Source organism: Micromonospora sp. WMMD967 (assembly GCF_029626165.1).
Classification (GTDB): domain Bacteria; phylum Actinomycetota; class Actinomycetes; order Mycobacteriales; family Micromonosporaceae; genus Micromonospora; species Micromonospora taraxaci.
This window is the reverse complement of record NZ_JARUBK010000001.1, coordinates 6889529-6947199: the sequence shown is the minus strand read 5'-3', so window position 1 is coordinate 6947199 and position 57671 is coordinate 6889529. Positions and strand designations below refer to the sequence as shown.

Sequence of the window (57671 nt, the reverse complement as noted above, 5' to 3'; positions counted from 1 at the left end):
GGATGCCGAACAGCGGCAGCACGGCGAGTTCGAGCGCGATGGCGATCGCCGGGGCCACCGGGTCCAGAGTGGCCAGCAGGGTGAACGAGAAGATCAGGGCGGCGGCGACCTTCGCCACCGGGTTGCGGCGGGCCAGTGGCGCACCGGGCGCGGCGACCGGCTCGATGCTGATCATCGCTCGTCGCCCGGGGTCGCTCGTAGGGTGACGCTGCGGTCGGCGAGCGCGGCGACGAAATCCGCGTCGTGGGTGACGGCGACCACGCCGTGTCCGGCGTCGCGCAGGTCGGCGAAGAGGTCGACCAGCTCCCGCCAGGTCCGCCGGTCCTGACCGAAGGTGGGTTCGTCACAGATCAACAGGCGGGGCGCGGTGGCCAGGGCGGTCGCCACGCTCAGCCGCCGCGCCTCACCACCCGAGAGGGTGTACGGGTTGGCAGCGGCGAGTCGGGCCAGCCGCAGCCGTTCCAGCAACTCCGCCACTGTCTCCTTGACGGCCGACTCGGGTTGGCCGGTCCGGCGGGGGCCGAGCGCCAGCTCGTCGAAGACGGTGCCCGTGACGAACTGGTGCTCCGGGTCCTGAAAGACCGACCCGATCCGCTGGGCCAGGGCGGGGGCGCGCCAGCGGTGCGGGGGAGTGCGGTGGTCCGCGCCGGCCAACTCGGCGGACGCGGTGACCCGCCCCGTGCCCGGCCGGAGCAGCCCGCCCAGCAGCAACGCCAGGGTGGACTTGCCGACGCCGTTGGGTCCGCGGACGGCGAGCGCCTCGCCGGCGCGTACCCGAAGGTCGGTGGAGGCCAGCCGGGGTGGCAGGCCGAGCCGGTCGGCGGTGAGCAACAGCTCCCCGGCCGCGGCGGTGGCCGGGCGGGGCGCGACGGGGTGACCCGGCACCCACACCCCCTCGGCGGCCAGGGCGGCGCCGTGGGCGGCGAAGACGGCTTCGGGTGTGCCGTCCGCGCGGATCCCACCGCCGGGTTCCAGGACCACCACCCGGTCGACCAGTGGCAGCGCCTCGGCGACCCGGTGCTCGACCAGGATCAGTGTGGTGTCGGAGTCCAGCGCGCCGGCCACCGCCTGCCGGATCAGCTCGGCCCCGGCCGGGTCGAGGTTGGCGGTCGGCTCGTCGAGCAACAGCAGGCCGGGGCGGAGGGCGAGCGCGCCGGCCAGGGCGAGGCGTTGCTGCTCGCCGCCGGAGAGGGCGGCCGTGTTGCGGTCCCGGGGGTACGGGAAGCCGACGCGGTGCAGCGCCTCGTCCACCCGGGGCCAGATCTCGTCGGTCGGCACTCCCCGGTTCTCCAGGCCGAAGGCGACGTCGTCGCCGCAGCGCGCCATCACCAGTTGGGTTTCCGGGTCCTGGAAGACGATGCCGACGCGCTCCCGTCCCTTGCGGGGGTCGAGCCCGTCGATCTCGACGATGCCCTCCTGCTCACCGGAGTCTTCGGGGAGCAGCCCGGCCAGCGCGCTGAGCAGGGTGCTCTTGCCGGCCCCCGAGGGGCCGAGCAGCAGAACCCGTTCGCCGGCCTCGACCCGCAGGTCGACCCCACGCAGAGCCCAGGCCCGCCGCCCAGCGTGCCGCCAGCCGAACCCCCGCAGAACGACAGCGCCCACCGAACCCCCCTTCCGCACGCTTTCTGTCGTTGTCGATCAAGAGGTTTGCGTCAGGATCCCGCCTCCGGTTGACGCAAACCTCTTGATCAACGCAGCTGGACCGGGGTCAGACCAGGGCGCGGTCCCGGCCTGCCGGGAACCGGTCCAGGACGCCGGTGTTGGCCAGGGCCTTGGTCAGCAGCCAGCCACCGGCGCCGGCGATCACCGTGGCGCTGACGATGGTGATCAGCGCGTACGGGATGCGGTAGTCGGTCAGCTCGTAGTCGACGTTCCAGATGAAGAAGTCGAACAGCGCGGCGCTGAGACCGGTCAGCGCGCCGGCCAGTACCGCGGTCGGCAGCCGGAACGACCGGTACCGGAAGGCGGCGAACGCCAGCTCCGCGCCGATGCCCTGCACGATGCCCTGCGGGATCACCGTGCCGGCCCACTGGCTGCCCAGCAGCGCGGAGAGGATCGCGGCGACCGTCTCGCAGTAGAGCGCGGCACCGGGCTTGCGGATGACCAGACCGCCGATCACGGCCGGCATCAGCCAGACGCCGTAGAGCAGCGCCTGCGCCGGCGGGAAGAAGGTGAAAGCGCCCTCGGTGGCGCTCCAGACCAGGCCCCACGCCCAGAAGATGACGCCGAAGGCGACAGCGATCACCGAGGCGACCACGATGTCGATGGTGCGCCAACGGTGGGTGTCAGTGGTGGATCTCATGTGTTGCTCCCAGTTCGTGAGTGCGAACCAGGAGAAGACGCACGCCGCGTCCGGTGGCACCGGACTGCGGCGCGGCTGGAGGTCGACCGAACTCCCTGCGCTGGCATTACCCAGATCAGGTTCGAGGGTCTGCGGGCATGCCCGCACTCTCAGCGCTGTGCGCTCCCCTGTCGGATATGAAGTTGTCTCGCTGACGCTAACACCGACCGGGTGCGCGGGCCCAGCAGGGCATCCGCCTGACCTGCGGGAGCGGCCGGCCCGACTCCCAGATGGGTACGCTTCCGATCATGCGGGTCGACGCGCGAGGTCTCACGTTCGAGGTAACCGTCGGTGGTCCGCCGGACGGCGTACCGGTTCTGCTTCTGCACGGTTTCCCGCAGCACAGCGGTGAGTGGGACGACGTCGTGCCGGCACTGCACGCCGCCGGGCTGCGCACGTACGCGCTGGACCAGCGGGGTTACTCGCCGGGCGCGCGGCCCACGGAGGTGGCCGACTACCGCATCCCCGAGCTGGTCGCCGACGTGGTGGCGGTGCTCGACGCCCTCGGCCTGGACGCCGTCCACCTGGTCGGGCACGACTGGGGCGCGGTGGTGGCCTGGGCGGTCGCCGCCGGGCACCCCGAGCGGGTCCGCACCCTGACCGCGGTGTCCGTCCCACACCCGGCGGCCATGGCGTACGCCCTGACCAACGACAGCCAACAGAAGGCCCGGTCGTCGTACATCGCGCTGTTCCGTAAGCCCGGCAAGGCGGAGAAGGTGCTGTTGGCGTGGCACGCCACCGCGTTGCGCAAGCTGCTCGGCGGGGTCGGCGACCGTACCCGGGTGGACCGCTACGCCGACCCGATGCGCGAGCCGGGGGCGCTCACCGCAGCGCTGAACTGGTACCGGGCGATGTCCCGCGCCGACCTGGCCGCGGTCGGCCCGGTCGCGGTGCCCACCACGTACGTGTGGAGTGACCGGGACGTCGCCATCGGCCGGCCCGCCGCCGAGGCGTGCGCGGCGAACGTCACCAGCGACTACCGCTTCGTGCAGTTGGCCGGTGTCAGCCACTGGATCCCGGACGCGGCGCCGGGCCCACTCGCCGAAGCGATCCTGGCGCGGGCCGGCGGAACGGCCTGAGTGGCGGTGGGTCGATCTGGTGGTGGCCGTCGGCACCCCTGGTCGACCTGCTCGGCGGGGGCGGGGTTGACTGGTTGGCCCGCAATCGGATGACGGAGGACGCATGACGGTGAGTGCCGAGGACTACCTGGCCGTGGTGACCGAGACGATCGGCCGGGTGGCCGCCAGCCAGCGGGAGGCGGTAGGCCGGGCCGCCGATCTGATCGCCGAGGCCGTACGCGCCGACGGTGTGGTGCACGCGTTCGGCACGGGGCACTCGGAGGCCCTCGCCATGGAGATCGCGGGTCGGGCGGGCGGTCTGGTGCCGACCAACCGGATCGCGCTGCGTGACCTGGTGCTTCTCGGCGGTGAACCCGCCGGGCGGCTCGGTCCGATGCTGGAACGGGACCCGAGTGTGGCGCACCGCCTCTACGAGTTGGCCCCGGTGCGGCCCACCGACGTGTTCGTCCTCGCCTCCAACTCCGGGGTCAACGGGGCGATGGTGGAGTTCGCCAGTCTGGTCAAGGAACGCGGCCACGGGCTGGTGGCGATCACCTCGGCGCAGCACTCCGGCCGGATGACCTCCCGGCACCCGTCCGGGCGCAAGCTGAGCGACCTCGCCGACGTGGTGCTCGACAACGGAGCTCCGTACGGCGACGCGACACTGCCCCTTCCCGGCGGTGGCGCGGTCGGCGCGGTCTCGTCGATCACCGCGGCCCTGCTCGCCCAGCAGATCACCGTGGAGGTGGTGGCGCGGTTGCTGGCGGCAGGGGAGCGGCCCCCGGTCTACCTGTCGGCGAACATCCCGGACGGCGACGCGCACAACACCGAGTTGGAGGCCCGGTACGCGGGTCGGATCCGGCGCGGGTCCTGAGGATCCCGGCGACGACTCGGCCGGTGCTTGTGGCCGAGGTGCGTCCCCGAGGTGAACGGGAGATGTCGTGAACCTGTTTCGCGCTCGGCCGGGTGGGGCATTGGCGTTGCTGCCGGCGGCCGGGACCGCCGGCAGTAGCGTCTCACCGGAGGTAGCGCGTGTCCAAGGAGACCGAGAAGCAGCGCTGGCAGCGCAACTTCGCCGACCTGCTCCAGGAGTTGCGGGTCGCGCAGACCGGCGTGCAGATCCTCTTCGCCTTCCTGCTCACCCTGCCGTTCAGTAACGGATTCACCCGGACCAGCGAGTTCCAGCGAGACGTCTACATCGTCGCGCTGCTCGCGGCGGCCGCCGCCACCGCGCTGATCATCTCGCCGGTGGCGTTCCACCGGGCGTTGTTCCGTCAGGGGCGCAAGCCGGAGTTGGTGCGGTTCGCGCACCGGATGGCCACCGGTGGCCTCGCCTTCATGCTGATCGCCATGGTCAGCGCGGTGCTGCTGATCACCGACTTCGTGCTGGACCGGCCGATCGCCTTCCTGCTCACTGCACTGACCGGCATCTGGTTTCTCGTGTTCTGGATGATCCTGCCGTTCGTCCGGCGCAACTGGGGTGAGGACGACATCGACGACGATGACGACGACCCGGACACCACCATCGGCCGCTGACCGCCTCGATGCGCACGCACCGCTACCCCTGGGTAACAACCGGGGGTAGCGTGGCGGTAGCCGCATCGAGCTTCGAGGGGGCAGCCGTGACCACGACGCAGAACGGCCGACCGACACCGGACGATCCCGACGCCGCAGCCACCACAGGTGCCGCCGCGCCACTGCCGGCAGAGGCCGGGCAGGTCTCCGAGAAGGAAGCCCGGCAGGTCGCCGAGGCCGCCCGCGAGTCCACCTGGGACCGACCCAGCTTCGGTAAGGAACTGTTCCTCGGTCGGTTCCGGCTCGACCTGATCGACCCGTGGCCCCGATCCGACCCGGGCGACGTGGCGCGCGCCGAGGACTTCCTCGGCCGGTTCCGCGCCTTCCTGACCACCGAGGTGGACGGCGCGGCCATCGAACGCGACGGCTCCATTCCGGACTCGGTGTTCCACGGCCTGGCCGACCTCGGCGCGTTCGGCATGAAGATCGACCGGAAGTACGGCGGGCTCGGCCTCAGCAACCTGCACTACTGCCGGGCGCTGATGCTCGCCGGTTCGGTCAGCCCGGCCATCGGCGCGCTGCTCTCCGCACATCAATCGATCGGTGTGCCGCAGCCGCTGAAGATGTTCGGCACCGCCGAGCAGAAGCAGACCTTCCTGCCCCGCCTCGCCGCCGGCGAGGTGTCCGCCTTCCTGCTCACCGAGCCCGACGTCGGCTCCGACCCGGCCCGGCTGGCCACCACCGCCGAGCCGACCGAGGACGGCACCGGCTACCGGCTCAACGGGGTGAAGCTGTGGGCCACCAACGGCATCGTGGCCACCCTGCTGGTGGTGATGGCCCGGGTCCCGGCCAGCGAGGGGCGTCGAGGCGGGATCACCGCCTTCGTTGTGGAAGGCGACAGCGAAGGCATCACCGTCGAGCGGCGCAACGAGTTCATCGGCCTGCGCGGCCTGGAAAACAGCCTCACCCGGTTCCACGACGTGTTCGTACCCGCCGAGAACGTCATCGGCGGCGAGGGCAAGGGGCTGAAGATCGCCCTGACCACGCTGAACACCGGCCGGCTGTCGCTGCCGGCGATGTGCGTGGGCGCCGGCAAGTGGGCGCTGAACGTGGCCCGGGGTTGGGCCGCCGACCGGGTCCAGTGGGGTCGGCCGGTGGGCGAGCACGAGGCGGTCGCGCAGAAGCTCTCCTTCATCGCCGCCACCACGTACGGCATGGAGACCATGCTCGACCTCTGCTGCCTGCTCGCCGACGACGACCGTAACGACATCCGGATCGAGGCGGCGCTGGTCAAGCTGTACGCCAGCGAGATGGCCTGGACAATCGCCGACGAGCTGATCCAGATCCGGGGCGGGCGCGGCTACGAGACGGCCGATTCGCTGGCCGCCCGGGGCGAACGCCCGGCCGCCGTCGAACAGATGATGCGCGACCTGCGCATCAACCGGATCTTCGAGGGCTCCACCGAGATCATGCACCTGCTGATCGCCCGGGAGGCGGTCGACGCGCACCTGTCGGTGGCGGGCGACATCATCGACCCGGACGCGGGGCTGGGCCGCAAGGCCAGAGCCGGCGCCCGCGCCAGCGCCTTTTACGCGAAGTGGCTGCCCACGCTCGCCGTGGGCCGTGGGCAGAGCCCTTCGGCGTACGCCGAGTTCGGGCCGCTCGCCGCACACCTGCGCCAGGTGGAGCGGTCGTCGCGCAAGCTGGCCCGGTCGACGTTCTACGCGATGTCCCGCTGGCAGGGAAAGATGGAGCGCAAGCAGGCGTTCCTCGGCCGTGTGGTGGACATCGGCGCCGAGCTGTTCGCGATGTCGGCGGTCTGTGTCCGGGCCTCCGCCGAACGGGACACCCGCCCGGAGAACGTCGAGCTGGCCGACTTGTTCTGCCGGCAGGCGCGGGTGCGGGTCGACGCCCTGTTCGCCGCACTGTGGGACAACACCGACTCGGTCGACGCCATCGCCGCGAAGCGGATCCTCGCCGGCCGGTACGCGGGTCTGGAGGACGGTGTGATCACCCCGTCCGACGAGCTGCCCTGGGTCGCCGGCTGGACTCCCGGCCCGTCCACCGCCGAGGACGTCCGCCGCCGAATCCCACCGAAACCGTAACCCGTCTCGTGTGGGCCGGTCTCGTGCGAAGTGGTCCCGTGCGGGCTGGTCTTGTCTGGGCTGGTCTTGTGCGGGCTCCGACCTCCGTGGGCCGACTGTCGCGCGCAGGAGCACGTTGTGCCCGGGTCGTCTGGTTTGATCGACTGCGTATCGGCGAGGTGGCGGTATCCCGCCGCCGCGATGCCCCTACATCGCCGACCTGGAGTTGATCAGCCGGCGCGTAGTGCAGAGGCCTGCGCGGCAGCGGCGGTCAGCGGGAAACCGCCCAGGCCAGCACGCCCGCCAGGATCAGGCCGTTGAGCCCGGCCAGCGCCAGGTACGCCGCGGGCGGGATCTTCTTGCCCTGCCGGAGGAAGGCAACCAGGACGGCGGCGTAGCCGAGCAGAAGGACGGCGATGACGACGAGGAAGTAGAACACCCGAAGACCTTAGCGGCCCAGGCCGCGCCGGCCTGAGGCGGCGCAGCGCACACGCCCAGCGGGTCCACCGTGTCTTCCTTGATCAGGTGATGAAAAGTAGCTCAGACACAGCGCGGAGACCTACTTTTCATCACCTGATCAAGGCAGGGCGCGATGGTGGCGGGTGGCGGGTGGCGGGTGGCGCGTGGCGCGTGACGCGTGGCGCGTGACGCGTGGCGCGGGGCGCGGGGCGGGTGACGCGTGGCGCGTGACGCGTGGCGCGGGGCGCGGGGCGGTGGCGCGGGGCGGGTGGCGCGTGGCGCGGGGCGGGTGGCGCGGGGCGCGGGGCGCGATGGTGGCGCGGGGCGCGTGGCGCGGGGGTGACTCAAGGCGGGGGAGGTTAGCGGTCCCGGCTGCGGAGGCCTAGTTGGCGCAGCTCCAACGCGGCCAGCGCGTCGACTGTGGCGTCGTCGCCGCGCCGCCACGCCTCGGCGACGTCCGGCGCGATCCGGGTCAGCCGGCCCAGCGGCTGGGTGGCCAGTGCACGCAGGGCGAGCAGGTCCCGGCCGGCCGGCCCGGCGGCCAGTTTCGCGGCCGACCCGGCCCGGCGCATCCAGCGCACCCGCAGCGGCAGCCATCCGAAGAGCACCAGGCCGAGCGGGAAGATCAGCACTGCGATGGCAAGGGCGAGGGCGAGCTGGTCGACCAGGTGTTGCTGGTCCCGGCCGGCGTCGGCGAGCCCTCGGGCGGCGTCGGCGGCCTGCCGGAAGGGCGCGGTCAGCTCGTCACCCACCAGCGGAACCCGACGGACCTTGCCGCCCGCGTCGGCGAGATTGTCGGCGAGGCCACTGCCGGCGCCCTCCAGCTTCTGCCCCGGTACGGCGAGCTTCTGCACCAGGTCGTGCAGCCACAGCGCGCCCCGGATCGCCGCGTACACCCAGGCGACGACGAGCAGGTCGGTGAGCAACTGGCGGACGGCGGTCGGAAACCGATCGGCATAGATTTTCACGCCGGACAGCGTGTCACGAACGACGACGCCCCGGCACCCGTCGATCGGCGGCCGGCTGGGCACCGCCGGCGGGGCGACAGAAGACGGTGTCACGGCCGCGCCGGCCGAGCACCCGCTACGCCGTGGCGCACGAGTCGTGGATCAGCCGAGCCGGAGGTCCACGAACGCGATGGTGTCGCCCGGCAGGACGTACCGGTCGATCTCGACGAAGCCCTGGTGGCGGGCGAAGCGGAGGCCGTCGTCGTTGGACGCCAGGACGACGGTGTGCACGACCTGCGCGCCCAGCTCCCGGGCCTTGGCCAGCCCGCGCTGGTAGATCTGCGCCCCGAAACCCCGGCGACGCTTCTCGGGCAGCACTCGCGCGATCACGGTCGCCGGCTCGGACGTCGGGGGTCGCACCGTCGAACAGCCCACCGGCACCCCGTCGACGTACGCGACCTCGAGGATGTTCCGCTGCGCGCGGACGGCGATCTCGTCGGCCGACAGCGGATCGGTGGGGATGATCAGATTGTGGATGTGTTGCCAGTCGAGCGTCGTCGCGTCGCTGCCCACCGCCTTGACCCGCACGAACTGAAGATCTGTCACGCGGACAGGTTAGTCAGCGGACGCAGGTCGGGCAGGTCCCGAAGATCTCCAGGGTGTGACTGACGTCGGCGTAGCCGTGCTGCGCGGCGACCCGGTCGGCCCAGCTCTCCACGGCCGGACCGGCCACCTCGACGGTGCTCCCGCAGGCGCGGCAGACGAGGTGGTGGTGGTGCCCCTCGCTGCACCGGCGGTAGAGGTGCTCGCCGCCCGGAGGGCGCATCACGTCGATCTCGCCGGCGTCGGCGAGCCCTTGCAGGGTGCGGTAGACGGTGGTCAGGCCGACCCGTTCACCGCGCTGCCGCAGCATGGCGTGCAGGTCCTGGGCGCTGTGGAAGCCCTCCATCTCGCCCAGCAGCGCGCTCACCGCCGAGCGCTGCCGCGTGTTACGCACCGCGGCGCTGCTCTCGCTCATGATCCCTCCCCGGCGTGGCTGACCGCGTCCGCCACGATGTGTGCGACGTGCTCGTCGACGAGGCTGTAGGCGATCTCCCGACCACGGCGGGAACCGCGGACCACTCCTGCGCCGCGCAGCACCCGCAGGTGCTGGGAGACCAGCGGCTGCGCGGCGCCCAGTTTCTCCACCAGCTCGTGCACGCATCGTTCACCATCGGCCAGTTCGCTGACGATGGCCAGCCGGATCGGCGCGGACAGGGCGCGGAGCAGCTCGCTGGCCCCGTCGAACCCGTCGTAACCCGTCGCGCTGGTCATCTTGTAACGGTAACCAATACCACCGACGTCCCGCTGATCAGGATCAGCTCAGCACGACCTCGTGCGGTTCCGGTGCTGGTGCGGCGGCCGGTGTCGCCCGGCGGCGCAGCGTCCGCCAGACGCCGCCGGCCACGGCCACGACCAGGAAGGACGCGATCGCCACCAGCACCACCGAGGCGCCGGGAGCGGTGTCCGCCGTCGCCGCCACCCAGACACCGGAGCCGGCGGCGAAGAGCCCAAGCGCCATCGCGGCGGCCATCGTGCTGCGGAACCCCCGCGTGACCTGCTGGGCGGTGGCCACCGGCACCACCATCAGCGCGCTGATCAGGAGCACCCCGACGGCCCGCATCGCGATGGTCACGGTCACCGCTGTGGCGACCGCGATCAGCAGGTTCAGCGTGCGGACCGGGAGGCCGGAGACCCGGGCGTACTCCTCGTCGTGGCTGACCGCGAAGAGCGCCGGCCGCAGCGCGATCATGGTGACCAGGATCGCGGCGCCGAGCACCCCGATGGTGACCAGGTCGGCGGGCGAGATGGTGGTCAGCGACCCGAACAGGTAGGCGTTGAGGTTCGCGCTGGTCGCGTCCGAGAGGCCGACCAGCAGGACACCACCCGCGATGCCGCCGTAGAAGAGCAGGGCCAGGGCAAGGTCACCGGAGGTACGCCCTCGGGCGCGCACCAGTTCGATGGCGACCGCGCCGATGGTGGCGGCGATCACCGCGACCAGGACCGGCGAGCGGTTGAGCAGGAGACCGGCCCCGACGCCGGTCAACGCCACGTGCCCGACACCGTCACCGATCAACGCCAGCCGGCGCTGCACCAGGTAGATGCCGAGCGCCGGGGCGGCCAGGCCGATCACCAGAGCGCCGATCAGGGCACGCTGCATGTAGGGGTACTGGAAGAGTTCCATGGGTCAGTTGCTCCACAGCCCGGCGGGCTCGTCGTAGCAGTGCGGGTGCACGTGGTCGTGGTCGGGCGCCGCGTGGTGCCCGGCCGGGTCCGGCACCGCGCCGTCGTGGGCGATACGACCCTCGTGGACGACGACCGCCCGGCTGATGACCGGCCGCAGGGGGCCCAGCTCGTGCGCGACCAGCAGCACCGTCCCGCCGTCGCCCACGAAGTCGCGCAGCGCGCCGGCGAACGCCTCCTGGCTGGCCGCGTCCACCCCGGCGGTGGGCTCGTCGAGGACCAGCAGTTCCGGTTTGCCGGCCAGGGCGCGGGCGATCAGGGTGCGCTGCTGCTGGCCGCCGGAGAGCGTGGCGACCGGGTCGCCGGCCCGGTCGGCGAGCCCGACCGCGAGCAGCGCGGCGTCGACGGCGGCGCGGTCGGCGCGGCCCGGTGGGCGGAGTACCCCCCGGCGGGCCAGCCGGCCGGAGGCCACCACCTCGCGGACGGTGGCCGGTACGCCGCCTCCGGCGCCCAGGCGCTGCGGGACGTACCCGATGCGGGCCCACTGCCGGAAACGCCGCAGCGGCCGGTCGAAGAGGGTGACCGAGCCGGCGCTGAGCGGCACCAGCCCGAGGACGGCGCGGATCAGGGTGGACTTGCCGGACCCGTTGGCGCCGAGCACCGCGACGACCTCGCCGGCGGTCACGGTGAGCGAGATGTCCCGGAGCACGGGGCGGCCGTCGTAGCCGACCACCCCGTGCTCGACGGTGATGACAGGTGCGGTCACGAGCAGCTCAAGGCCGTCTGCAGGGTCTGCAGGTTGGTACGCATCACCGAAAGGTAGTCCCCGTTGCTGCCGGCGGCGAGCCCTTCGATCGGGTCCAGCACGGCGGTCTTCGCGCCGACCTGGCCGGCGATGGTCTCGGCGACCTTCGGGCTGACCAGCGTCTCGAAGAAGATCGTGGTGGCCTGGTGCTCCTTCGCCTCCTCGATCACGTGCGCGAGCCGCTGCGGCGAGGGCTCGACGTCCGGGCTCAGCCCGGTGATGCCGACCTGGTCGAGCTGGTACCTGTCGGCGAGGTAACCGAACGCCGCGTGACTCGTCACGATCTCCCGCCGCTGGCAGGTCGCCAGACCGGTCTTGAACTCGCCGTCCAGAGCCGTCAGGTCGGCGCGTAGCGCCGCGGCGCGGGCGGTGTAGTCGGCCGCGTGGTCCGGGTCGGCAGTGCCGAGCCGCTGGGCGAGCTGGTCGCCGATGCCGGCCAGCCGGGTGGGGTCGAGCCAGACGTGCGGGTCCTTGCCGCCGCTCTCCTCGGTGTGACCCTCCTCGCCCTCGTGGTCGTGCCCGCCGGCGGAGGCGTCCAGCAGCGGCTGCACGCTCGTCACGTCGAAGGCCCGGTCGCCGCCGTTCTGCGTGACGGCGTCGTCCACGGCCGGCTGGAAACCCTTGAGGTAGACGATCAGCTCCGCGTCACTGACCTGGCCGACCTGGCTCGGGTTGAGCTCCAGGTCGTGCGGTTCGGCACCGGGCTTGGCCAGGTTGGTCACCCGGACGGCGTCGCCGCCGATCCGCTCGGAGAGGAACTGGAGTGGGTAGAACGCGGCCACCACGTCGACTCTCTTCGGGTCGGCGCCGGCGGAGTCGCCGGTGGAGCAGCCGGCCGCGGCGCCCAGGGCGAGCAGGGCGGTCGCGGCGGCCAGGACACGGTACGGGGCGCGGTTGTTCATGTCATCAACTGTCCGTGGCAACGATAATGATTGTCAAAAACGCATGAACGCATGATTGCATGTCAGAGCAGCTTCGCGAGGCCCACCGTCACGAGCAGGGTCAGCATCAGCAGCCGGATCAGGCGGGTCTGCGGCGCCTGAACCGCCCAGGTCGTCGCCAACAGGGCGATCAGACCCGCGGCGAGCGCCAGTGTCAGCAGCCCGCCGATCACCCCGGGCGTGAAGAACGCCACCAGCACCACCACCAGGGTGAGCAGGAACACCGACGTCGGGTTCGCCCCGGCCAACCGGGCGAGCAGAGGGCGCTGCGTACGCTGCATCCCACAGACTCTACGAGGAGGGGACCCCGTTGCTGGTGACCAACCGGTTCGTGGTCGACGTCGATGCCGCCGACGACTTCACCGAACGGGCGCACGCCGCCCTCACCGCCCTGGCCGCCCGCCCCGGCTACCTGCGCGGTCAACTGGTCCGGGCGCTCGACGACCCCCGGTACTGGTCGCTGGTCACCGAATGGGAGTCCGTCGGCACCTACCGGCGGGCGCTCGGCGCCTTCGACGTCAAGGTCAGCGCCGTGCCGCTGCTCGCCGAGTCGGTCGACGAGCCCTCCGCGTACGAGGCGCTGGCCGTCGCGGCGCCCGGGGGAGCGGTGGTCGTCGCCGAGAGTGATCGGGCTGCGGGTCCTTACCGCTGAGCCGGCGGACACTACGCTGCTCCTATGACCGCACCCGCCCCGCCACCCGGACCCGGGGTGGCTCCGCCGTTCGCCGCGCCGCCCACCGAGGGCCGCCGCACCCGGCTCTGGCTCGGCCTCGGCGTCGGCGCGCTCGCCGTGGTGCTCTGCTGTGGTGGAGGCGGCACCGCCGTCGTCGGCCTGGCCGTCAGCGGCGTGCAGGCGATCCGGGAGCAGGCCCGCACCGTGACCGGCGACTACTACCAGGCGCTTGTCGAGCGGAACTACGGGCGGGCGTACGACCAGCTGTGCGACGACGCGCAGCGGCGTGAGTCCCGGCCCGAGTTCGAACGGCGTGCTGCCGCCGAACCACAGGTCGCGGCGTTCCGGGTCGGTGAGGTGGACACCACCAACCTGACCGTCCCGGTCGACGTGACGCTCGCCGGCGGCGACCGGGAGCAGCAGCAGGTCAGCCTCGGCCAGGACGGGCAAACCGGGGGCGTGGAGGTCTGCGGGGTCAGCTGACCCGCCCCCGGTATTCTGCTGGGCTCAGGGCCCCGGTGGTCGTACCGTGGTTCCGAACTGACCGTTCCATCCACATCTCGCCCCCGCCGACCGCCAGCCGGCGTAGGAGGAAAACATGCCAGCCGACCGTATCGACGCCGTCGTCAGCCTCGCCAAGCGCCGAGGCTTCGTCTTCCCCTCCAGCGAGATCTACGGGGGCACCCGATCGGCGTGGGACTACGGTCCGCTCGGCGTGGAGCTCAAGGAGAACGTCCGCCGGCAGTGGTGGAAGACCATGGTCCAGCAGCGCGACGACGTGGTCGGCCTCGACTCCGCCGTCATCCTGGCCCGCAAGGTGTGGGAGGCGTCCGGCCACATCGCCGAGTTCGTCGACCCGCTGACCGAGTGCCAGTTCTGCCACAAGCGTTTCCGGGCCGACCACCTGGAGGAGGCGTACGCCGAGAAGCACGGCAAGCCGCTGAACTCGCTGTCCGAGTTGAACTGCCCCAACTGCGGCAACAAGGGCACCTTCACCGAACCGAAGATGTTCAACGGCCTGATGAAGACCTACCTGGGCCCGGTGGAGAGCGACGAGGGTCTGCACTACCTGCGTCCGGAGACCGCGCAGGGCATCTTCGTCAACTACAAGAACGTCGAGACGGTCGCCCGCAAGAAGCCCCCGTTCGGCATCGCGCAGACCGGTAAGTCGTTCCGCAACGAGATCACGCCGGGCAACTTCATCTTCCGGACCCGCGAGTTCGAGCAGATGGAGATGGAGTTCTTCGTCGAGCCGGGCACCGACGAGCAGTGGCACGAGTACTGGCTCCAGGAGCGCTGGAACTGGTACCTCGACCTCGGCCTGTCGGCTGACAACCTGCGCCTCTTCGAGCACCCCAAGGAGAAGCTCTCGCACTACTCGAAGCGGACGGTGGACATCGAGTACCGCTTCCAGTTCGGTGGCAGCGAGTTCGCCGAGCTGGAGGGCATCGCCAACCGCACCGACTTCGATCTCTCCACGCACAGCAAGCACTCGGGCGTCGACCTGTCGTACTTCGACCAGACCAAGAGTGAGCGCTGGATGCCGTACGTCATCGAGCCGGCCGCGGGTCTGACCCGCGCGGTGCTGGCCTTCCTGCTCGAGGCATACGACGAGGACGAGGCGCCGAACACCAAGGGCGGCGTGGACAAGCGCACCGTGATGCGTTTCGACCCGCGGCTCGCCCCGGTCAAGGTGGCGGTGTTGCCGCTGTCCCGCAACGAGGCGCTGTCGCCGAAGGCCAAGGACCTCGCGGCGCTGCTGCGCAAGCGCTGGGTGGTGGAGTTCGACGACTCGCAGGCGATCGGCCGCCGCTACCGCCGGCAGGACGAGATCGGCACCCCGTTCTGCGTGACCGTCGACTTCGACACGCTGGACGACAACGCCGTGACGGTCCGCAACCGGGACACCATGGCCCAGGAGCGGGTCTCCCTGGACCAGGTCGAGCGTTACCTGATCGAGCGCCTTCCGGGCTGCTGAGACGCTGCGCACGGGGCCTCGGCCGACGCGATGAGCGCCGGTCGGGGCCCCGTACACTTGTGCGGTGACTGCCTCGACCATGCCCGTGCTGCGGCCGTTGACTCTCGGGCCGTACCAGGTGTGGCCGCCGGTGGTGCTCGCCCCGATGGCCGGGATCACCAACGTCGGGTTCCGCCGGCTCTGCCGGGAGCAGGGCGGCGGCATCTACGTCTGCGAGATGATCACCACGCGTGCGTTGGTCGAGCGCAACCCGAAGACGCTGCGCATGATCGCTTTCGGCGACGACGAGAAGCCGCGCAGCCTCCAGCTCTACGGCACCGACCCGGAGATCACCGCAGCCGCCGTCCGGATCGTGGTCGAGCGCAACCTGGCCGATCACATCGACCTCAACTTCGGCTGCCCGGTCCCGAAGGTCACCAGGCGCGGCGGCGGTGCGGCGTTGCCGTGGCGGCGTCGGCTCTTCGCCCGACTGGTGCGGGCCGCCGTGGATGCCGCGGCACCGTCCGGGGTGCCGGTCACGGTCAAGATGCGCAAGGGCATCGACGACGACCACCTGACGTACGTCGAAGCGGGGCTCGCCGCCCAGGAGGCCGGCGTGGCCGCGGTGGCCCTGCACGGGCGGACCGCGTCGCAGCGGTACTCGGGCACCGCCGACTGGGACGCGATCGCCACCCTGAAGCAGGCTCTCGACGTGCCGGTGCTCGGCAACGGCGACATCTGGGAGGCCGACGACGCGCTGCGGATGGTCGCGCACACCGGCGTGGACGGCGTGGTCGTCGGTCGCGGCTGTCTGGGCCGGCCGTGGCTCTTCGCCGACCTGGAGGCCGCCTTCAACGGCCGGCCGGAGCGGCGACTGCCCACCCTCGGCGAGGTGGCGGCGACCATGCGTCGGCACGCCGAGCTGCTGGTGGACCAGTTCGTGGCGGGCGCCCGCAACCCGGCCCGAGGCGAACGCGACGGCTGCACCGACTTCCGCAAGCACGTCGCCTGGTACCTCAAGGGTTTCCCGGTCGGCGGCGAACTGCGCCGCTCACTGGCGATGATCGAGAGCCTGGCCCAGCTCGACGACCTGCTCGGCAAGCTCGACCCGACGGAGCCGTTCCCGGTGACCGCGCTGGGCCAGCCGCGCGGGCGCACCAACTCGCCGGGCAAGGTCGCCCTGCCGGACGGCTGGCTGGCCAGCCGGGACGACGACACCGTCCCCGAGGGCGCCGAGATGGACGACTCCGGCGGCTGAGTCCCTGGTCCGCGACGGGTCGCCGTCGGCGGCGTGTCTCTGCCGGCCGGCACCGTGACACCACCAACAGCCCGCGCCGACTGCTCGTCGTCAAGATCCGCGCAGTATCGGTGATGTTGCTGCCTCCCGGCGCGTTGAGGCAGCACTTTCCCCGATGTTGCGCGGATCTTCCGGCGGATTCCGTGCTCTTCGGTAGGTCTGGCGCGGGGCGCTGACCTGGGCATGGTGAAGGGCCGGGCCCCGTGGCGGGGTCCGGCCCTTCGGTGTTGGTGTGCTGTGGTGGTTTAGCTGGTGGCGTAGCCGCGGGTGGCGATCCAGTCCGCGAGGTGCTCGACGGTGACCTCGTAGGAGGCGGTGTTCGGGTCGGCGGAGTCGGCGATGGTGACGGTGGTGCCGTTGTCGCGGTAGCCGACGACGCTGATGTAGTGCCCACCCTCGAAGGAGTGGATGCCACCGTCGGTGTCGGTGGTGGTGCCGGCGATGTTGGCGACTACGGCCCGGCCGTCGTCGACAGTCTTGACGATGTCGGCGCGCAGCTGGTCGGTCTGCTTGTCGTCGGCCTTGGGGGTGCTGATCTCGACGGAGTGGTAGGCGTCGTTCTTGCCGGTCTCCTTGTTCAGCACGGGGGTGATGTCGTTGATGGAATTGGTGCCGGCCTCGGTGGTGCCCATCTCCTTGGCCATGGCGTCCACGCTGATGTCCTTGCCCTGTACGGACAGGGCGTTACGGGCGGCGGCGGGGCCGCAGTAGTAGAAGTTCGGCTGGGCTTCGTAGCGCACGCCCAGCTGACGCTCGCCGTGGCCGTTGCGGTCGGTCTGCGCCTGCGACGCGGGCTTGCTGGTGTTCGGGGCGGCGAAGGCGGTGGTGACGGGTCCGGCGATGGCGCCGCCGGTGAACGCGAGGCCGGCGGCGGTCAGGGCGGTCTTACGAATCAGATCGGTACGCATGATGGCGTGCTCCTCTGCTTCATCGGGGGATACCGCACGACTCAAGGGGGGACGGCCGTGCGGGGAAAGTTCACTGCCCGGCGGCCCGTGGGGCCGGCGTCGGGACAGAGCACAACGGTCCGGGGCGGCGGATCATTCCGCCGGGCTCCTCGGCCCGGGTGCTGCGGGGGTGTAACCGGGTGGGGCGGCGGATCATTCCGCCAGCTTCCAGTCCCGGGTGCTGCGGGGGATGTAACCGGGGTTGGCTGGCCGGTGTTCCCGGCGGCTGCCCCGCACCGACGACCGACAGTCGCGGTGGCGTGCCAGGTATAACGACCCCGCCCGGCCGACGATTCCGCCATCCTGGTGGCCCCGGCCACGGGACGTTACGCCTGATAACGGGACATCGGGGCGGGGTGACCCACGCCGGGGCGGCGATGTGGGGGTGTTCGGGTCGGAGGATGCCACCACCTCGGCGATCTGGAGTCGATCACCGAGGCGGTCGCTATGTCAGGTCAACGCCCTCTCGGGTGGTGTCGGACTGCGTGGGCACGGCCGGGTCGCGCTGTGCGGGGATGGCCGGCCCGCTCGGCCAGGGGATCTCGGGCGCGCGGTGGAAGGCGATCCCGGCGGCGTCCCAGCGTGGGCCGTGGCCGGCCAGGCGGTCGCGGAAACCGGCCCAGTCGTGGGTCTCCCGGGGCGACCAGCCCAACTCGGCGATGGCGGGGAGCCGGGGCAGGAGCAGGAACTCGATGTCGGTCAACGAGGTGACCGACTCGGTCCAGAGCGGGGCCTCCACGCCGATGACCGCCGCGGAGGGCACACCTGCGACGTGCGCGCCCGGATCCCAGTCGTACGACTTCCGCACGTCGATCAGGCCGGCCCAGTCGTGCCCGATCGGGGTGTCCGCGGCGTACTTCATGTCCAGGTAGGCGTGGTTGCCCGGGGAGACGATCAGTCGGGCGCCCTGGCGTACGGCCTCGACGGTGGTGGGGTCTTCGCCGTCCGTGCCCCACCACTGCAGGACCCGCCCGTCGACGGGGGCGGCCGGCGCGAGCTGGTGCCAGCCGACGACGGTCTTGCCGAGGCCGGCGACGATGCGTTGGACCCGCTCGACGAAACCGGTGTAGACCTCGCCCTTCACCTTGAACGCCTCGTCGCCGCCGATGTGCAGCCAGGGGCCGGGTGTGATCGCGGCCAGTTCGCCCAGCACGTCCGCGATGAAGTCGTACGTCCGGTCGTCGGCCGGGTCGACGTAGCTGAAACCCACCTCGGTGCCGGTGTACGGCTGCGGCGCGATCTTGTCCGGTGCCAGCTCCGGGTAGGCGACCAGCGCCGAGTTGGTGTGCCCGGGGAGGTCGATCTCCGGGACGACCGTGATGTGCCGGTCAGCGGCGTAGGAGACGATCCGCGTGTAGTCGGCCTTGGTGTAGAACCCGCCGGGGCCGCCACCGACAGCGGTCGCCCCGCCGACAGTGGTCAGCTTCGGCCAGGAGTCGACGGCGATCCGCCAACCCTGGTCGTCGGTGAGGTGCAGGTGCAGGTGGTTGAGCTTGTACCGGGCCAGGTGGTCGACCACCCGCAGGACGTCCTCGACGGCGAAGAAGTGCCGGGCGACGTCGAGCATCGCGCCCCGGTACGGGAACCGGGGCACGTCGGTGATGGTGCCGCCGGGCAGCGCCCACCGTTCGGTGACCGGGGTCGGGCTCTCGATGGCCGCCGGGAACAGTTGGCGCAGCGTCTGCACGCCGTGGAAGAGGCCGGCGGCGGTGCCGGCGGTGACGCGTACCCCATCGGTGGTGACGTCGAGCCGATAGCCCTCCGCGCCGAGGTCGGCGGCGGTCTCGTCCAGCACCAGGGCGATGCCGTCGGCCGGTGCCGGCGTGGCGGCGTCGGTGACCGGCAGCGGGTAGCCGGTGGCCGGGCGCAGCAGATCGGCGAGCTGCTCGGCCACAGCCAGAGCGGCGGGGTCGGAGCTGGCCACGATGACCGCTTCGGCCGGAAGTGTCCAGTCTCCGGTCGGGTCCGGCTGGACCTGCCGGGGGGCGGGAACGACGTCGGGCAACCGGTGCGGGGCCGCCGGGGCGAGCACTGTACGGGCGGCCTGCTCGGCCGCGCGGGCCAGCGTGGCCGCGCCCGGTTCCTCCGCCGACAGCGGCGCGGGGGTGGTGGCGGGGCCGGGGGAGTGGGCGGTCGACACGGCGGCGACTCCGGGGGGGTGTATTCGCGTCGGTTATGGCAAAAGTGAGGTTCACCGGTTGGCGTGCCATCCAGCGTACGACGCCCGGCGGGGGTGCGTGTTGGTGCGCATGGAAGCGTTCCCAGAAAACGGTACGAACACGGATAGTCGTGATGGCTGTGCCAATTGTCACCGAACGGTCCCAGGTCGCTCGATGGTCGCTTAACCTTCGCCCACCGATCGGCGTCGACCCGGGATTACCGGTGGTCCGCCTCGGGGTACAGAAAACTGAACCTTCGTTAAGTGTCAATCCGGCGCGTGTGTTGTGGAGGCTCTGGTGGCAGCGCAAGAGACCGTCGATCACAAGTACGTCTACGACTTCTCCGAGGGCAACAAGGACCTCAAGGACCTGCTCGGCGGCAAGGGCGCCAACCTCGCCGAGATGACCAACCTCGGCCTGCCCGTTCCGCCGGGCTTCACCATCACCACCGAGGCCTGCCAGGCGTACCTCGCCACGGGACGGGAGCCGGACGGGCTCGCCGGGCAGATCGAGGCGCACCTGGAGTCGCTGGAGCGCGCGATGGGCAAGCGCCTCGGCGACCCGCAGGATCCCCTGCTGGTGTCGGTCCGCTCCGGTGCCAAGTTCTCCATGCCCGGCATGATGGAGACCGTCCTCAACGTCGGTCTCAACGACCAGAGCGTGGTCGGCCTCTGCGCGCAGGCCGGACAGAACGACAGGTTCGCCTGGGACTCCTACCGCCGCCTGATCCAGATGTTCGGCAAGACCGTGTGCGAGGTGCCGGGCGAGGAGTTCGAGCACGCGCTGGACGAGATCAAGAACGCCAAGGGCACCCACAACGACCTGGACCTCGACGCTGACGACCTGCGTGGGCTGGTCGACGCGTACAAGAAGATCTTCTTGAAGCACACCGGTCGGGAGTTCCCGCAGCAGCCGCGCGAACAGCTCGACCTCGCCATCCGGGCGGTCTTCGAGTCGTGGAACGCCGAGCGCGCCGTGCTCTACCGTCGCCAGGAGCGGATCCCGGCCGACCTCGGCACCGCTGTCAACGTGGTGACGATGGTCTTCGGCAACCTCGGCCCCGACTCCGGCACCGGTGTGGCGTTCACCCGTGACCCGGCCAGTGGCGCGCAGGGCATCTACGGCGACTACCTGGCCAACGCCCAGGGCGAGGACGTCGTCGCGGGCATCCGCAACACAGTGCCGCTGAACGAGCTGGAGCGGCTGGACAAGAAGTCCTACGACGAGCTGCTCGGGTACATGGCCCGGCTGGAGGAGCACTACAAGGACCTCTGCGACATCGAGTTCACCATCGAGCGCGGCAAGCTGTGGATGTTGCAGACCCGGGTCGGCAAGCGGACAGCCGCCGCCGCGTTCGTCATCGCCGGCCAGCTCGTCGACGAGGGCCTGATCGACCTGGACGAGGCGCTGCACCGGGTCAACGGCGCGCAGCTCGCCCAGCTGATGTTCCCCCGCTTCCAGCTCGACCACGAGTTCGAGGCCGTCGCCAAGGGCATCGGGGCCTCGCCCGGCGCGGCGTCCGGCAAAGTCGTCTTCACCTCCGCGCGGGCCGTCGAGCTGGCCGCCGAGGGGGAGTCGGTGATCCTGGTCCGCCGGGAGACCAACCCGGACGACCTGAACGGCATGATCGCCGCGAAGGGCATCCTCACCTCGCGGGGCGGCAAGACCAGTCACGCCGCGGTGGTGGCCCGGGGCATGGGCAAGACCTGCGTCTCCGGGGCGGACGAGATCGAGGTGAACGTCCCGGCGAAGCGCTTCGTCGTGGCCGGGCAGACCGTCAACGAGGGCGACGTCGTGTCCATCGACGGCACCACCGGCAAGGTCTACCTGGGTGAGGTGCCGGTCATGCCGTCGGAGGTGGTGCAGTACTTCGAGGGCAGCCTGGACGCCGAACACGTCGACAACGCCCTGGTTCGGGCCGTACACCGGATCATGACGCACGCCGACGGCAGGCGGCGGCTCGCGGTCCGCACGAACGCCGACACCGGCGCGGACGCGGCCCGGGCCCGGCGCTTCGGCGCCGAGGGCATCGGCCTGTGCCGCACCGAGCACATGTTCCTCGGTGACCGGCGGGAGTTGGTCGAGCGGCTGATCCTGGCCCGCGACGCGGACGAGCGGGAGACGGCGTTGGAGGCACTGCTGCCGTTGCAGCGGGCCGACTTCGTGGAGATCTTCCGCGAGATGGACGGGCTGCCGGTCACCGTCCGGCTGATCGACCCGCCGCTGCACGAGTTCCTGCCGCCGCTGGAGCAGCTCGCGGTGAATGTGGCGGTCGCCCAGGAGCGTGGCGAGGACGTCGCCAAGGAGGAGGCGCTGCTCGCCGCCGTGCGGCGGATGCACGAGGAGAACCCGATGCTCGGGCTGCGGGGCGTCCGCCTCGGCCTGGTCATCCCCGGCCTGTTCGCGATGCAGGTCCGGGCCATCGTCGAGGCCGCGGTCGAGTGCGCCCAACGCGGCGGCGACCCCAAGCCGGAGATCATGGTTCCGCTTGTCGGCGCGGTGCAGGAGCTGGAGACGGTACGCGCCGAGGCCGAGAAGATCATTGAGGAGGTGACCCGGGAGAAGGCGGTCGAGGTGCTGATCGGCACCATGATCGAGGTGCCCCGGGCGGCGCTGACCGCCGGGCAGATCGCCGAGGCCGCCGAGTTCTTCTCCTTCGGCACCAACGACCTGACCCAGATGGGCTGGGGCTTCTCCCGCGACGACGTCGAGGGAGCGTTCTTCTGGCGTTACCTGGAGCTGGGCATCTTCGGCATCTCGCCGTTCGAGTCGATCGACCGCGACGGCGTCGGTCGACTGGTGCGCATCGCCTCCGAGGAGGGTCGAGCTGCCCGGCCCGGGCTGAAGCTCGGCGTCTGCGGTGAGCACGGCGGAGACCCGGACTCGGTGCACTTCTTCCACGAGGTCGGCCTGGACTACGTGTCCTGCTCGCCGTTCCGGGTGCCGGTGGCCCGGTTGGAGGCCGGCCGCGCGGTGGTGGAGACCGGCGGATCGGACAGCCGCTGACGCCGGTCGGCGGCGGACCGGACGACCGGTCCGCCGCCGGCCCTCAGATCGGCGGGCGGCGCCAGGTGGGTCGGGACGGGCGGCGCAACTGCGCGGGCAGGGTCGCCATCGGCGTACGCACGGCCAGCGGCCCGTGTGCCTCCGGAACAGCGGTGGCGCCGACGCCCCCGCCGCGCCGGTCCATCACCGTGCCGGCCCGACGGGCCACGGCGCGGGCCTCCTCGTGCAGTGCTTCGAGATCCTCGCCGGGAGACACGGTGACCAGGGTCAGCAGGGCGGAACGCCCGGCCGGGTAGGTCACCACGCACCCGGTGGTCGTGCGGACGACCGACTCCCGGAACTCGCCACATCGGACGGTGTCGGCCACCCGGTGACCGAGCCCGAAGCTGGCCGCGGCGAGAGCGGCGAGGTGGGTGGCGTCGGTGCTGGGCAGGTCGCTGGAGATGAGCAGCCCGTCGGTGCCGGCCAGGACCGTGCCGGTGATCTCGGGTCGACGACGGCGTAACCCGCGTAGTTCCGTTCCCACCACCGTGTCTGCGTCCACGATCTTTCCCCTTACCGGTCGGGAGTCGCATGTCGATCGGCTGGTCACGTTCCGCGCCGGGAACGCTACCGGCAGCCACCTCCGCCCGCGAGCCCGTAACCGTCGGCGATCGGATGGCAACTCCCGGCCAATCGGCGGTTGTGGGCCCATCGTCGATGCGTCGTGGGCGGGTCGAGCAGTGGTGGCGGGCGTAATCTTGGCTCGCTCGCACACGGCCGATTGCGGAGGCCGTCGAACGGGAAAGGTGACTGAATGACCAGCGTCTGGGAGAACCTCACCGTCGATGCCCGCGACCCGGCGCGACTGGCCCGTTGGTGGGCCGAGGCGCTCGGCTACCAGGTCGTCACCGAGAGTCCGGACGAGGTGGAGATCCGCCAGTCCGCGGACCGCCTGCCCGGCCTGGTCTTCGTGCCCGTGACCGACGCCAAGGACCGCAAGAACAGGCTGCACATCGATCTGCGCCCCGCCGACCAGGAGGCCGAGGTCGAGCGGCTGGTCGACATGGGCGCCCGCCACGTCGACATCGGCCAGGGCGACGTCGAGTGGACGGTGCTCGCCGACCCGGAGGGCAACGAGTTCTGCGTTCTCCGTGAGCGCGAGGAGTGAGCTTGCGGCGGCGGATGCCCGGCTGGTCGAGGAGTCGCCCAAGGACACCGGGCACCGCCGCTCACCGTATGAGCGCGACCGCGCCCGGGTGCTGCACTCCGCGGCGTTCCGGCGGTTGGCCACCAAGACGCAGGTGCACACCGCCGGCACCGACGACTTCCTGCGTACGCGGCTGACCCACTCGCTGGAGGTGGCCCAGATCGCCCGGGAGATGGGTGCCCGGTTGGGGTGTGACCCGGATGTGGTGGACGTGGCCGGGCTCGCCCACGACCTCGGGCACCCGCCGTTCGGGCACAACGGGGAGGCGGCCCTGGATCTGCTGGCCACGCCGTGCGGCGGGTTCGAGGGCAACGCGCAGACCCTGCGGGTGTTGACCCGTCTGGAGGCGAAGGTGCTCGCCCCGGACGGCTCGTCCGCCGGGCTCAACCTGACCCGGGCGTCGCTCGACGCGATCGGCAAGTATCCCTGGCCGCGTCGTCCCGGCGAGCGCAAGTTCGGGGTGTACGCGGACGACGCGGAGGTCTTCGCCTGGATCCGGGACGGCGCGCCGGGGGAGCGGCGCTGCCTGGAGGCGCAGGTGATGGACTGGGCCGACGACGTCGCGTACTCGGTGCACGACGTGGAGGACGGCATCCACGGCGGGTACGTGACGCTGGGCCCGTTGCTGACCGACTCCGACGAGCGGGCCGCGCTCTGCGCCGACGTGGCGGGCGCGTACTCGGGGGAGTCCGCCGACGACCTCGCCGAGGTGCTGGTCGAGTTGCTGGCCGACCCGCTGCTCGCCCCGCTGGCGGGTTACGACGGCAGCCACCGGGCGCAGGTCGCGTTGAAGGCGACCACCAGCGGGGTGACCGGGAGGTTCGTGTCCGCCGCGGTGGCTGCCACGGAGGAGCGTTTCGGGCCCGGGCCGCACCGCCGGTACGCCGCCGACCTGGTGGTGCCCCGACTGGTCCGGGCGCAGTGTGCACTGCTCAAGGGCATCGCGTTGCGGTACGTGATGCGCCGTTCCGGCTTCCGGGGCCGCTACGAGCGGCAGCGGACGATGCTGGCCGAGTTGGTCGCCGCGCTGGTCCGGCGCGCGCCGGACGGGCTCGACCCGATCTTCGCGGCGCTGTGGCGAGCGGCACCGGACGACGCGGCCCGACTGCGGGTGGTGGTCGACCAGGTGGCCTCGCTCACCGACCCGGCGGCCGTGACCTGGCACACCCGCCTCGCGGGCGGAAGTGCACCGCCGACTCACGGCGAGACAGCTTAGGCTAGCCTAACTGGCATGACGGAACGCCCCAGGAACGTCACCACGGCCCGGGTGCTGCGCACCGAGCGGCCCACCCCGCATCTGATCCGGCTCGTCCTCGGTGGGGACGAGTTGACCGGTCTGCCGGTGGGCGAGTTCACCGACCACTACATCAAGGTGGTCTTCCCGCAGCCGGGTGTCGCGTACCCGCAGCCGTTGGACCTCGCCGCGATCCGTCGGGACCTGCCCCGGGAGCAGTGGCCTCGGCAGCGCGCGTACACGGTGCGGCGTTGGGATCCGCTGGCGCAGGAGTTGACTGTCGACGTGGTCTACCACGGCGACGAAGGGCTGGCCGGTCCCTGGGCCGCCGCGCTGCGCCCGGGTGATCCCGTGCACTTCGTCGGCCCCGGTGGGGCGTACGCGCCGAGCCCGGACGCGGACTGGCACCTGCTGGCCGGCGACGAGAGCGCCCTGCCGGCGATCGCCGCCGCGCTGGAGCGGCTGCCGCTGGGCGCCCGGGCCCACGTCTTCGTGGAGATCGCCGACCCGGAGGAGGAGCAGAAGCTGCTCAGCCCGGGGGCGGTCGAGCTGACCTGGTTGCACCGTGGCGAGCGCCCGGTGGGCGAGGCGCTGGTCGAGGCGGTGCGGGCGTTGGAGTTCCCGGCCGGGCAGGTGCACGCCTTCGTGCACGGTGAGGCGGCCTTCGTCCGGCACCTGCGTCGGCTGCTGCGTGGCGAGCGGGGTGTGCCGCTCGACCGGCTCTCCATCTCGGGTTACTGGCGGCGTGGCATGGACGACGAGGGTTGGCGATCCACCAAGGCGGACTGGAACCGGCAGGTGGCGGCCGAGGAGGAGACGCCCGTCGAGGGGGCCAGGGCGGCCTGAGGGTCGTTCATCCCTCGGGTGTGCGGTTGGCCGCGCCGGCCCTGGCGAGTCGACGGCTGATCAGCACCGCGTACCCGACGACCGCGGCCGCGAGCAGGGCCAGCATCAGCCTCGGCTGGTGCACCGTCGTGGTGATCACGCTGACCGACACCACCCCGTACGCGGCGATGGCCAGCCGGGCGGCGCTCGGCCGGGTCCACAGCCAGTAGAGGGCCAGGCCGCATGCCGTCCACGCGACTATCGACGCGCCCAGCAGCAGCCGTAACTCCAGCGGCAGGTGGGTCGCGTTGTCGTCCACCAGCCGGACCACCTGCCCCAGCGCCCAACCGAGCAGCAGCAGTGCGCCGCCGAGCGGGATGTGCAGGTAGCTGTACGCCTGCCCACCGCGGAGCTGAGTCTGGAGCAGGCGGGTGGTGACGAACGTGGTGTAGACCCACCACACGGCTGCCGGGATCAGGAACGCCATCGCGGCGGTGAGGATCATGGGCGGCGGGGGGTGGTCCGGCACGGCGAAGAGCAGGCTGGCCAGCGCGCTACCCAGCACGATGATGGTGAACTGCCCGATCCGTTCCGGCAGGTGCCTGTTGTCGACCGGCCAGTTGTTGAGCCAGCGCGCACCGACCCAGGGTGTGGCCAGTTCGATGACCATCGCGACGACCCACAGGACCGGGCGCAGCTCGGTGGGAGCTGCCAGCGACGCCAACCAGATCAGCCAGCCCGACCCGAAGCCGATCAGGTAGACGGTCGTCACCACGCGGGCCATCGGACCGGTCGGGCGGGCGCGCAGGTACAGCAGGAGCAGCACCCCCCGCACGATCAGGTACCCGACCGGCAGGAGCACGCTCTCCGGCACCTCGTCGACGCCGAGCGTGATCGCGCCCGCCCCGACCAGGGCGACGAGCACCAGCAGCCGGTGCAGCGCGTCGTCCGGATCGAACCGGGTGTCGTAGTAGACCTGTCCCATCCAGGCCCACTGGATCACCACGAAGAGCCCGATCACCGCCAGCACCGCCGTCGGCGACGGGCTCGGATCGTCTCCCAGTCGGCGTACGACGGCCGCCAGCGCGTACACGAAGATGAGGTCGAGGAAGAGTTCCAGCCAGGTGGCGTGGCGGTGACCGGCCTCGTCCTCCTGCGGGGTCTGTCCGCCCAGCCCCATCCACGCGGTCACCCATCCGGGCAGGTGGGGGCTGGCGGTGCGTACCCTGCGCATCTGGTCATGGTCCCCGGGCGGACCCGGCCGGCGGGCCGGAACCGCCCAGCCGGCAGCGGTGGTCGCCACACCGGCGTCCCCCGGCCGCCGTGTCGTCGGTCCGGCAGGGCAGGATGTACGGGGAGGGGGTGGCGCATGGCTGGGCGGATCCGGGACGAGGACATCGCACTGGTCCGGGAACGCACCTCGATCGGGGATGTGATCTCCGAGACCGTCACATTGAAGTCCGCCGGCGGCGGCAACCTCAAGGGTCTGTGTCCGTTCCACGACGAGAAGAGCCCGTCGTTCAACGTCTCGCCGGCCCGCAACGTCTGGTACTGCTTCGGCTGCGGGGCCGGCGGCGACGCGATCAAGTTCCTGATGGACGCCGACCACCTCAGCTTCGTCGAGTCCGTCGAGCGGCTGGCTGGCCGTGCCGGCATCCAACTGCGCTACATCGAGGACGACAAGGGCACCCCGCGCCCGCGCCCGCAGCAGGGCCAGCGGCAGCGCCTGGTCGCCGCGCACGCCGCGGCTGTCGAGTTCTACCGGGCGCAGCTCGGCACGGCGGGCGCCCGACCGGCCCGGGAGTTCCTGGCCAAGCGGGGTTTCGACCGGGCGGCTGCCGAGCGTTACGGCTGCGGGTTCGCGCCGGACGGCTGGGACCTGCTCACCAAGCACCTGCGCCAGCAGGGTTTCACCCATCAGGAGCTGGTCACGGCCGGGCTGTCCCGGGAGGCCCGTTCCGGCAGTCTGATCGACAGGTTCCGCCGTCGGCTGCTCTGGCCGATCCGCGACCTCGCCGGCGACGTGATCGGCTTCGGGGCGCGCAAGCTCTTCGACGACGACGACGGCCCGAAGTACCTGAACACCCCCGAGACGCCGATCTACAAGAAGTCACAGGTGCTCTACGGCGTCGACCAGGCCAAACGGGAGATCGCCAAGCAGGGGCGGGCGGTGATCGTCGAGGGTTACACCGACGTGATGGCCTGCCACCTGGCCGGCGTGACCACCGCTGTGGCGACCTGCGGCACCGCCTTCGCCGCGGACCACATCGCTGTGCTGCGCCGCCTCCTGTTCGACAGCGACGAGGTGGCCGGCGAGATCATCTTCACCTTCGACGGTGACGCCGCCGGCCAGAAGGCGGCACTGCGCGCCTTCGAGGACGACCAGCGTTTCGTCGGCCGCACGTTCATCGCCGTCAGCCCGGACAACATGGACCCGTGCGACCTGCGGCTGGCCAAGGGCGACCTGGCGGTACGGGACCTGGTCGCGCGCCGCGAGCCGCTCGTCGACTTCGCGCTGCGACACGTGATCGGCCGCTTCGACCTGGACACCGTCGACGGCCGGGTCGAGGCCATGCGCCACGCCGCGCCGCTGGTCGCGCGCCTCAAGGACCGGGAGAAGCGCCCGGAGTACGTCCGCAAGCTCGCCATGGACCTCGGCATGGAGATCGAGCCGGTGCAGCGGGCGGTGCTCGCCGCCGCCAACACCCCGCCGCCCGGCACCCGCGACGCCGCACCCGCCGCCCGCCCCGCGCCGGCCCGACCCGAGCCGGAGGTGGACAGCCCGCAGTCGATGGTCGAGCGGGAGGCGCTCAAGCTCGCCCTCCAACAGCCGGTCCTGGCCGGGCCGATGTTCGACGCGGTCGAGGCGTCGGAATACCGCCACCCCGTGCACATCGCGGTGCGTACCGCCATCGCGGCTGCCGGTGGTGCCGCGTCGGCGACCGGCGGCGCGGTCTGGATCGAGTCGGTCCGCGACGCCTGCGACGACCTGGCGGCGGCGGCGCTGGTCGGCGAGTTGGCGGTGGAGCCGCTGCGCATCGACGGGGAACCGGACCCACGCTACGTGTCGATCACCATGGCCCGGGTGCAGTTCGGCTCGGTGACCGCCCGGATCCGGGACCTCAAGTCGCGCATCCAGCGGATCAACCCGGTCAACAACAAGGACGAGTACTTCGCGGCCTTCGGTGAGCTGCTGTCCCTGGAGCAGCACGCCCGGGCGCTCCGCGAGCAGGCTGCGGGAGGCCTCTAGATGGGACTGTTCAGCCGCAAGCCGAAACTGCCACCGGCCGACCGGCCCCCGCTGGCCGCCGACGAGCGCGTGCTGGCCTGGGCGGCGGTCGGCAACGGCGAGGGCGACGGCGTGGTGGTCGCCACCAACCTCGGGCTGTGGCTGCCCGGGCGGGGGCACCGGCTCGGCTGGCACGACATCCTCAAGGCCGTCTGGTCCGGCCGGGAGTTGACAGTCACACCCGCCGAGACCGTCAGCGACCGCGACGGCTACACGGTGGTCGCCGACGGCCCGGCCGAGACGTACTTCCTCCTCGACCCGCGTGAGCTGCCGCACCAGGTGCGGGCGCGGGTGACCCGCTCCGTCGCGTACACCGAGCACCAGCCGGTGCCCGGCGGCGCGGCGCGGGTCGCGGCCCGTCGGACGGCCGGGGCCGACGGTCTGACCTGGACGGTCCGACTCGACCCCGGCACACCGGCGGACGACGAGACGGTGCTCGCCGAAACCGACCGCCTGGTCGGTGTGGCCCGCGCCGCGACCGCGCCCGCCGACCTCTGACCGGTCGGGTCAGTTCACCCCGAGGTCCTTCAGCGCCTTGTCGGCGCCCCGGTGCAGGGGCACCGGCAGGGTCCGGCGGGCCTTGTCCAGCGAGATCCCCTTTGCCGCCGGGTTGGCCTGCGCCAAGGCTTCGCGCTTGTCGAACACGGTCCGGGTGATCGCGCAGGCGACGTTGGCGTCCAGGTCCTTGCGCACCAACAACACGTTGGGTACGACGATCGTCGGGGTGTCGGCCGCCGTCTTGTACACGTCCCGCCCGATCGTGCCTTCCTGGTAGCCGGGGCTCAGCGAGGCCATCTTCGGCAGCAGCGGTGCCAGGTTGAGGAACGTCACCGTGTCGCCGGCCGTGGTGAACAGGTCGGTCAGGCCCCCGGTGGGCAGACCGCCCGACCAGAAGAACCCGTCGACACTGCCGTCCTTGATGCCCTCGACCGTCTTGGTCAGGTCGAGGCGCTGCGCCCGGATGTCCTTGGCCGGGTCGAGACCGGCGGCCTCCAGCAGCCGGTTGGCGATCACCTCCGTGCCGGACTTCGGTGAACCGGTGGAGATCCGCTTGCCGCGCATGCCGGCCACCGAGGTGATCCCGGAGTCGTTGCGGACCACCACCTGCGTGTAGTTGTCGTAGATGCGGGCCAGTGCCTGCACCGGCTGCGGCGCGGTGAAGCTGCCCTTGCCCTCGACCGCGTTCACAGCCGTGTCGAACAGCGAGAACGCCACGTCGTACTGGCCACCGACGAGCTGTTCGACGTTCTGCACCGAAGCGCCGGTCTCGGCGGCGGTGCCGGTGAGCTTGCCGCCGGTCGTCCCGGACAGTTGCCCGGCCAGGGCGTTGCCGACTGCGTAGTAGACGCCTGTCGCGTTGCCGGTGGCGATGCCGACGCGGGTCTCCCTGGTCACCTCGCAGGTGACCTCGCTGGCCGTGTCGTCGGTGGCCGCGCCGCCCTGCTGACCTCCGCAACCCGCGACGAGGGCGAGCACGCTCAGGCCCACCGCGAGCCGTACGTCGATTCGTCTCACAGTTTCTCCTCCACAGGGTCGGACGATGGTCGGCCGGCGGATCCGCGTCGGACGAGGACGCCGACCGCCGCCACGGCGGCCAGCGCCGTGCCGACGGCGACCGGCACGGGTTCGAGCCAGAGCAATGTGACGCCGGCGAGCGCGCCCAGCACCCGCTCCGGTACGCCGGCCGGGCCCACACCGGGCAGCCAGCCACCGGCGGCGACGGCGAGCACCGCGACGCTGAGCGCGGTGACCACTGCGGCGAACGCGATCCGCTGGACGCCGCCGATGCCGAGCAGACCCAGCCCGGCCGGCGTGATGACGAACGCGATCGGGGTCAGGTACGCCGGCAGCGCGTACCGCAGGGTCTGCCACATGGTCGGCACCAGCCGACCGCCGGTGACCGCTGCGGCGGCCACCGCGGCGAGCGCGGTCGGCGGCGACACCTCGGACAGGACCGCGAAGTAGAAGACGAACATCGCCGCGGCGGGCGCTGTCACGCCCAGGTCGAGCAGGGCCGGGCCGACGATCACCCAGCCGATCACGAACGAGGCGGTGACCGGCACGGCCAGACCCAGCAGGCTGAGCGCGACGGCGGCGAGCAGCGCGGTGAGCACCAGCACCAGTGTCGGGTCGGAGGTGGCCGCCTGCGCCCCGCCGATCAGCAGCGCCGCCGCCTGCGGCCCGAGACCGGTCTTCGTGGTGGTCGCCGCGATGATGCCGGCGGCGGCGCAGACCGCCGTCACCGCGAGCACACCGCGGACCCCGGTGACGAGCGCGGTCACCAGCCGGGCCGGGCTGAGCCGGCTTTTCGGGGCCAGAAACGACAGCGCGACGGCGAGGACGATGGCGAAGACGACAGCTTTCGTCGCGGAGACACCGACCGCCAGGAACACGATGATGGCGATCAGCGAGGCGAAGTGGTAGCCGAAGCGGGCCAGCAGACGCCACGGTGAGCCGACGTCGATAACGACCGGCCGCACACCGGAACGGCGCGCGTCGATCTCCACCGAGAGCAGGATGCCCAGGTAGTAGAGCACCGTGGGCACCGTCGCCCAGCCCAGCACCTGGAGGTACGAGACGCCGAGGTATTCAGCGATGATGAACGCCGCGGCGCCCAGGGTCGGCGGGGAGAGGATCGCACCCACCCCGGCCGCCGCCAACATGCCACCGGCCCGTTCCGGGGGATAGCCGGCGCGGCGCAGCAGCGGCCAGGTGACCGCGCCGATGCTCACCGTCGTCGCCGCCCCGGAGCCGGAGACCGTGCCGAGCAGGAAGCCGGAGGCCACCGCCGTGCGACCGGCGGCGGTACGCGAGCGGCGGAACGCGGCGGCCGACAACTCGACGAAGAACCGCCCGGCCCCGGACAGCTCCAGCACCGCACCGTAGATGGTGAACAGCACGATGTACGAGGCGGCCACGTCCAGGGGAGTGCCGTAGAAACCGCTGTCGGAGTTGTAGAACGCGTCCACCAGCTGGCTGAAGTCGAGGCCGGCGTGGGCGACCGGCCAGGACTGCGGCAGCAACCCGCCGTAGTAGCCGTAACCGAGGAACAGCAGGCAGACCGCCGGCAGGATCCACCCGGTGGTGCGCCGGCACGCCTCCAGCAGCAGAAGCAGCAGGACCGTGCCCAGCACCAGGTCCACCGGCGCCAGCAGGCCCTGCCGGTCGAGGAAGGCGTTGTAGCCGCCGCCACCCGTACCGATCGGGATCGGCAGGACGGGGTAGAGACACGCTGCCGCCGCCAGCGCGACCAGCACCCAGTCGGTGGCGGTCGGCCGCGCCCGGGTGCTGTCGCTGTCACGGTCGGGATTGCCGCGGTCGGTGCTGTCGCGATCGGGGTTGTCGCGGTCGGTGCTGTCACGCCGTCGCCGGGCGCGGAGGCGGGCCGGCAGCCGCAGGTCGGCCGGGTAGGCGAGAAAGACAAGAGGGAGTACGCCGGCCAGAAAGATGATCAGGTAATACTTGCTGCCCTGCGACAGCGGGCGGAACACCTGCCAGAGAGCCAGTGCGCCGACCGCCAGCGACACCCCGGTGAGGATCAGGCCGACCGGCCCGGTCAACACCCGACCCGGCTTCTCGTCCTCGAACTGGGCGGCGAGGTCGCGGGTGGCCCGTTCGGCGGCCGAGCTGGCTGTGCTCAGGTGGACCGCGCTGAGGTGTGGTGTGGTCGCTTCGCTGGGGTGTGGCGTGGTCGCTTCGCTGGGGTGCGGCGTGGTCGCTTCGCTCGGGTGTGGCCCCGTCGCCTTGTTGGCGCTCGGGCCAGGCCTGGAGGTGTCGTTGCCGGTCGGGTCGGGCTTGGACGCTCCGTTGCCGGTCGGGTCGGGCCTGGACGTGTCGTTCCCGCTCTGGTCCGGCTCGGTCGGGCCGGTGGCCGGTTGGGTCGGGTGGTCGCCGTCGGGCTCGGGTGCCGGGCGCGGTCGGGGTGCCGCACGGTCGGTGCTGGCCGTGGGCTCGCCGGCGGGAGAGTTGGCTGGTCGGGCAGGGGGCGACGAACCATCGGGCGTACTGATGGGCGACACGAAGGGACGATACACGTCGATCGGTCGGTGAGTGGAGCATCGATCGGCGTTTCGGCGGGAAGGGTCGGCCGTGGCGCGGCGGTGGTCCCGCGGGGGTGGTGCGGACGGCCGGTCGCGGCGGATATTTGCGTGGAGGGCTGTCGGACCCGGCGGTTAGGGTCGGGCGGTGACTTTGGGGCGACCACTGATTCAGGCTCGCGGGCTGGTGAAGCGGTTCGGTGACTTCACCGCAGTGGACGGCATCGACGTCGAGGTCCGCTCGGGTGAGGCGTTCGGTTTCCTCGGGCCCAACGGCGCCGGCAAGTCCTCCACCATGCGGATGGTCGGCTGCATCTCCCCGCCGAGCGCCGGCGAGCTGCGCATTCTCGACCTCGACCCGGTGGCCGACGGGCCGGCGATCCGGGCGCGTCTCGGTGTGTGCCCCCAGCTGGACAATCTCGATCCGGAGTTGACCGTCCGGGAAAACCTGACCGTCTACGCCCGCTACTTCGGCATCTCCCGCCGGGCCGCCCGGGCGCGCGCGGCCGAGCTGCTCGACTTCGTCCAGCTCACCGAGCGGGCCGACAGCAAGGTCGAGCCGCTGTCCGGCGGCATGAAGCGTCGGTTGACCATCGCGCGCGCCCTGGTCAACGACCCGGAGATCGTGCTGTTGGACGAGCCGACCACCGGGCTCGACCCGCAGGCCCGACACCTGGTGTGGGAGCGGCTGTTCCGGCTCAAGCAGCAGGGCGTCACGCTGGTGCTCACCACGCACTACATGGACGAGGCCGAGCAGCTCTGCGACCGCCTCGTGGTGATGGACGGCGGGCGGATCGTCGCGGAGGGCTCGCCCCGCGCCCTGATCGAGCAGCACTCCACCCGTGAGGTGGTCGAGCTGCGCTTCGCCGCCGAGTCCCAGGAGCCGTTCGCGGGCAAGCTCGCCGGGCTGGGGGAGCGGGTCGAGGTGCTGCCCGACCGGATCCTGCTCTACGTGCCGGACGGCGACGCGGCGGTCGCCGAGGTCACCGCGTTGGGGCTCAACCCGGCCAACGTGCTGGTCCGGCGCAGCGGCCTGGAGGACGTCTTCCTGCACCTGACCGGCCGCACCCTCGTCGACTGACCGGCCACCACTGTCTTTGATCTTGCGCGTACCATCGGCCGGCCAAGGCAGGCTTCCAACCACGGGGGTGTCATGTCCGATCTGCTGACCGCCAACCGACGTCAGGCCGGGCTCACCGCCCTCTACCTGGGCATCTTCGCGATGGTCTGGTTCAGTGTGCCGGCGGCCGGGCAACCACTGCGGGCCCTGCTCGTGGTGGGCAGCATCGCCGCACTGCTCACCGCCGTGCTGGGCGGTGTGCTGTCCGCCCGACTCCGGGGGGCCGGCAGCCCTCGGGACCGGGCAGCCGACCGCCCGTACCTGCTCATCGTCGTCGCCGAGTTCGCCGCCGCCGGGCTGGGTGCCGCCGTGCTGATCGCCGCCGGCCGGTCCGAGTACGTGCCGGTGCTGGTCTGCCTGGTGGTCGGTCTGCACTTCTTCCCGCTCGCCCCGCTCCTGCGGGATCCACTGCTTCGTCCCCTCGGCGGCGCACTGTGCCTGGTCGCCGCGGCGGGGCTCGTCACCGGTCTCGCCTCGACGGTCTCCGCCGGCCTGGTGGTCGGCGTCGGCGCGGGACTGCTGCTGCTCGGTTACGCCGTGCAGGCACTGGTCCGCGCGTACCGACCGGCCTGACCAACTGCACACGCACCGCTTCAACGGGCTCGGGCCCAGGTGATGAATCGGTCGCTCAGCCGGTCGTGACCGGCGAGGTCCCCGGCCGCCTCGCAGAACAACGTCGCGAGGTAGACGAGCAGCGCGACCCGGTCCTCCCGGTACTCGCCGAGCAGCGACAGGCGAGCCGGCGAGCAGGGCCACGCCGCGCCGCAGACCCGGCAGCGCCAGGACGGGCGCGCCGCCACGTGTGGACGGTACCGGGGCATCAGTGGCCACCACCGTCATCTGCCGACCAGGTGCGTCTGCCATGAGCCGACCAGGTGCGTCGCACGAAGGAACCTCCAACGGGTGGGTGGGAGCGCCCCGGATCGGGGGTAGCAGGACGCTCCCGGCCTGGTTCCGCCCGCCGTCCGATCCCGTGAGCGGTTCCGCTGCGTGACAGTCTGGTGAGGACCCGACTACGGTGGGAGGTTCCGCACGCCGACGACCAGGGCGTACGGCGACCGGCCCAGCACGGTACGAAGATGTACGGGGGTTGTCCGTGGAAAGCTCGTCCATGCTGGAGCACTTCGCCGAGGAGCTGCGGCTGGCTCGCGCCAGCACTGGGATGTCGCAGGCGGCGCTGGCCGAGGCGTTGAGCTATTCCGGGGCGCTGGTCGCCAAGGTGGAGACATCCGAGCGCCGGCCGAGTCTGGACTTCGCGCGCCGGTGTGACGCCGTGTTCCAGGCTGACGGACGATTCGAGCGCATCCAACGGCGGATCAGCCGGGAAGCCGTGGTGCCGTGGTTCCGCGACTGGGCCGGCATCGAACAGGAGACCACAGCGCTGCGGTGGTTCGAGCCGCTCTGCGTGCCTGGTCTGTTGCAGACCGAGGGCTACGCGCGTGCACTACTGACCGGCGGCGGGCTGTTCGCGTCGGACGAGATCGAGCAACAGGTGACGACAAGGTTGGACCGGCAGGCGCTGCTCACGCGTGACCGGCCACCGCTTCTCACGGCCGTGATCGACGAGCACGTGCTGCGCCGAACCGTCGGAGGGCCGGAGATCATGCGCGAGCAGACTCGGCACCTGGTGAAACTTGGATCGGCGTTCCCCCGGGTCCGAATCCAGGTGGTGCCAACCTCTGCCGGTGCTTACGTCGGGCTCGGAGGGCCCTTCGTGATCGCTAGTTCGACACAGGGGGAGGACCTTGTCTACCTTGCCGGCCAGCGGCACGGTCAGGTCATCGACCGATCGGACTACGTGCGGCAGATGGTCGAGGTGTGGGAGTCGATCCGTGGTGAGGCACTATCGCACGGGCAGTCCCTCGATCTCATGGTGGAAGTGGCGGAGACATGGATGTGACCGGTGCCCGGTGGCGCAAGAGCACTCGTAGTGGCCCGGACGGCGGCAACTGTGTGGAGGTTGCCGACAACCTGTCTGGGCTGGTGGCCGTCCGCGACTCCAAGGACCCGGCCGGGCCGGTGCTCGTCTTCACGCCCGACGCGTGGCGCACGTTCGTCGGGTCCGACCCGGTTCGCTCGGCATGATCGACTCCAGGTCGGCGATATAGAGGTGTCCCGGCGTGGCGATACCGCCACATCGCCGATGTGGAGTGGGTCTTGCCGATCGGGGTGTCCGGGCGTGGCGATACCGCCACATCGCCGTTGTGGAATGGGTCGTCGTGGCGGTTGGGGTGTCCGGGCGTGGCGATACCGCCACATCGCCGTTGTGGAATGGGTCGTCGTGGCGGGTGGGGTGTCCGGGCGCGGCGATGCGGCAATGTCGCCGATGTGGCGTGGGTCGTCGTGGCGGGTGGGGTGTCCGGGCGCGGCGATGCGGCAATGTCGCCGATGTGGCGTGGATCGTCGCGCCGATTCGGCATGTCCCGGCGCGGCAAGGCTGCCGCGTTGCGTCAGTCCGTTGATCGACTCGGACTTTTGAAGAACGGGGCATCCAGTCGCGACTGATACCCCGACGTCCTGCAACCCGAGTCGATTAAGGCGCGGGCGCGTCGACTGAGGCGGCGGGCGCGCCGATCAAGGTGGCGGGCGAGTCGACCGAGGTTGGTGCGTCGGTCGAGGCCGGCGAAACCCGAGCGACACGTCGACTGCGTCGCCGTAGGGTGACCGACGGTCTGTCGTACCCCCGGGGTAGACAGGTCGTGGTGCCGACGCGGTGGGCGGGGTGGTCGTGTGAGTGTGGCGGGGTCGGCGCGGTTCCCCTGGGTGCCGGCGTATTCGGTGTTCGAGCACTACCTGGTCGGTCTGCGGCGCACCTGGCGGGCGGGGGTGTTCTCCTCGTTCCTGTTGCCGGTGCTGACGGTGCTCGGCTTCGGGTTCGGCGTGGGGGCCTACATCGACCAGGGCGTCGGCGGAGTGCGTTACCTCGACTGGTTGGTGCCCGGTCTGATCGCCTCGACCGCGCTCCAGGTGACCGTCGGTGACTCCACCTGGCCGGTGTTCAGCAACTTCCAGTGGGTCAAGACCTACTTCTCGCAGGCCGCCTCACCGCTGCGGGTGGGCGACATCGTGGCCGGGCACCTCGCCTTCGTGCTGTTCCGGGTGCTCACCACGATCGCGGCGTTCCTGCTGGTCACCGGGCTGTTCGGAGCGTTGCGGTCGCCGTGGGCGGTGGCCACCCTGCCGGTGGTCGCGTTGCTCGGGCTGGCCGTCGCCGCGCCGACCTTCGCGTACGCGGCGTCGGTGTCGAGCGACAGCTGGCTCGCGATGCTGTTCCGGTTCGCGGTCATCCCGATGACGCTCTTCGCCGGGGTGTTCTTCCCGGTCGAGTCGTTGCCTGACGCGCTGCGGTGGCTGGCGTACGTCACGCCGTTGTGGCACGCCGTGGACCTGTGCCGCGCGGCCACGTTGGGTGTCGCCCCGCAGTGGTCGATCGTCGGGCACGTGCTCTACCTGGGTGCCTGGGCCGCCGCCGGTTGGTTGTTGGCGGTGCGCGCGTTCCGTCGCAAGCTCGTCGTCTAGGAAGGTTTGTCGTGGTCACGCTGATCCTGCCCCGGCTGGTCGACGTCTCCGCTGCGTCCCGGCGGTCGGCGTCGGTGGTCGAGCGCAACGTCGCGGCGCTGAAGTCGGTCTACTGGCTGCTGCTGCTCTCCGGCTTCGTGGAGCCGCTGCTCTACCTGCTCTCCATCGGGGTGGGCGTCGGCGCGCTGGTCGGCGATCTGCCGCTGCCCGATGGGCGGCTGGTCTCGTACGCCGCGTTCGTGGCCCCGGCGATGCTCGCCTCCTCGGCGATGACCGGCGCGCTCGCGGAGACCACGTTCAACTTCTTCGGCAAGATGAAATACATGAAGCTGTACGACGGGATGATCGCCACCCCCGTACGGCCGTTCGAGATCGCTGTCGGCGAGCTGGGTTGGGCGATGCTGCGGGGCAGCGCCTACTCGGCCGCGTTCCTCGGGGTGATGGTCGCTCTGGATCTGACCAGCGTGCCCCGGGCGCTGACCGCCCTGCCGGCGGCGGTGCTGGTCGGGTTCGCGTTCGGGGCGCTCGGCATGGCGATCTCCACGCTCATGCGGAGCTGGCAGGATTTCGACCTGGTCGGCTCCGCCCAGTTCACTCTCTTTCTGTTCTCCGGCACCTTCGTGCCGGCGCAGGCCTACCCGACGGTGCTGCGCTGGCTGGTCGAGATCACTCCGCTCTACCGGTCGGTTCACCTGATCCGTGGGGTCACGTTGGGCAGCGGCGGGTGGCTCTGGCTGCTCGACGTGCTCTACCTGCTGGTGGTGATGACGGTCGGTCTGCTGGTGGCCTCGCGCCGGATGGGCAGGTTGCTCTACCGGTAGGGGTTACGGGCGACCGTCGACGGGGCATGTCCGGAGGTGACACCGCCGACGATGAGGAGGGGCGATGGCCTCGAACGAGTCTTCCGCCCAGCGGGAGCAGGAGCGTGCTCCCGCCAGCGCGCCGGTTGGTCCGGACGCGGGCCCGGACAGCCCCACCGATCTGCCCGGCAGTGGGTGGAAGGCGGCCCTACGGCGGACGATCAGCGAGTTCCAGGACGACAGCCTGACCGACTGGGCGGCGGCGCTCACCTACTACGGGGTGCTGTCCATCTTCCCCGGCGTGTTGGTGCTGATCTCGATCCTCGGCCTGCTCGGCGAGAGCGCCACCCAAGGCGTCACGGACACTGTCAACCAGGCGGTGCCCGAAGACAGCATCCGGAAGATCATCACCGACGCGATCGGTGCCGCTGACAACGGTGGTCTGGCCAGCATCGCCGCGATCATCGGTCTGGTGGCCGCGTTCTGGTCCGCCTCCGGCTACGTCGGAGCGTTCATGCGTGCGTCGAACACGATCTACGACGTGCCGGAGGGGCGGCCGATCTGGAAGACGCTGCCGATCCGGCTCGGCGTGACGGCGGTGATCGGTGTGCTGCTGCTGGCCAGCGCGGTGATCGTGGTGTTCACCGGTCGCCTGGCCGAGTCGGTCGGCGACGTGATCGGGGTCGGCTCGACGGCGGTCGCGGTGTGGGACATCGCCAAGTGGCCGGTGCTGCTGGTCCTGGTCAGTCTGATGTTCGCGATCCTCTACTGGGCCTCGCCGAACGCCCGCCACGGTGGTTTCCGCTGGGTCAGCCCCGGCGGTGTGCTGGCCGTGGTGATCTGGCTGGTGATCTCCGGGTTGTTCGCCTTCTACGTGAGCAACTTCAGTTCGTACGACAAGACGTACGGGACGCTGGCCGGCGTGATCATCTTCCTGGTCTGGCTCTGGCTCAGCAACATCGCGATCCTGCTGGGCGCCGAGTTCGACGCGGAATTGGAGCGCGGCCGTGCCATCGCGGCGGGCCACGCAGCGGACGACGAGCCGTACGTCGAGCTGCGCGACGACCGCAAACTCCGCAAGAAGCGCAACCAGCGGGGTTCGGCCGACTGAGACGACGCGTCAGTGGCTACCGGGCCCGTTCTGGACCCGATAGCCACTGACGCTTGCAATTGTGGAGCCGACCGTCAACTGCAGGCTGTGGTGAGGCACCAGCCGTTGAGGGTGACTTCCTGGAGGTCGTTCACCTTGTGCCAACCGGGGTAGTATTTGTTGCCCACGCTGTCGTAGTAAATGTATCCGCTGGGCACCTGGAAACCGTCGGTGTCGCGGAATTCGTAGTAATACGACGAGTCAGATGCACTGCCCTGGCCGGCCGGCAACCACATCGTTTTGCTGTTGGTCGGCCAGTTGCCCGAAAGCTTCACGGATCGGCCCAGCCGGTTCTTTACCTCACCGCAGAAGATGCCGGCGGTGCAGTTGCCGAGCGGGGCGAAGTCCGAGCCAGCGGTGTTGGAAGCAGCCTGCTGGACGGGCGCGGCGACCGTTGCCGCGACGGCGGAGCCCGTCGAAGCTGGTGCCGCCTGAGCCGCCGATGGCACCAGGAATGCGAAGAACGTCGCTGCGGACACGGCCGCGATAAATCGCGTCGGTCGATTCATTGGGGTCCTTCCCGTCAGGGTTTTCGGGCACGACAGAACGACGTTTCATCGCGAATGTAGGATTGCGGTGCGCGACTCGCCCCCGTGGCTGTCGATGTCTGAGGACGCTATCGGTGACGTAGACGACTGTCAACGTCCTTTGCAATTGTTGTGGTCCTGGACACGAGCTGTTCAGCGTGCTCTCCGCTGGCGTATTCGCTGCTTGAGCAGGGTTGGCGCCGACGCCGCGAGGCCGCCCGGAACCACTGCGGTTCCGCCCGACCTGACCCCACCGGTTTCGCCCCCACCCCGCGCGCCCCACCCCACGCGCCCCACCCCACGCGCCCCACCCCGCGCGCCCCACCCCACACGCCCCGCGCCCCACGCCAAGATCCGCGCCCCGCGCCAAGATCCGCGCCCCGCGCCCCGCGCCCCGCGCCCCGCGCCCCGCGCCCCACGCCCCGCGCCCCGCGCCAAGATCCGCGCAACTTCGGTGAAAGTGCTGCCTCGGCATGCGATGAGCCAGCACTTTCCCTGATGTTGCGCGGATCTTGGAGGGGTGAGGGGGTGCGGGACGGTCAGCTTCCGCGTGGAGGGGTGTTCCGGCCCCAAGATGGCGCAAGAACCAGGGTGTAGTGGTGTCGGTGCGTCGCTGAGGCCCTACTTCCTGGTTCGTGCACGATCCGGCGCGAGGCGCGAGGCGCGAGGCGCGAGGCGCGGGGCGCGGGGCGCGGGGCGCGGGGCGCGAGGCGCGAGGCGCGAGGCGCGAGGCAACGGGAGTGATGGCACACCGTCGCCGGTGCATCCTCCGCAGGCACGACCAAAACTTCTGTCCGTTTGAGCAAAAGTTAGCGCCGGAACAGCCGAAGCTCTGGACAGGTGATGCGAGCGCTTCTACTGTGTCGGACACAACACATCGGCATTGCGTCGATGTGAACGATGCCAATGCAGAGGCGGCTTTCGGTGCGAACGGTCGACCCCCTACACGTGCGACTGTTGCGGTTGCTCCGCGACGAGGGAGCCGTGTCGCGGGCCGAACTGGGCGACCGGCTCCAGATGCCGCGCCCTCGCATGCTGGCCGAACTCGATCGCCTGGTCGCCCTGGGTTACGTCGCCGAGGCCGGGCTCGCTGCCTCCCGGGGTGGGCGTCGCTCGACGCTGGTCGAGCTGAACCCGAAGCTGCGCTTCGCCGCCGTCGACCTCGGTGCCAGCTCGATGGACATCGAGGTGGTCAACGGCCGCCTCGAACCGGTGGCCCACTACGGCGAGGCCGCCGACATCCGTAACGGTCCGAAGGTGACCCTGCAACGGGTCAACGAGCTGCTGCACAAGGCCCGGGTCGACGGGGCGTACGAGCGGCTGGACGCGGTAGGCATCGGCGTACCCGGCCCGGTCAGTTTCCGCGACGGCGTCCCGGTCTCGCCGCCGATCATGCCGGGCTGGGACCGGTACCCGGTGCGTGAGCTGCTCAGCCGGGAGCACGGCTGCCCGGCGGTGGTCGACAACGACGTCAACATCATGGCGATCGGTGAGCGGCACGGTGGGGTCGCCCACTCGGTGGACGACTTCCTCTTCGTGAAGATCGGCACCGGCATCGGGTGCGGCATCTACCTCACCGGCGAGGTCTACCGGGGCACCGACGGCTGCGCCGGCGACATCGGCCACATCCAGGTCGACTCGCACGGTCCGATGTGTTCGTGCGGCAACATCGGCTGCCTGGAGGCGCTGTTCAGCGGTGCCGCGTTGGCCAAGGACGCCACCGCCGCGGCCCGAAGTGGGGCGTCGCCGGCGCTGGCCGAGCGGATGTCCCTGCGCGGTGTGGTGACCGCCCTCGACGTCGCCGAGGGTGCCGTCGAGGGGGACGTGACCTGCATCCAGCTGATCCGTGACGGCGGACGGCGGGTCGGCGGCGTGCTCGCCGGCCTGGTCAGCTTCACCAATCCGTCGATGATCGTGATCGGCGGCGGGCTCGCCCAGCTCGGGCACATCCTGCTCGCCGAGATCCGCAGCGTGGTCTACCGCCGTTCGCTGCCGTTGGCCACCGGCAACCTGCCCGTCGTGCTGTCCGAGCTCGGTGGCCGAGCCGGCGTCGCCGGAGCGGCAGTGCTGGCGAGCGACGTCGCCTTCGCGGAAGCCGCATGAAGTTGACCGAGATCCTGTCGTGAGCGAGGAGGAGACTGTGGCTCTGCCCGAGGATGACCCCGCCACCGCGTCGGCCAAGGCCGCCGCAGCCGCCACCGCGTCGGCCGAGGCCGTCGCCGAGGCACCGCTGGTCGAGGCTCCCGCCGACACCGTCGCGGGCGAGGTGGTCCTGCGCCTCACCGATCTGGTCAAGACCTTCCCCGGCGTACGCGCCCTGGACGGTGTGCAGCTGGAGGTGCGTGCCGGCGAGGTGCACTGCCTGCTCGGGCAGAACGGCGCCGGCAAGTCCACCCTGATCAAGGTGCTCGCCGGCGTGCACCAGCCGGATTCGGGGCAGGTGGAATGGCGCGGTGAGCCGGCGACCTTCGCCAACCCGCAGGCCGCCATGAAGGCCGGCATCGCCACCATCTACCAGGAGCTCGACCTCGTCGAGGACCTGTCGGTGGCGGAGAACGCCTTCCTCGGCCACGAGTACCGCAACTTCGGGTTCGTCCAGCGCGGTCGGATGGCCCGGCACACCCGGCAGATCCTCGGCCGGCTCGGCCACGCGGAGATTCCGCCCGGACGGATGGTCCGGTCGCTGCCGGCGGCGGGCAAGCAGATCGTCAGCATGGCCCGTGCGCTGTCGCACGAGGCCCGACTGATCATCATGGACGAGCCGAGCGCGGTGCTGGCCCACGACGAGGTCGGCAACCTGTTCCGGATCATCCGGGAGTTGACCGCGCAGGGCATCGCTGTCATCTACATCTCGCACCGGCTCGAGGAGATCCGCGAGATCGGCGACCGGGTCACCGTACTCAAGGACGGTCGGACCACGGCGGCGAACCTGCCGGCGCGCGACACCCCGACCCGCGACCTGGTCAGCCGGATGACCGGCCGGACCATCGAGTACGTCTTCCCGGACCGGCCGGCCGACGACGGCGTCGGCGACGAGCTGCTCCAGGTGGAGGGGCTGACCCGCACCGGCGAGTTCGCCGACGTCTCGCTGAACGTGCGTGCCGGGGAGATCGTCGGCATCGCGGGGCTGGTCGGCTCCGGTCGGTCCGAGCTGCTGGAGACGATCTACGGTGCCCGCCTTCCCGAGGCCGGTCAGGTCCGGATGAACGGGCAGGTGCTGCGTCCCGGCGTCGGCTCGGCGGTCCGGGCCGGCATGGGGATGGCGCCGGAGGAACGCAAGAGCCAGGCACTGCTGCTCGGTGAACCGATTTACCGCAACGTCACGCTGGCCACCTTCGGCCGGTACGCGCGGCTCGGCTTCACCGACGCCGCCAAGGAACGCGCCGAGGCGGACCGGATCGCGGAGACCCTGGAGCTGCGGCCCCGGGACGTCGACCGGCCGGTACGCACGCTGTCCGGCGGCAACCAGCAGAAGGTGGTGGTCGGGCGGTGGTTGCTCGGCGGCACCAAGCTGTTGCTGCTCGACGAGCCCACCCGGGGCGTGGACGTGGGCGCCCGGGCTGAGCTCTACCAGGTCATCCGGTCGTTGGCCGCGCAGGGCGTCGGGGTGTTGCTGGTCTCCAGCGAGGTGCCCGAGGTGCTGGGTCTGGCCGACCGGGTGCTGGTGATGCGCGAAGGGCGTGTCGTCCGCGAAGCCGCGGCCGGCGAACTCGACGAGAACACTGTGCTTGACCTCGTGATGGCGGGGTCCTTGATGGAAGGCGCACCGGCATGAGCGACGCGACTCCCACTCCCACCGCGACACCGGAGCGCCCGCAGCTTCCGGCACAGTCGCCGCCGGTGGACCCGGCGGAGACGGCGGTGGCCAGCGATAAAGCAACTTCGGGCCGGCTGTCCTGGTGGCGGGGGGACGGCGGCGACGGCGCCAAGCGCAACCTCGGTCTGATCGGGGTGCTGGTGGCGCTCATCGTGGTCGGCGCGATCACGAAGCCGGACCTGTACGGCGACCCGAACTGGGTGTGGAACAACGTCCTGGCCATCCTCCAGCTCGCCTCGGTCGTCGGCGTGGTCACCGTCGGGATGACCTTCGTGATCATCGGTGGTGGCATCGACCTGTCGGTGGGCGCGATCGTCGCGCTGGCCGGCGTCTGGTGCACCACCGTCGCCACCCAGAACTTCGGCGCCGGCGGCATGATCTTCACCGCCCTGGTGGTCGGCATCTGCGTCGGCCTGGTCAACGGCGTGCTCATCTCGTACGGCCGGTTGGTCCCCTTCATCGCGACGCTCGCGATGCTGGTGGCCGCGCGAGGGCTCGCGGCGTCGATCTCCAACAAGCAGACCCAGGTGTCGAGCAGCACCTTCATCAACGACATCGCGGCGCGCAAGGTGATCGGGATCCCGATCCTCGTCTACATCCTCGGCGCGGTGGTCCTGGCCGGGTGGGTCCTGCTCAACCGGACGACCTTCGGCCGGCGGACCATCGCCGTCGGCGGCAATCCGGAGGCGGCACGGCTGGCCGGCATCAACGTCCGGCGGCACACCATGCTCCTCTACGCGCTCTCCGGTCTCTGCTGCGGCATCGCCGCCATCATGCTCACCTCGCAGGCCACCTCGGCGCAGGCGGCGATGGCCAACCTGTACGAGCTGGACGCGATCGCCGCGGCGATCATCGGCGGGACGCTGCTCAGTGGGGGTCGCGGCACGATCGTCGGCTCGCTGCTCGGCGTCATCATCTTCGCCACGATCACGAACCTCTTCGCCATCAACGGCCTCTCCATCGAGGCGCAGAACATGGTCAAGGGCGGCATCATCGTCGCCGCCGTCCTGATCCAGCAGTTCCAGTACAAGTCAGTCACTCGGCTCCTCGCGCGGAACAGGGTCACCACCGCCTGACGCACCGCACCGTTGTCCCTGGCCACGTCGAAACTTTCGACGTGGGCAGGGCCCCGCACACCCTCATTCAGTCAGATACCGCTTCCAGGAGGTCGTTCATGACCCAGCACAGTCGCGACCTGTCGCGCCGCCGGTTGCTCTTCGGCGGGGCCGCAGTTGGCGCTGCCACCCTGCTGACCGCCTGCACCAGCAACGAGACTCCGGCCGCCAGCACCCAGACCAAGGCCGCGGGCGGCGGCGAGGGCAACAACGCCCCCGGCAAGAAGGTCGTCATCGGCTTCTCCGCGCCGGCCGCCGACCACGGCTGGATGGGTGCCATCCACGCCAACGCCAAGGCCCAGGCGGCGGCCTACTCGGACGTGGAGTTCAAGGAGGTCGACGGTGGGTCGAACTCCGAGGCCCAGCGCTCCACGCTCGGCACCCTGATCGCCCAGAAGCCGGACATCATCGTCGTGCTGCCGCACGACGGCAAGGAGGTCAACGCCGTTGCCCTCCAGGCCATGCAGGCCGGCATCCCGATCGTCAACCTGGACCGTGCCTTCCCCGACGCGCTCGCGTCGCGGCTGGTCATCAAGGGTGACAACTACGGCATGGGCGTTTCGGCCGGGCACTTCATCGGCAAGATGCTCAAGGACAAGGGCGTCGCCAACCCGGTCATCGGTGAGATCGCCGGTCTGGAGATCCCGCTGACCGTCGAGCGCAGCGAGGGCTTCAAGGCCGCCCTGGCGACCTACGGCTTCACGGTGCGCAACCGTCGCTCGGCCGAGTTCACCTCGGACAGCGGTCAGCGCGAGGCGTCCCAGCTGCTCCAGGCGCTGCCGAAGATCGACGCGATCTGGAACCACGACGACGACCAGGGCATCGGTGTGCTGGCCGCCATCAAGCAGGCCAACCGTTCCGAGTTCTTCATGGTCGGCGGCGCCGGCTCCAAGCTCGCGATCGACGCGATCAAGGCCGACAACACCGTGCTCAAGGCGACGGTCACCTACAACCCGTCAATGGCCTCCTCGGCGGTCTCGCTGGCGCGGCTCATCGCGCAGGGGCGTGGCCTGGGCGACCTGACGGAGCTCCAGGTGCCCAAGGAAGTGACCCTGGCCTCCGAGACGATCACCAAGGAGAACGCGAGCAGCTACGACAAGCTCGGGTTCTGACATACCGGGGGGAGACCCACCTTGTCCACGACAGACAAAGAACTGCGGGTCGGCATGGTCGGCTACGCGTTCATGGGCGCCGCGCACTCACAGGCGTGGCGCACCGTGAACCGCGTGTTCGACCTGCCGACGCGGGCCCGGATGGCGCTGATCTGCGGTCGAGACACAGGGAAGGTGGCCGACGCCGCCGACCGACTCGGCTGGGAGGCGTACACCACGGACTGGCGTGATCTGATCAACCGGGACGACATCGACGTGATCGATGTGTGCACCCCGGGCGACAGCCACGCCGAGATCGCCCTCGCCGCGTTGGCCGCCGGCAAGCACGTCCTGTGCGAGAAGCCGCTGGCCAACACGGTGGAGGAGGCACGGGCGATGACCGCTGCGGCGGAGGTCGCCCGGGCCGCCGGAGTGCGGTCGATGTGCGGGTTCAACTACCGCCGGGTTCCCGCGGTCACGATGATGCGGCAGTTGGTCGCCGACGGACGGCTTGGGGTGATTCGACACGTCCGTGCGACGTACCTGCAGGACTGGATCGTGGACCCGCAGTTCCCGCTGGTCTGGCGGTTGCAGAAAGACAGGGCGGGCTCCGGCGCGCTCGGTGACATCGGTGCCCACATCATCGACCTGACCCAGTTCGTCACGGGTCAGCGGATCAGTGGGGTCAGCGCGGTCACCGAGACCTTCGTCAAGGAGCGTCCGTTGCCGGCCGAGTCGAGTGGTCTCGCGGCCACCGTGGACGGCGGTACGGCGCCCACCGGGCCGGTGACCGTCGACGACGCCGCGGTGTTCGTGGCCCGGCTCGACGGTGGCGCGCTGGCCACGTACGAGGCGAGCCGGTTCGCCACCGGTCGCAAGAACGCGCTGCGTGTCGAGATCAACGGTTCGTTGGGCAGCGTGGTCTTCGACCTGGAGCGGCTCAACGAGCTGGAGTTCTACGACGCCACCAGGCCCACCGCGGAGCAGGGTTTCAGCCGCATCCTGGTGACCGAGGGCGAGCACCCGTACATGTCGGCGTGGTGGCCCCCGGGCCACATCATCGGCTACGAGCACTCGTTCACGCACGAGATGCGCGACTTCATCGAGGCGGTCGCCACCGGTGTCGACCCGACTCCCTCGTTCGCCGACGCGTTGCAGGTCCAGCTGGTGCTGGACGCGGTGGCCCGTTCGGCGGAACTCGGCTCCTCCTGGACCGAGGTCGAACCGGCGCTGACCGCGGCGACCGTCTGACCATCGACCATCCGCGACGGCGGTGTTCGCACCGCCGTCGCCCGACCGGCTTCCCGAAGCCGACCGGCGAGGACCGGCCGCGGATTGCGCCCCGCGGCCGGGACGAGGTCGGCGTCGGAGAGCGTGCGGCCGGGCCTGACGGCCCGGTGGCGCACGAGCAGGACGGTCGTCCGGTGCGACCGGACCGGGATTCCCCGGCCGCACCGGAGGACCGCCACCATCGGTGGACACCGCAGGACCTGACCAGACCGCCCGCCGTTGCCCCCACCCGTACCGCATGCATTCGCCGACGTCCGGCGGGTCGTGCTCCGTTCGGTGACCTGGTGGGCGCGGCGGCCTGAGACGCCCGGCCGGGGCATGCCAACGCCCCGACTGGTCGGATGCGGGGGAGACAGGGTCGAGACGCCGACCCGACCCTGTCTACCAAGCCCCGTCTGCCTGTACCCGGGCCGGGATCCGGTCCGGCGTCGTCGCCGCCGACGCCGACGTCGGAATCCGGTGCCGATCCGGTGCGGGGAGGGCGGACGGGGCCCCTCGACAAGGCCGTATCTTTCCGAAACATATTCTGATATTCCTATATTTAGCGGTACCGACGGTTCCTCGTGAACGAGGAAGGAGCACCATGCGTACAGGTGTCTGGCTGGTAGGAGCGCGCGGATCCGTCGCGACCACCAGCATCGTCGGGGGGCTCGCGCTGCGGGCCGGCCTGGCCGGGCCGACCGGCTGCGTCACCGAGCTTCCCGAACTGCGCGGCCCGGCCCTACCGGCCTTCGCCGACCTGGTCTTCGGCGGACACGACGTGGCCACCACTCCGCTGTGCAAGCGCGCCGAGGCGCTCGCCGACGCCGGTGTCATCCCCTGGCGGCTGGTCGCCGCGCTCCGCGACGAGCTGGGCGTGGTCGAGCAGGAGCTGCGCCCCGCACCGGTCGGCGCGACCCAGGCCGATCGTGCCGCCGCCGTGGTCCGTGACCTCACCGCCTTCCGCGAGCGGCACGACCTGGACCGGGTGGTGGTGGTCAACGTCTCCGCCACCGAGCCGGCCCCGCAACCGCACCCCGGGCACGCCGACCCGGCCGCCCTGAGCGCCGCGCTGGCCGGGCCCGACGAGGTGCTGCCGGTCAGCTCCCTCTACGCGTACGCGGCAGTGCGCGCCGGCTGCCCGTACGTCGACTTCACCCCGTCCACCGGGCTGCGGCTGCCGGCCCTGGCGGCGCTGGCCGAGGAGGCCCGCCTGCCGTACGCCGGGCACGACGGCAAGACCGGGGAGACCCTGGTCAAGTCGGTGCTCGCGCCGATGTTCGCGATGCGCAACCTGGACGTGCGCTCCTGGTCCGGGTTCAACCTGCTCGGTGGTGGTGACGGCGCCACCCTGGCCGATCCGGCCGCCAACGCGGCGAAGGTGCAGAGCAAGCAGCGGGTGCTCGGTGAGACGCTGGGCTACGTCCCGCAGGGCGGCACGCGCATCGAGTACGTCGAGGAGCTGGGCGACTTCAAGACCGCCTGGGACCTGATCACCTTCGCCGGGTTCCTGGGCACCGGCATGCGGATGGAGTTCACCTGGCACGGCTGCGACTCCGCGTTGGCCGCGCCGCTGGTGCTCGACCTGGCCCGGCTCACCGCCGCCGCGCACGCCGCCGGGCTGGTGGGGCCGCTGACCGAGCTGGGCTTCTTCTTCAAGGACCCGATCGGCGCGCCCACCCACTCGCTGGGCGAGCAGTGGGCCCGGTTGAGCGACTTCACCCGACACCTGCACGCCGGCGTGGACGGTGATCATGACAACGTTGGCTGACCTCGCCGAGTTGGTTCGGGCGCCGGCCGCGCTCTCGGTGCCCGGTGACGTGGTCGCCGGAGCGGCCGCCGCCGGCGCGCTCGGCCCGCGTACCCCTGCGCTGGCCGGCGCCTCGGTGCTGCTCTACTGGGCCGGCATGGCCGCCAACGACTGGGCCGACCGGGGCCTGGACGCCGAGGAGCGGCCCGAGCGGCCCATCCCCAGCGGGCGGATCACCCCGGCCGCCGCTGTCGGTCTCGCGGCGGGCCTCACGGCCGCCGGCGTCGGCCTGGCCGCCGCCGTGGGCGGTCGCCGCGCCGCCGCGCTCGCCGTGCCGCTGGCCGCCACCATCTGGGGGTACGACCTGCTGGCCAAGAACACCGCCGCCGGCCCGGCCGTGATGGCCGCCTGTCGAGGGCTGGACGTGCTGCTCGGCGCGTCCGGCGGCCGGTTGACCCGGGCGTTGCCCGCGGCGGCGACCGTCGCCGCGCACACCTGGACGGTGACCGCGCTGTCCCGCCGGGAGGTCACCGGCGCGGAGGCCGCCCTGCCGGTGCGCACCCTCGCCGGCACCGCGGTGGTCGCCGCCAGCGCCGCCGTCCCCGGCGTCCGACGCGCGATCACCGGACCGGAGGCCCCGAGCGGTGCGCGCCCCGACCGGTCTCGGAGGGCCACCGTCGCGGCCGTCCTGCCCGCCGCCCTGGCCGGGTGGTACGCGGCCCGCTACGGGGCGGCCCAGGTCGAGGTCGTCCGCGACCCGTCGGCCGGGCGGGTCCGCGCCGCCGTCGGCGCCGGGATCACCGGCCTGCCCGCCCTCCAGGGCGCACTGACCGCCCGCGCTGGAGCCGGCCTGCTCGGGTTGGCCGTCGCGGCGGCGGCGCCGCTGGGCCGACGGTTGGCCCGGAAGGTCTCCCCGACATGACAGTGCCCCAGCCCCGACCCGCGTCACCGGCCGGTGACGCCACGACGCTGCGGCTCGGGTACGGCACGAACGGCTTCAACAACCACCGCCTCGACGACGCGCTGGCCGTCATCGCCGACCTCGGCTACGACGGGGTGGCGCTCACCCTCGACCACGACTACCTGGACCCGTTCGCGCCCGGCCTCACCCGTCGGGTCGCCGCCGTCAGTCGACGGCTGAGCGAGCTGGGGCTCGCTGTCGTGATCGAGACCGGGGCGCGGTACCTGCTCGACCCGTGGCACAAACACGCGCCGACGTTGCTGCACGACGACCCGACCCGACGGATCGAGTTCCTGCGCCGGGCCGTCCGGATCGGCGCCGACCTGGGCGCCGAGGCGGTCTCGTTCTGGGCCGGCGTCCGGCCCGAGACGGTGTCGCCGCAGTGTGCCTGGGACCGGCTGGTGGCCGGCTGCGCCACAGTCGTCGACACGGCCGACACCGCCGGCGTCACCCTCGGCTTCGAACCGGAACCGGGCATGCTGGTGCAGGACATCGCCGACTGGCGTCGGCTGCGCGCCGCGCTCGGTGACCCGGGCCGGTTCGGCATCACCCTCGACATCGGCCACTGCCGCTGCCTGGAGCCCTGGCCGGTGCCGCAGTGCGTCGCCGAGGTGGCGGCGCACCTGGTCAACGTACAGATCGACGACATGCGCCGGGGCGTGCACGAACACCTGGAGTTCGGCGTCGGCGAGATCGACTTCCCGCCGGTGCTGGCGGCCCTGGCGGCGGCCGGCTATCGCGGGCTGGTCGCCGTGGAGCTGCCCCGCGACTCGCACGCCGCACCCGCCGTGGCCGCCAGGTCGATCGAGTTCCTGCGGGCCGCTGCGGCCAGCGCCAGTGACAGTGCTCGCGCCCTTTGCTCTGCACCCACCGAAGCGACACCCGCCGACGCGGCACCAGCCGCGGCAGCACCCGCCGACGCGGCACCAGCCAAGGCTGCAACCGCCGACGCGGCATCCACCGCGGCGGCATCCGCCGACGACACCCCGGTGCATATGTAGGTGCAGAGCAAAGGGTGGCGGGGCACCGGGGTGCCGGCGTAGCTACAAGGGGAGGAGACGGGATGACACCGGATTCACTGCGGGCCGCGCTGCGAGGCGTACCCGATCCCGATTGGTTGGACACGGCGCTGCGCCGGGTCGCGGCCGAGCCCACCGAGATCACCCGGCTCTTCCCCGCCGCCGGCCGGCGCTGCGGTCGAGGCGCGCTGCCCGACGCGCCCGACTGGACCGCCGACGACGCGGCCCGGGTGCTGCTGCTCGCCGCGCTGCCGCGCGACCACGCCGCGTACGCCGAGAGCCTCTACCGGCACGGTGACGCGGCCGAACGGCGAGCGGTGCTGCGGGCGCTGCCGCTGCTGCCGATCGACGACGCCGGCGTGCCGCTGCTGCACGACGCGATCCGCACCAACGACACCCGCCTGGTCGCCGCCGCGCTCGGCCCCTACGCCCGGCACCTCGACCCGGCCGCCTGGCGGCAGGCGGTGCTCAAGTGCGTGTTCAGCGGTGTTCCCCTCGCCGCGGTCGCCGACCTGGACGCCCGGGCCGACGGGGAGCTCGCCGCCATGCTGGCCGCGCTCGCCGCCGAACGGCACGCCGCCGGCCGGGACCTGCCCGCCGACGCCACCGACCTGCTCGACCGGCTCACCGCCGCACTGCCCCGGGAGGCGTGAATGCGCATCTTCGACCCACACATCCACATGACCTCGCGCACCACCGACGACTACGAACGGATGGCCGCCGCCGGGGTACGCGCGCTTGTCGAGCCGGCGTTCTGGTTGGGCCAGCCGCGGACCAGCCCCGCGTCGTTCACCGACTACTTCGACTCGCTGATCGGGTGGGAGCCCTTCCGCGCCGGTCAGTTCGGGGTGCGCCACTTCGCCACGATCGCGCTCAACCCCAAGGAGGCCAACGACCCGCGGTGCCGCCCGGTGCTGGACCTGCTGCCCCGCTACCTGGACAAGGACGCGGTGGTGGCGGTCGGCGAGATCGGGTACGACTCGATGACGCCGGAGGAGGACGAGGCGTTCGCGGCGCAGCTCGCCCTCGCCGTGGCGTACGAGCTGCCGGCGCTGGTGCACACCCCGCACCGGGACAAGGCGCGCGGCTGCGAACGCACCCTGGCGGTGGTCGCCGAATCCGGCATCGACGCCGGTCGCGTGGTGGTCGACCACCTCAACGAGGTAACCGTCAAGCTGGTCCGGGACAGCGGCTGCTGGCTGGGTTTCTCCATCTACCCGGACACGAAGATGACGCCGTCGCGGATGGTCGAGCTGCTGCGCGAGTACGGCACGGAACGGATGCTGGTCAACTCGGCCGCCGACTGGGGGCGTTCCGACCCGCTGCTGACCCGGGCCACCGGCGAGGCGATGCTGGAGGCCGGGTTCAGCGACGACGACGTCGACAAGGTGCTGTGGCGCAACCCGGTGGAGTTCTACGGGCAGTCGGGGCGACTCGACCTCAGCGACCTGGAGGACCCCGCCGCCGTGGACCCGGAGACCGGCAACTCGATCCTGCGCGGCGGCAGCTGATGCGGCTGCGACATGCCGGCGGCGAGACCGTCCACCTGGGCTACTGCACGAACGTGCACCCCGCCGAGGATCTCGCCGGCATCCTCGGTCAACTGGACACGTACGCAGTGCCGGTCCGTGCGGCTCTCGGCAGTGACCTGCTCGGGCTGGGCCTGTGGCTGGCCGCCCCGGTCGCCGCCGAGCTGGCCGCGGACGCGGGGTTGCGTCGTCGGCTGCGCGCCGAGCTGGACGCGCGCGGCCTGGAGGTCGTCACCCTCAACGGCTTCCCGTACGCGGCCTTCCAGGCCCCGGTGGTGAAGCAGGACGTGTACCACCCCGACTGGACCACCGAGCAGCGCCTGACGTACACGCTGAACCTGGCCCGGGTGCTCGCCGACCTGCTGCCCGACGACGCCGCCCGGGGGTCGATCTCCACCCTGCCGCTGGCCTGGCGGCAGCCGTGGGACTCCGGACGGGCCGACGCGGCCCGCCGCCGGTTGGACCAGCTCGCCGCTGGCCTGGCCGAGGTGCAGCGCGACACCGGCCGCGAGGTGCGGGTCGCCTTCGAGCCGGAGCCGGGGTGCGTGGTGGAGAGCAGCAGCCAGGCCGCCGCGCTGCTGTCCGGGATGGACACCGACCGGATGGGCGTCTGCCTCGACCTGGCCCACCTGGCGTGCGCCTGGGAGGACCCGGCCGAGGCACTCGGACGACTGCGGGCGGCCGGGTTGCCCGTGGTGAAGGTGCAGGTCTCCGCCGCCGTCGAGGCGGCCGACCCGCAGGGCGGGGCCGAGGCGTTGCGCCGCTGGGTGGAGCCGCGCTTCCTGCACCAGACTCGGGGTGCCGGCTGTGCCGGCCTGCCCGACCCGGCCGACCCGTCGTACGCGGCGGACGACCTCGACGAGGCGTTGGACCGGGCGTTGCCCGGGCCGTGGCGGGTGCACTACCACGTGCCCCTGCACGCCCCACCCGAGGAACCGCTCGGCTCGACCCTGCCGGTTCTGCGCGCAGCCCTGAGAGCGCTCTTCGAGGGCCCGACCGCCGGCTGCGACCACCTGGACGTCGAGACGTACACCTGGGGGGTGCTGCCGGCGGCACGGCGGCCCCGCACCGACGCGGAGCTGGCCGCCGGCATCGCCGCGGAGCTGGCCTTCGCCCGGGACGAACTGGTCGGCCTCGGCCTGACCGCGCAGCGATCCGTGACGATGGGAGGAACGCGATGAGCCGCCGACTGGTGGTGCTCGACGTCGTGGGGCTGACCCCCCGACTGCTGGCGCACATGCCCCGACTGCGAGGGGTCGCCGACGGCGGCTTCCGGGCCGAGCTGGGCACCGTGCTGCCCGCGGTGACCTGCTCGGTGCAGTCCACCTTCCTCACCGGCGAACCACCCAGCGGGCACGGGATCGTCGGCAACGGGTGGTATTTCCGGGAGCTGGGTGAGGTGCTGCTGTGGCGGCAGCACAATGCGCTGGTCGGCGGGGAGAAGCTCTGGCAGGCGGCCCGCCGGGCCGAGCCCGGCTACACCGTCGCCAACGTCTGCTGGTGGTACGCCATGGGCGCCGACGTCGACTGGACGGTCACCCCGCGTCCCGTGTACTACGCCGACGGGCGCAAGGAACCCGACTGCTACACCGACCCGCCGGAGCTGCACGACGCGCTCACCGGCCGGCTGGGCACCTTCCCGCTGTTCACCTACTGGGGGCCGACGGCGGGCCTGCCGTCGTCGAAGTGGATCTGCCAGGCGGCCGAGCAGATCCTCGCCGACGTGTCACCCGACCTGACCCTGGTCTACGTGCCGCACCTGGACTACGACCTGCAACGGTTCGGCCCGTCGTCCGCCCAGGCCGCTGCCGCGGCGGCCGAGCTGGACGCGGTGCTCGGCCCACTGCTGGACGCCGCCCGGGCGCGGGACGCGACAGTGGTGGTCCTGTCGGAGTACGGCATCACCGACGTGTCCCGGCCGGTGGACGTCAACCGGCTGCTGCGCTCCGAAGGGCTGCTGCGGGTGCACACCCAGGCGGGCATGGAGTACCTCGACCCGTGGACGTCGAAGGCGTTCGCGGTCGCCGACCACCAGGTCGCCCACGTCTACGTCAAGGACCCGGCCGACGTGCCGGCGGTCGCGAAGCTCTGCGCGAACCTGCCCGGGGTGGCCGAGGTGCTCGACGCCGAGGGCAAGGCCGCGCACGGGCTGGACCATCCGCGCGCGGGTGAGCTGGTGCTGGTGGCCGAGCCGGACGCCTGGTTCACGTACTACTACTGGCTGGACGACGACCGGGCGCCGGACTTCGCCCGGCTCGTGGAAATCCACCGCAAGCCGGGGTACGACCCGGCGGAGCTGTTCTTCGACCCGGCGAACCCGGGTGCCGCGAAGGCCCGCGCCGGGGTGGCGCTGGCCCGCAAGAAGCTCGGCATGCGGTACCTGATGAGCGCTGTCGGTCTGGACGCCGGTGCGCGGGCGGTGCGCGGCTCGCACGGGCGGCTGCCGGACGACCCGGCCGACGCCCCGGTGCTGCTCTGCTCCGACCCGACGGCGGCCCGGGACCGGATCGCGGCTACCGAGGTCAAGGCCCTGTTACTCGAGTTGGCCGGGTTGCGTGTCGACGGGTCGGGGGAGGGGACGTGACCGTCACCGTCGCGCCCACCGACACGAGCGGACTGCGGGCCCGGTTCGACGCGGAGCTGGCCGGGTTCCTGGAACGGCAGGGCCCGGACTGGCCCGACGGCGCGCCGCGCGGTGTGTTCACCGCGCTGCAACGGTTCGTGCTCGCCGGGGGGAAGCGACTGCGCCCGCTCTTCTGCTACTGGGGTTGGCGTGGCGCGGGCGCCGCCGACGGCACCCCGATCGTGGTGGCCGCGGCTGCCCTGGAGCTGTTCCACGCGTTCGCGCTGATCCACGACGACATCCTGGACGGCAGTGACCGCCGCCGGGGTGAGCCGTCGGTGCACCGCCTCTTCGCCGACCTGCACGCCCGGTCGTCGTGGCGTGGTGACCCGGAGGCGTACGGTCGCAACACCGCGCTGCTCTGCGGGGACCTCTGCGCGGCCTGGTCGGACCAGATGTTCCACGAGTGCGGGCTGAGCACCGAGCAGGTGCACCGGGGGTACGGCGTGTTCGCGCTGATGCGTACCGAGGTGATCGCGGGGGAGTACCTGGACCTGGTCTCGGGCGTGGGTGACGGCTCGGTGGCGAGCGCGCTCACCGTGATCCGGATGAAGGCCGCCCGGTACACGGTCACCCGTCCGTTGCAGATCGGCGCGGCCCTGGCCGGGGCGGGCCCGGAGCTGCTCGCCGCGCTGGAGGAGTTCGGTGACCCGCTGGGCGACGCGTTCCAGCTCCGCGACGACGTGCTGGGCGTCTTCGGAGACCCGGCGGTGACCGGCAAGTCCATCCTGGACGATCTGCGTGAGGGCAAGCCCACCGTGATGATGGCGCTGGCCCGCAGCGAGGCGGACCGGTCGCAGACCGCCCGGCTGCGGGAGCTGTTCGGCAATCCGGCGTTGGACGCCGACGGCGCCGCGGAGCTTCGCGCCATCATCGAGACGACGGGCGCCCGGGAGCGCATCGAGCAGATGATCCGGGTGCGGACCGAGGCCGCGCTCGTGGCCCTGCGGGCCGCCGCGGTGGCCGACGAGGCGCGCTCGGCGCTCGTCGCGCTCGCCGGCCAGGCGATCGACCGCCGCGCCTGACCCGCGACTTTCGGCGAGATCGACAAAAGTTGATGCTGAACCGCCGGAAGGTATGGACACATCGACACCTTCAACTTAGTGTCGTGACCAACACGACAATGTTTCGTCGAGGTGAACCGGCGGCGCGGTAACCCATCGACCCCCACCACCGCTACGGCATCCGGCGCGACGGCGCGCGCCCGGCCTGGCAGTCACTCGTCAGGAAGGGGCAGCACACATGTCCATGAAGGACGCTCCACGACAACGGTCCCGACGATGGTTCTCCGCCGGGTCGGCGCTGCTGTTGGCGGCCACCACCGGCGCCGTCTCCCTCGCCGTCGGCACAGCCCCCGCGCAGGCGCACACGATCGTCGCCACCGACTTCCAGCAGGTCGAACTCGCCCGAGGGGTGAGCGACATGGGCGAGCCGATGTCGCTGGCGGTGCTGCCGGACCGTTCCGTCCTGCACACCGCCCGCAACGGCACCCTCCGCCGCACCGACGCGAACGGCACCACCTCGGTGATCGGCACCCTGTCGGTCTACACCCACGACGAGGAGGGGTTGCAGGGCGTCGGCGTCGACCCGGGCTTCGCCAGCAACCGGCAGATCTACCTCTACTACGCCCCGCCGCTCTCCACCCCCGCCGGCGACGCGCCCGCCACCGGCACCGACTTCTCCGCCTGGAACGGCGTGAACCGCCTCTCCCGGTTCACGCTCAACTCCGACTTCACGCTCAACCAGTCCAGCAAGATCGACGTGCTCGACGTCCCGGCCAGCCGGGGCATCTGCTGCCACGTCGGTGGGGACATCGACTTCGACGCCGCCGGCAACCTCTACCTGTCGACCGGTGACGACACCAACCCGTTCGAGTCCGCCGGTTACTCGCCACTGGACGAGCGGACCAACCGCAACCCGGCGTACGACGCGCAGCGCAGCGCCGGCAACACCAACGACCTGCGGGGCAAGATCCTGCGGATCAAGGTGAACGCGAACGGCACGTACTCCATCCCGTCGGGCAACCTGTTCGCGCCCGGCACGGCCCAGACGCGCCCGGAGATCTACGCGATGGGCTTCCGCAACCCGTTCCGGATCAGCGTGGACAAGGCCACCGGTGTCGTCTACGTCGGTGACTACGGGCCGGACGCCGGCTCCACCAGCTCCACCCGCGGGCCGTCCGGCCAGGTGGAGTTCAACCGGGTCGCCGCGCCGGGCAACTACGGCTGGCCGTACTGCACCGGCACCAACACCACTACCGAGACGTACAACGAGTGGGACTTCGCCACCAACGCCAGCGGGGCGAAGTACAACTGCGCCGGCGGGCCGACCAACAACTCGTTCCGCAACACCGGCCGGACCACCCTGCCGCCGGCCCAGCCGGCCTGGATCCGGT

54 protein-coding genes, 1 pseudogene and 1 riboswitch (2 of these 56 running past the window's edge) are annotated in these 57671 nt (G+C 71.4%); of the genes and pseudogenes, 35 read left to right on the top strand and 20 right to left on the bottom strand.

All coding sequences use genetic code 11. The features are described 5' to 3' along the window. The 3 genes from O7631_RS31265 to O7631_RS31255 all read right to left on the bottom strand — a co-directional run. A protein-coding gene (locus O7631_RS31265) for an energy-coupling factor transporter transmembrane component T (RefSeq protein WP_278147535.1) crosses the window boundary here: on the bottom strand, window positions 1–175 show its start. It extends 626 nt beyond the left edge of the window; the window shows 175 of its 801 coding nt (coding positions 1–175); it begins with the start codon at window positions 173–175; its stop codon lies beyond the left edge, outside the window. Continuing rightward, the gene (locus O7631_RS31260) at window positions 172–1602 is read right to left on the bottom strand and encodes an ABC transporter ATP-binding protein (protein ID WP_278147534.1); all 1431 of its coding nucleotides are present in this window, start codon (window positions 1600–1602) and stop codon (window positions 172–174) included. Before O7631_RS31260 ends, O7631_RS31265 begins: the two co-directional genes overlap by 4 nt. Window positions 1603–1708: 106 nt before the next feature. Then, window positions 1709–2302, bottom strand: coding sequence for an ECF transporter S component (locus O7631_RS31255; RefSeq protein WP_278147533.1), 594 nt, complete (start codon window positions 2300–2302; stop codon window positions 1709–1711). A gap of 74 nt (window positions 2303–2376) precedes the next feature. Continuing rightward, a riboswitch (TPP riboswitch) is annotated at window positions 2377–2481 on the bottom strand. A gap of 108 nt (window positions 2482–2589) precedes the next feature. Between O7631_RS31255 and O7631_RS31250 the strand changes: the two genes are divergently transcribed. The 4 genes from O7631_RS31250 (at window position 2590) to O7631_RS31235 (ending at window position 7019) form a co-directional block, all read left to right on the top strand. After that, window positions 2590–3420 carry an alpha/beta fold hydrolase gene (locus O7631_RS31250; RefSeq protein ID WP_278147532.1) on the top strand — a complete coding sequence of 277 codons (831 nt, stop codon included), beginning with the start codon at window positions 2590–2592 and terminating at the stop codon, window positions 3418–3420. 103 nt (window positions 3421–3523) lie between these two features. Next, window positions 3524–4273, top strand: a complete 750-nt coding sequence (locus tag O7631_RS31245; RefSeq protein WP_278147531.1) for an SIS domain-containing protein — start codon at window positions 3524–3526, stop codon at window positions 4271–4273. 158 nt (window positions 4274–4431) lie between these two features. Continuing rightward, complete coding sequence (locus O7631_RS31240) at window positions 4432–4935, top strand: DUF6328 family protein (protein ID WP_278147530.1); 504 nt, start codon at window positions 4432–4434, stop codon at window positions 4933–4935. Window positions 4936–5096: 161 nt separating this feature from the next. After that, window positions 5097–7019, top strand: coding sequence for an acyl-CoA dehydrogenase family protein (locus O7631_RS31235; RefSeq protein ID WP_278148075.1), 1923 nt, complete (start codon window positions 5097–5099; stop codon window positions 7017–7019). Between the two features lie 250 nt (window positions 7020–7269). Here the strand turns inward: O7631_RS31235 and O7631_RS31230 are convergent, their stop codons facing one another. The 9 genes from O7631_RS31230 to O7631_RS31190 form a co-directional block, all read right to left on the bottom strand. Further along, complete coding sequence (locus tag O7631_RS31230) at window positions 7270–7437, bottom strand: hypothetical protein (protein ID WP_278147529.1); 168 nt, start codon at window positions 7435–7437, stop codon at window positions 7270–7272. Window positions 7438–7816: 379 nt separating this feature from the next. After that, window positions 7817–8425: a hypothetical protein gene (locus tag O7631_RS31225; RefSeq protein ID WP_278147528.1), complete on the bottom strand. Its 609-nt coding sequence runs from the start codon at window positions 8423–8425 to the stop codon at window positions 7817–7819. A gap of 141 nt (window positions 8426–8566) precedes the next feature. Next, a complete protein-coding gene (locus O7631_RS31220; RefSeq protein ID WP_278147527.1) occupies window positions 8567–9010 on the bottom strand; it encodes a GNAT family N-acetyltransferase in 444 nt (147 codons plus the stop codon). 13 nt (window positions 9011–9023) lie between these two features. Beyond that, window positions 9024–9422 (bottom strand): Fur family transcriptional regulator, encoded by a 399-nt coding sequence (locus O7631_RS31215; protein ID WP_278147526.1) that lies wholly within the window; start codon window positions 9420–9422, stop codon window positions 9024–9026. After that, entirely contained in the window at window positions 9419–9718 is a 300-nt protein-coding gene (locus tag O7631_RS31210; protein WP_088988100.1) for a metalloregulator ArsR/SmtB family transcription factor, read from the bottom strand. Before O7631_RS31210 ends, O7631_RS31215 begins: the two co-directional genes overlap by 4 nt. Before the next feature lie 43 nt (window positions 9719–9761). Beyond that, window positions 9762–10628 (bottom strand): metal ABC transporter permease, encoded by an 867-nt coding sequence (locus O7631_RS31205; protein WP_269682799.1) that lies wholly within the window; start codon window positions 10626–10628, stop codon window positions 9762–9764. 3 nt (window positions 10629–10631) lie between these two features. Next, window positions 10632–11393 carry a metal ABC transporter ATP-binding protein gene (locus tag O7631_RS31200; RefSeq protein ID WP_088988102.1) on the bottom strand — a complete coding sequence of 254 codons (762 nt, stop codon included), beginning with the start codon at window positions 11391–11393 and terminating at the stop codon, window positions 10632–10634. Then, window positions 11390–12334, bottom strand: coding sequence for a metal ABC transporter substrate-binding protein (locus O7631_RS31195; RefSeq protein WP_278147525.1), 945 nt, complete (start codon window positions 12332–12334; stop codon window positions 11390–11392). Before O7631_RS31195 ends, O7631_RS31200 begins: the two co-directional genes overlap by 4 nt. 62 nt (window positions 12335–12396) lie before the next feature. Continuing rightward, entirely contained in the window at window positions 12397–12654 is a 258-nt protein-coding gene (locus tag O7631_RS31190) for a hypothetical protein (protein WP_269682802.1), read from the bottom strand. Between the two features lie 29 nt (window positions 12655–12683). Here O7631_RS31190 and O7631_RS31185 point away from each other — a divergent pair, with 29 nt between their 5' ends. The 4 genes from O7631_RS31185 (at window position 12684) to dusB (ending at window position 16261) form a co-directional block, all read left to right on the top strand. Next, entirely contained in the window at window positions 12684–13025 is a 342-nt protein-coding gene (locus O7631_RS31185; protein WP_269682803.1) for an antibiotic biosynthesis monooxygenase, read from the top strand. A 24-nt stretch (window positions 13026–13049) separates the two neighbouring features. Continuing rightward, complete coding sequence (locus O7631_RS31180; RefSeq protein ID WP_145779440.1) at window positions 13050–13529, top strand: hypothetical protein; 480 nt, start codon at window positions 13050–13052, stop codon at window positions 13527–13529. 115 nt (window positions 13530–13644) lie between these two features. Next, window positions 13645–15024 (top strand): glycine--tRNA ligase, encoded by a 1380-nt coding sequence (locus O7631_RS31175; protein WP_278147524.1) that lies wholly within the window; start codon window positions 13645–13647, stop codon window positions 15022–15024. Between the two features lie 79 nt (window positions 15025–15103). After that, a complete protein-coding gene (gene dusB / locus O7631_RS31170; protein ID WP_145785489.1) occupies window positions 15104–16261 on the top strand; it encodes a tRNA dihydrouridine synthase DusB in 1158 nt (385 codons plus the stop codon). Between the two features lie 284 nt (window positions 16262–16545). On the opposite strand, the gene O7631_RS31165 is transcribed toward dusB, so the two are convergent. Next, complete coding sequence (locus O7631_RS31165) at window positions 16546–17208, bottom strand: C39 family peptidase (RefSeq protein WP_278147523.1); 663 nt, start codon at window positions 17206–17208, stop codon at window positions 16546–16548. 484 nt (window positions 17209–17692) lie between these two features. After that, the gene (locus tag O7631_RS31160; protein WP_347403531.1) at window positions 17693–19387 is read right to left on the bottom strand and encodes a beta-N-acetylhexosaminidase; all 1695 of its coding nucleotides are present in this window, start codon (window positions 19385–19387) and stop codon (window positions 17693–17695) included. Between the two features lie 316 nt (window positions 19388–19703). Here O7631_RS31160 and ppdK point away from each other — a divergent pair, with 316 nt between their 5' ends. Further along, window positions 19704–22412 carry a pyruvate, phosphate dikinase gene (gene ppdK / locus O7631_RS31155; RefSeq protein ID WP_278147522.1) on the top strand — a complete coding sequence of 903 codons (2709 nt, stop codon included), beginning with the start codon at window positions 19704–19706 and terminating at the stop codon, window positions 22410–22412. Window positions 22413–22455: 43 nt separating this feature from the next. Here the strand turns inward: ppdK and O7631_RS31150 are convergent, their stop codons facing one another. Next, the gene (locus O7631_RS31150; protein WP_278147521.1) at window positions 22456–22956 is read right to left on the bottom strand and encodes a roadblock/LC7 domain-containing protein; all 501 of its coding nucleotides are present in this window, start codon (window positions 22954–22956) and stop codon (window positions 22456–22458) included. 252 nt (window positions 22957–23208) lie between these two features. On the opposite strand from O7631_RS31150, the gene O7631_RS31145 reads away from it, so the two are divergent. From O7631_RS31145 to O7631_RS31135, 3 genes are read left to right on the top strand one after another with little or no spacing between them, the layout of a single operon-like run. Then, a complete protein-coding gene (locus O7631_RS31145) occupies window positions 23209–23562 on the top strand; it encodes a VOC family protein (RefSeq protein ID WP_278147520.1) in 354 nt (117 codons plus the stop codon). After that, window positions 23546–24817 (top strand): deoxyguanosinetriphosphate triphosphohydrolase, encoded by a 1272-nt coding sequence (locus O7631_RS31140; RefSeq protein WP_278147519.1) that lies wholly within the window; start codon window positions 23546–23548, stop codon window positions 24815–24817. Before O7631_RS31145 ends, O7631_RS31140 begins: the two co-directional genes overlap by 17 nt. Window positions 24818–24832: 15 nt before the next feature. Continuing rightward, window positions 24833–25681, top strand: coding sequence for a siderophore-interacting protein (locus O7631_RS31135; protein WP_278147518.1), 849 nt, complete (start codon window positions 24833–24835; stop codon window positions 25679–25681). 7 nt (window positions 25682–25688) lie between these two features. Here the strand turns inward: O7631_RS31135 and O7631_RS31130 are convergent, their stop codons facing one another. Further along, on the bottom strand, window positions 25689–26894 hold the full coding sequence (locus O7631_RS31130; protein ID WP_278147517.1) for a low temperature requirement protein A: 1206 nt from the start codon (window positions 26892–26894) through the stop codon (window positions 25689–25691). 113 nt (window positions 26895–27007) lie between these two features. On the opposite strand from O7631_RS31130, the pseudogene dnaG reads away from it, so the two are divergent. Next, window positions 27008–28910: pseudogene (gene dnaG, locus O7631_RS31125) on the top strand (DNA primase). Beyond that, window positions 28911–29447 (top strand): hypothetical protein, encoded by a 537-nt coding sequence (locus O7631_RS31120; RefSeq protein ID WP_269682813.1) that lies wholly within the window; start codon window positions 28911–28913, stop codon window positions 29445–29447. Window positions 29448–29456: 9 nt separating this feature from the next. Here the strand turns inward: O7631_RS31120 and O7631_RS31115 are convergent, their stop codons facing one another. After that, window positions 29457–30464, bottom strand: coding sequence for a TAXI family TRAP transporter solute-binding subunit (locus O7631_RS31115; protein ID WP_278147516.1), 1008 nt, complete (start codon window positions 30462–30464; stop codon window positions 29457–29459). Beyond that, a complete protein-coding gene (locus tag O7631_RS31110; RefSeq protein WP_278147515.1) occupies window positions 30461–32968 on the bottom strand; it encodes a TRAP transporter fused permease subunit in 2508 nt (835 codons plus the stop codon). Before O7631_RS31110 ends, O7631_RS31115 begins: the two co-directional genes overlap by 4 nt. A gap of 166 nt (window positions 32969–33134) precedes the next feature. Here O7631_RS31110 and O7631_RS31105 point away from each other — a divergent pair, with 166 nt between their 5' ends. Both O7631_RS31105 and O7631_RS31100 read left to right on the top strand, forming a co-directional pair. After that, the gene (locus O7631_RS31105; protein ID WP_278147514.1) at window positions 33135–34067 is read left to right on the top strand and encodes an ATP-binding cassette domain-containing protein; all 933 of its coding nucleotides are present in this window, start codon (window positions 33135–33137) and stop codon (window positions 34065–34067) included. Between the two features lie 72 nt (window positions 34068–34139). Then, complete coding sequence (locus O7631_RS31100; RefSeq protein WP_278147513.1) at window positions 34140–34679, top strand: hypothetical protein; 540 nt, start codon at window positions 34140–34142, stop codon at window positions 34677–34679. A gap of 20 nt (window positions 34680–34699) precedes the next feature. Here the strand turns inward: O7631_RS31100 and O7631_RS31095 are convergent, their stop codons facing one another. Then, the gene (locus tag O7631_RS31095) at window positions 34700–34906 is read right to left on the bottom strand and encodes a flavin reductase (RefSeq protein WP_278147512.1); all 207 of its coding nucleotides are present in this window, start codon (window positions 34904–34906) and stop codon (window positions 34700–34702) included. Window positions 34907–35202: 296 nt separating this feature from the next. Between O7631_RS31095 and O7631_RS31090 the strand changes: the two genes are divergently transcribed. From O7631_RS31090 to O7631_RS31070, 5 genes are all read left to right on the top strand, one after another. Continuing rightward, window positions 35203–36006: a helix-turn-helix transcriptional regulator gene (locus O7631_RS31090; RefSeq protein WP_278147511.1), complete on the top strand. Its 804-nt coding sequence runs from the start codon at window positions 35203–35205 to the stop codon at window positions 36004–36006. Beyond that, entirely contained in the window at window positions 35997–36191 is a 195-nt protein-coding gene (locus O7631_RS31085; protein ID WP_278147510.1) for a DUF397 domain-containing protein, read from the top strand. Before O7631_RS31090 ends, O7631_RS31085 begins: the two co-directional genes overlap by 10 nt. Window positions 36192–36836: 645 nt before the next feature. Further along, window positions 36837–37625 (top strand): ABC transporter permease, encoded by a 789-nt coding sequence (locus tag O7631_RS31080; RefSeq protein WP_278147509.1) that lies wholly within the window; start codon window positions 36837–36839, stop codon window positions 37623–37625. An 11-nt stretch (window positions 37626–37636) separates the two neighbouring features. Continuing rightward, complete coding sequence (locus tag O7631_RS31075) at window positions 37637–38446, top strand: ABC transporter permease (RefSeq protein ID WP_278147508.1); 810 nt, start codon at window positions 37637–37639, stop codon at window positions 38444–38446. 64 nt (window positions 38447–38510) lie between these two features. Next, on the top strand, window positions 38511–39536 hold the full coding sequence (locus O7631_RS31070) for a YihY/virulence factor BrkB family protein (RefSeq protein ID WP_278147507.1): 1026 nt from the start codon (window positions 38511–38513) through the stop codon (window positions 39534–39536). Between the two features lie 74 nt (window positions 39537–39610). Here O7631_RS31070 and O7631_RS31065 read toward each other — a convergent pair whose 3' ends face one another. Next, window positions 39611–40084 (bottom strand): hypothetical protein, encoded by a 474-nt coding sequence (locus O7631_RS31065; protein ID WP_278147506.1) that lies wholly within the window; start codon window positions 40082–40084, stop codon window positions 39611–39613. Between the two features lie 942 nt (window positions 40085–41026). Here O7631_RS31065 and O7631_RS31060 point away from each other — a divergent pair. The 14 genes from O7631_RS31060 to O7631_RS30995 all read left to right on the top strand — a co-directional run. Next, window positions 41027–42205 (top strand): ROK family protein, encoded by a 1179-nt coding sequence (locus O7631_RS31060; protein WP_145779462.1) that lies wholly within the window; start codon window positions 41027–41029, stop codon window positions 42203–42205. Between the two features lie 163 nt (window positions 42206–42368). Then, entirely contained in the window at window positions 42369–43877 is a 1509-nt protein-coding gene (locus tag O7631_RS31055) for a sugar ABC transporter ATP-binding protein (protein WP_278148074.1), read from the top strand. Continuing rightward, window positions 43874–44995 (top strand): ABC transporter permease, encoded by a 1122-nt coding sequence (locus tag O7631_RS31050; RefSeq protein ID WP_269682824.1) that lies wholly within the window; start codon window positions 43874–43876, stop codon window positions 44993–44995. Before O7631_RS31055 ends, O7631_RS31050 begins: the two co-directional genes overlap by 4 nt. Window positions 44996–45093: 98 nt before the next feature. Then, complete coding sequence (locus O7631_RS31045) at window positions 45094–46146, top strand: substrate-binding domain-containing protein (RefSeq protein WP_145779464.1); 1053 nt, start codon at window positions 45094–45096, stop codon at window positions 46144–46146. Between the two features lie 21 nt (window positions 46147–46167). Further along, window positions 46168–47376, top strand: a complete 1209-nt coding sequence (locus O7631_RS31040; protein WP_278147505.1) for a Gfo/Idh/MocA family oxidoreductase — start codon at window positions 46168–46170, stop codon at window positions 47374–47376. A gap of 622 nt (window positions 47377–47998) precedes the next feature. Further along, complete coding sequence (locus tag O7631_RS31035) at window positions 47999–49165, top strand: inositol-3-phosphate synthase (RefSeq protein ID WP_278147504.1); 1167 nt, start codon at window positions 47999–48001, stop codon at window positions 49163–49165. After that, window positions 49149–50066 carry an SCO3242 family prenyltransferase gene (locus O7631_RS31030; protein ID WP_278147503.1) on the top strand — a complete coding sequence of 306 codons (918 nt, stop codon included), beginning with the start codon at window positions 49149–49151 and terminating at the stop codon, window positions 50064–50066. Before O7631_RS31035 ends, O7631_RS31030 begins: the two co-directional genes overlap by 17 nt. Further along, complete coding sequence (locus O7631_RS31025) at window positions 50063–51106, top strand: sugar phosphate isomerase/epimerase family protein (RefSeq protein ID WP_278147502.1); 1044 nt, start codon at window positions 50063–50065, stop codon at window positions 51104–51106. The genes O7631_RS31030 and O7631_RS31025 overlap by 4 nt, the downstream gene beginning before the upstream one ends. 62 nt (window positions 51107–51168) lie before the next feature. Then, window positions 51169–51777, top strand: a complete 609-nt coding sequence (locus tag O7631_RS31020; protein WP_278147501.1) for an EboA domain-containing protein — start codon at window positions 51169–51171, stop codon at window positions 51775–51777. After that, the gene (locus O7631_RS31015; protein ID WP_278147500.1) at window positions 51778–52635 is read left to right on the top strand and encodes a TatD family hydrolase; all 858 of its coding nucleotides are present in this window, start codon (window positions 51778–51780) and stop codon (window positions 52633–52635) included. After that, entirely contained in the window at window positions 52635–53834 is a 1200-nt protein-coding gene (eboE, locus tag O7631_RS31010) for a metabolite traffic protein EboE (protein ID WP_278147499.1), read from the top strand. The genes O7631_RS31015 and eboE overlap by 1 nt, the downstream gene beginning before the upstream one ends. Further along, a complete protein-coding gene (locus O7631_RS31005; protein WP_278147498.1) occupies window positions 53831–55237 on the top strand; it encodes a nucleotide pyrophosphatase/phosphodiesterase family protein in 1407 nt (468 codons plus the stop codon). The genes eboE and O7631_RS31005 overlap by 4 nt, the downstream gene beginning before the upstream one ends. Beyond that, the gene (locus tag O7631_RS31000; protein WP_278147497.1) at window positions 55234–56301 is read left to right on the top strand and encodes a polyprenyl synthetase family protein; all 1068 of its coding nucleotides are present in this window, start codon (window positions 55234–55236) and stop codon (window positions 56299–56301) included. The genes O7631_RS31005 and O7631_RS31000 overlap by 4 nt, the downstream gene beginning before the upstream one ends. A 217-nt stretch (window positions 56302–56518) precedes the next feature. After that, window positions 56519–57671, top strand: the beginning of a protein-coding gene (locus O7631_RS30995; RefSeq protein WP_278147496.1) for a PQQ-dependent sugar dehydrogenase. 1706 nt of this gene lie beyond the right edge of the window; 1153 of the gene's 2859 nt are visible here — the first part of the coding sequence; the start codon lies at window positions 56519–56521; its stop codon lies off the right edge, out of view.

What these genes read in the sequence shown, in the direction of transcription:
- O7631_RS31025 (WP_278147502.1), top strand. Translation starts at nt 50,063, where the DNA reads ATGACAGTGCCCCAGCCCCGACCCGCGTCACCGGCCGGTGACGCCACG.
- O7631_RS31190 (WP_269682802.1), bottom strand. Translation starts at nt 12,654, where the DNA reads ATGCAGCGTACGCAGCGCCCTCTGCTCGCCCGGTTGGCCGGGGCGAAC.
- O7631_RS31215 (WP_278147526.1), bottom strand. Translation starts at nt 9,422, where the DNA reads ATGAGCGAGAGCAGCGCCGCGGTGCGTAACACGCGGCAGCGCTCGGCG.
- O7631_RS31065 (WP_278147506.1), bottom strand. Translation starts at nt 40,084, where the DNA reads ATGAATCGACCGACGCGATTTATCGCGGCCGTGTCCGCAGCGACGTTC.
- O7631_RS31210 (WP_088988100.1), bottom strand. Translation starts at nt 9,718, where the DNA reads ATGACCAGCGCGACGGGTTACGACGGGTTCGACGGGGCCAGCGAGCTG.
- O7631_RS31035 (WP_278147504.1), top strand. Translation starts at nt 47,999, where the DNA reads ATGCGTACAGGTGTCTGGCTGGTAGGAGCGCGCGGATCCGTCGCGACC.
- dusB (WP_145785489.1), top strand. Translation starts at nt 15,104, where the DNA reads ATGCCCGTGCTGCGGCCGTTGACTCTCGGGCCGTACCAGGTGTGGCCG.
- O7631_RS31020 (WP_278147501.1), top strand. Translation starts at nt 51,169, where the DNA reads ATGACACCGGATTCACTGCGGGCCGCGCTGCGAGGCGTACCCGATCCC.
- O7631_RS31245 (WP_278147531.1), top strand. Translation starts at nt 3,524, where the DNA reads ATGACGGTGAGTGCCGAGGACTACCTGGCCGTGGTGACCGAGACGATC.
- O7631_RS31070 (WP_278147507.1), top strand. Translation starts at nt 38,511, where the DNA reads ATGGCCTCGAACGAGTCTTCCGCCCAGCGGGAGCAGGAGCGTGCTCCC.
- O7631_RS31120 (WP_269682813.1), top strand. Translation starts at nt 28,911, where the DNA reads ATGGGACTGTTCAGCCGCAAGCCGAAACTGCCACCGGCCGACCGGCCC.
- eboE (WP_278147499.1), top strand. Translation starts at nt 52,635, where the DNA reads ATGCGGCTGCGACATGCCGGCGGCGAGACCGTCCACCTGGGCTACTGC.
- O7631_RS31250 (WP_278147532.1), top strand. Translation starts at nt 2,590, where the DNA reads ATGCGGGTCGACGCGCGAGGTCTCACGTTCGAGGTAACCGTCGGTGGT.
- O7631_RS31045 (WP_145779464.1), top strand. Translation starts at nt 45,094, where the DNA reads ATGACCCAGCACAGTCGCGACCTGTCGCGCCGCCGGTTGCTCTTCGGC.
- O7631_RS31085 (WP_278147510.1), top strand. Translation starts at nt 35,997, where the DNA reads ATGGATGTGACCGGTGCCCGGTGGCGCAAGAGCACTCGTAGTGGCCCG.
- O7631_RS31050 (WP_269682824.1), top strand. Translation starts at nt 43,874, where the DNA reads ATGAGCGACGCGACTCCCACTCCCACCGCGACACCGGAGCGCCCGCAG.
- O7631_RS31205 (WP_269682799.1), bottom strand. Translation starts at nt 10,628, where the DNA reads ATGGAACTCTTCCAGTACCCCTACATGCAGCGTGCCCTGATCGGCGCT.
- O7631_RS31100 (WP_278147513.1), top strand. Translation starts at nt 34,140, where the DNA reads ATGTCCGATCTGCTGACCGCCAACCGACGTCAGGCCGGGCTCACCGCC.
- O7631_RS31175 (WP_278147524.1), top strand. Translation starts at nt 13,645, where the DNA reads ATGCCAGCCGACCGTATCGACGCCGTCGTCAGCCTCGCCAAGCGCCGA.
- O7631_RS31165 (WP_278147523.1), bottom strand. Translation starts at nt 17,208, where the DNA reads ATGCGTACCGATCTGATTCGTAAGACCGCCCTGACCGCCGCCGGCCTC.
- O7631_RS31130 (WP_278147517.1), bottom strand. Translation starts at nt 26,894, where the DNA reads ATGCGCAGGGTACGCACCGCCAGCCCCCACCTGCCCGGATGGGTGACC.
- O7631_RS31145 (WP_278147520.1), top strand. Translation starts at nt 23,209, where the DNA reads ATGACCAGCGTCTGGGAGAACCTCACCGTCGATGCCCGCGACCCGGCG.
- O7631_RS31005 (WP_278147498.1), top strand. Translation starts at nt 53,831, where the DNA reads ATGAGCCGCCGACTGGTGGTGCTCGACGTCGTGGGGCTGACCCCCCGA.
- O7631_RS31015 (WP_278147500.1), top strand. Translation starts at nt 51,778, where the DNA reads ATGCGCATCTTCGACCCACACATCCACATGACCTCGCGCACCACCGAC.
- O7631_RS31135 (WP_278147518.1), top strand. Translation starts at nt 24,833, where the DNA reads ATGACGGAACGCCCCAGGAACGTCACCACGGCCCGGGTGCTGCGCACC.
- O7631_RS31255 (WP_278147533.1), bottom strand. Translation starts at nt 2,302, where the DNA reads ATGAGATCCACCACTGACACCCACCGTTGGCGCACCATCGACATCGTG.
- O7631_RS31195 (WP_278147525.1), bottom strand. Translation starts at nt 12,334, where the DNA reads ATGAACAACCGCGCCCCGTACCGTGTCCTGGCCGCCGCGACCGCCCTG.
- O7631_RS31030 (WP_278147503.1), top strand. Translation starts at nt 49,149, where the DNA reads ATGACAACGTTGGCTGACCTCGCCGAGTTGGTTCGGGCGCCGGCCGCG.
- O7631_RS31180 (WP_145779440.1), top strand. Translation starts at nt 13,050, where the DNA reads ATGACCGCACCCGCCCCGCCACCCGGACCCGGGGTGGCTCCGCCGTTC.